Source organism: Streptomyces sp. NPDC029466 (assembly GCF_055574515.1).
In genome coordinates this window covers 114433-158651 of the sequence record NZ_JBVHZH010000012.1, presented here as the reverse complement: position 1 = coordinate 158651, position 44219 = coordinate 114433, and the positions used below count along the sequence as shown (strand labels likewise).

Annotated in this window: 32 protein-coding genes (1 of these 32 running past the window's edge); 8 read left to right on the top strand and 24 right to left on the bottom strand. The window is 71.5% G+C overall.

Annotated features, from left to right (window positions below; translation table 11 throughout):
- Positions 1-127 precede the first annotated feature (127 nt).
- The 4 genes from ACZ4XD_RS12860 to ureA form a co-directional block, all read right to left on the bottom strand.
- Positions 128-745 (bottom strand): TetR/AcrR family transcriptional regulator, encoded by a 618-nt coding sequence (locus ACZ4XD_RS12860; protein WP_468041373.1) that lies wholly within the window; start codon positions 743-745, stop codon positions 128-130.
- A 35-nt stretch (positions 746-780) separates the two neighbouring features.
- Entirely contained in the window at positions 781-1821 is a 1041-nt protein-coding gene (locus tag ACZ4XD_RS12855) for an agmatine deiminase family protein (RefSeq protein ID WP_468041372.1), read from the bottom strand.
- 146 nt (positions 1822-1967) lie between these two features.
- Positions 1968-3662: an urease subunit alpha gene (locus ACZ4XD_RS12850; protein ID WP_468041370.1), complete on the bottom strand. Its 1695-nt coding sequence runs from the start codon at positions 3660-3662 to the stop codon at positions 1968-1970.
- On the bottom strand, positions 3659-4363 hold the full coding sequence (gene ureA, locus ACZ4XD_RS12845) for an urease subunit gamma (protein WP_468041366.1): 705 nt from the start codon (positions 4361-4363) through the stop codon (positions 3659-3661). The genes ACZ4XD_RS12850 and ureA overlap by 4 nt, the downstream gene beginning before the upstream one ends.
- 244 nt (positions 4364-4607) lie before the next feature.
- Between ureA and ACZ4XD_RS12840 the strand changes: the two genes are divergently transcribed.
- A complete protein-coding gene (locus tag ACZ4XD_RS12840; protein ID WP_468041363.1) occupies positions 4608-6062 on the top strand; it encodes a cytosine permease in 1455 nt (484 codons plus the stop codon).
- A gap of 84 nt (positions 6063-6146) precedes the next feature.
- Here ACZ4XD_RS12840 and ACZ4XD_RS12835 read toward each other — a convergent pair whose 3' ends face one another.
- Together ACZ4XD_RS12835 and ACZ4XD_RS12830 are read right to left on the bottom strand one after the other, a co-directional pair.
- Positions 6147-7235: a branched-chain amino acid aminotransferase gene (locus ACZ4XD_RS12835; RefSeq protein WP_468041359.1), complete on the bottom strand. Its 1089-nt coding sequence runs from the start codon at positions 7233-7235 to the stop codon at positions 6147-6149.
- Positions 7236-7575: 340 nt separating this feature from the next.
- Positions 7576-8616: a 3-isopropylmalate dehydrogenase gene (locus ACZ4XD_RS12830; protein WP_468041355.1), complete on the bottom strand. Its 1041-nt coding sequence runs from the start codon at positions 8614-8616 to the stop codon at positions 7576-7578.
- 128 nt (positions 8617-8744) lie between these two features.
- Here ACZ4XD_RS12830 and ACZ4XD_RS12825 point away from each other — a divergent pair, with 128 nt between their 5' ends.
- Positions 8745-10352: a purple acid phosphatase family protein gene (locus ACZ4XD_RS12825; protein ID WP_468041351.1), complete on the top strand. Its 1608-nt coding sequence runs from the start codon at positions 8745-8747 to the stop codon at positions 10350-10352.
- A 170-nt stretch (positions 10353-10522) separates the two neighbouring features.
- On the opposite strand, the gene ACZ4XD_RS12820 is transcribed toward ACZ4XD_RS12825, so the two are convergent.
- The gene (locus tag ACZ4XD_RS12820; RefSeq protein WP_018087223.1) at positions 10523-10654 is read right to left on the bottom strand and encodes a hypothetical protein; all 132 of its coding nucleotides are present in this window, start codon (positions 10652-10654) and stop codon (positions 10523-10525) included.
- Positions 10655-11006: 352 nt separating this feature from the next.
- Between ACZ4XD_RS12820 and ACZ4XD_RS12815 the strand changes: the two genes are divergently transcribed.
- A complete protein-coding gene (locus ACZ4XD_RS12815; RefSeq protein WP_468041345.1) occupies positions 11007-11639 on the top strand; it encodes a Uma2 family endonuclease in 633 nt (210 codons plus the stop codon).
- Positions 11640-11709: 70 nt separating this feature from the next.
- Here ACZ4XD_RS12815 and pruA read toward each other — a convergent pair whose 3' ends face one another.
- Positions 11710-13341 (bottom strand): L-glutamate gamma-semialdehyde dehydrogenase, encoded by a 1632-nt coding sequence (gene pruA, locus ACZ4XD_RS12810; RefSeq protein WP_468041343.1) that lies wholly within the window; start codon positions 13339-13341, stop codon positions 11710-11712.
- 196 nt (positions 13342-13537) lie between these two features.
- A complete protein-coding gene (locus tag ACZ4XD_RS12805; RefSeq protein WP_468041339.1) occupies positions 13538-14464 on the bottom strand; it encodes a proline dehydrogenase family protein in 927 nt (308 codons plus the stop codon).
- A 261-nt stretch (positions 14465-14725) separates the two neighbouring features.
- On the opposite strand from ACZ4XD_RS12805, the gene ACZ4XD_RS12800 reads away from it, so the two are divergent.
- The gene (locus ACZ4XD_RS12800; RefSeq protein ID WP_468041337.1) at positions 14726-16057 is read left to right on the top strand and encodes a PucR family transcriptional regulator; all 1332 of its coding nucleotides are present in this window, start codon (positions 14726-14728) and stop codon (positions 16055-16057) included.
- A gap of 22 nt (positions 16058-16079) precedes the next feature.
- Here the strand turns inward: ACZ4XD_RS12800 and ACZ4XD_RS12795 are convergent, their stop codons facing one another.
- The 9 genes from ACZ4XD_RS12795 to ACZ4XD_RS12755 all read right to left on the bottom strand — a co-directional run bounded on the left by ACZ4XD_RS12795 (position 16080) and on the right by ACZ4XD_RS12755 (position 28380).
- A complete protein-coding gene (locus ACZ4XD_RS12795; protein WP_468041334.1) occupies positions 16080-16733 on the bottom strand; it encodes an RDD family protein in 654 nt (217 codons plus the stop codon).
- A gap of 230 nt (positions 16734-16963) precedes the next feature.
- A complete protein-coding gene (locus ACZ4XD_RS12790) occupies positions 16964-17563 on the bottom strand; it encodes a TetR/AcrR family transcriptional regulator (RefSeq protein WP_468041331.1) in 600 nt (199 codons plus the stop codon).
- Positions 17564-17643: 80 nt separating this feature from the next.
- Complete coding sequence (locus ACZ4XD_RS12785) at positions 17644-18297, bottom strand: PRC-barrel domain-containing protein (protein ID WP_468041328.1); 654 nt, start codon at positions 18295-18297, stop codon at positions 17644-17646.
- A gap of 302 nt (positions 18298-18599) precedes the next feature.
- Positions 18600-20192: a phosphoglycerate dehydrogenase gene (gene serA / locus ACZ4XD_RS12780; RefSeq protein WP_387237226.1), complete on the bottom strand. Its 1593-nt coding sequence runs from the start codon at positions 20190-20192 to the stop codon at positions 18600-18602.
- Between the two features lie 257 nt (positions 20193-20449).
- Positions 20450-21448, bottom strand: a complete 999-nt coding sequence (ilvC, locus tag ACZ4XD_RS12775) for a ketol-acid reductoisomerase (RefSeq protein ID WP_468041324.1) — start codon at positions 21446-21448, stop codon at positions 20450-20452.
- Positions 21449-21549: 101 nt separating this feature from the next.
- Positions 21550-22074 carry an acetolactate synthase small subunit gene (gene ilvN, locus ACZ4XD_RS12770; RefSeq protein ID WP_018087233.1) on the bottom strand — a complete coding sequence of 175 codons (525 nt, stop codon included), beginning with the start codon at positions 22072-22074 and terminating at the stop codon, positions 21550-21552.
- A 40-nt stretch (positions 22075-22114) separates the two neighbouring features.
- Entirely contained in the window at positions 22115-23986 is a 1872-nt protein-coding gene (locus tag ACZ4XD_RS12765; protein ID WP_468041319.1) for an acetolactate synthase large subunit, read from the bottom strand.
- Positions 23987-24193: 207 nt separating this feature from the next.
- Positions 24194-27112: a putative bifunctional diguanylate cyclase/phosphodiesterase gene (locus tag ACZ4XD_RS12760; RefSeq protein ID WP_468041317.1), complete on the bottom strand. Its 2919-nt coding sequence runs from the start codon at positions 27110-27112 to the stop codon at positions 24194-24196.
- Positions 27113-27417: 305 nt separating this feature from the next.
- Positions 27418-28380: a 2-hydroxyacid dehydrogenase gene (locus ACZ4XD_RS12755; protein WP_468041315.1), complete on the bottom strand. Its 963-nt coding sequence runs from the start codon at positions 28378-28380 to the stop codon at positions 27418-27420.
- An 88-nt stretch (positions 28381-28468) separates the two neighbouring features.
- Here ACZ4XD_RS12755 and ACZ4XD_RS12750 point away from each other — a divergent pair, with 88 nt between their 5' ends.
- The 3 genes from ACZ4XD_RS12750 (at position 28469) to ACZ4XD_RS12740 (ending at position 31218) form a co-directional block, all read left to right on the top strand.
- Positions 28469-29506 carry an aldo/keto reductase gene (locus tag ACZ4XD_RS12750; RefSeq protein WP_468041313.1) on the top strand — a complete coding sequence of 346 codons (1038 nt, stop codon included), beginning with the start codon at positions 28469-28471 and terminating at the stop codon, positions 29504-29506.
- Positions 29507-29725: 219 nt separating this feature from the next.
- Positions 29726-30898: a PQQ-dependent sugar dehydrogenase gene (locus ACZ4XD_RS12745; protein WP_468041311.1), complete on the top strand. Its 1173-nt coding sequence runs from the start codon at positions 29726-29728 to the stop codon at positions 30896-30898.
- A gap of 86 nt (positions 30899-30984) precedes the next feature.
- A complete protein-coding gene (locus ACZ4XD_RS12740) occupies positions 30985-31218 on the top strand; it encodes a DUF6191 domain-containing protein (RefSeq protein WP_468041308.1) in 234 nt (77 codons plus the stop codon).
- Here the strand turns inward: ACZ4XD_RS12740 and ACZ4XD_RS12735 are convergent.
- From ACZ4XD_RS12735 to ACZ4XD_RS12710, 6 genes are all read right to left on the bottom strand, one after another.
- Entirely contained in the window at positions 31215-34319 is a 3105-nt protein-coding gene (locus tag ACZ4XD_RS12735; RefSeq protein ID WP_468041306.1) for a helix-turn-helix transcriptional regulator, read from the bottom strand. The two genes, ACZ4XD_RS12740 and ACZ4XD_RS12735, sit on opposite strands and share 4 nt — an antisense overlap.
- A gap of 159 nt (positions 34320-34478) precedes the next feature.
- Positions 34479-34676, bottom strand: coding sequence for a hypothetical protein (locus ACZ4XD_RS12730; protein ID WP_468041303.1), 198 nt, complete (start codon positions 34674-34676; stop codon positions 34479-34481).
- Between the two features lie 205 nt (positions 34677-34881).
- Positions 34882-37557 carry an ABC transporter substrate-binding protein gene (locus ACZ4XD_RS12725; protein WP_468041301.1) on the bottom strand — a complete coding sequence of 892 codons (2676 nt, stop codon included), beginning with the start codon at positions 37555-37557 and terminating at the stop codon, positions 34882-34884.
- A 213-nt stretch (positions 37558-37770) separates the two neighbouring features.
- Positions 37771-38415 (bottom strand): hypothetical protein, encoded by a 645-nt coding sequence (locus ACZ4XD_RS12720; RefSeq protein WP_468041298.1) that lies wholly within the window; start codon positions 38413-38415, stop codon positions 37771-37773.
- Positions 38416-38544: 129 nt separating this feature from the next.
- Complete coding sequence (locus tag ACZ4XD_RS12715; RefSeq protein WP_468041295.1) at positions 38545-40779, bottom strand: MMPL family transporter; 2235 nt, start codon at positions 40777-40779, stop codon at positions 38545-38547.
- A 244-nt stretch (positions 40780-41023) separates the two neighbouring features.
- Positions 41024-43132 (bottom strand): phosphocholine-specific phospholipase C, encoded by a 2109-nt coding sequence (locus ACZ4XD_RS12710; protein ID WP_468041291.1) that lies wholly within the window; start codon positions 43130-43132, stop codon positions 41024-41026.
- Positions 43133-43418: 286 nt separating this feature from the next.
- On the opposite strand from ACZ4XD_RS12710, the gene ACZ4XD_RS12705 reads away from it, so the two are divergent.
- On the top strand, positions 43419-44219 hold the 5' portion of the coding sequence (locus ACZ4XD_RS12705) for an argininosuccinate synthase-related protein (RefSeq protein WP_468041288.1). The gene runs 408 nt beyond the window's last position; only the first 801 of its 1209 coding nucleotides appear in the window; the start codon lies at positions 43419-43421; the stop codon falls past the right edge of the window.

Here is a 44219-nt window from a genome sequence, read left to right as displayed (position 1 = left end):
GGGGCGCGCAGCGCCCAACCCGCCCCGCCGCCCCGAGGCGGGACCCTCCCCCCCCCCCCCCCCCCCCCCCCCCCCCCTCCCACCCCCCCCCCCCCCCCCCCCCCCCCCCCCCCCCCCCCCGCCGCGGTCAGCCCTGGGGGACGGACAGCGATTCGTCCAGGAACTCCCGTACGTGGTCCCGCACTTCCTCCCGCTCGGTGCCCGGGAGGCCGACGACGAGCTGGGAGCCGAAGCCGTCGAGGAGGGCGCGGGTGCGGGTGGCGAAGCGTTCGGGATCGACGGGGCGGAACTCGCCCTTCGAGATGCCCTCGACGAGCAGGGCCACCAGGTCGCGGTGCCAGGCCAGTTCCAGTTCCAGCTGGCGTTCACGGGTCTCGTCGTCGGCGTTCTGGGAGCGGTTCCACACCTCCAGCCACAGCGTCCAGCGCGGGTCGCGGTGGCCTTCGGGGAGGTAGAGGTCGACCAGCGCGTCCAGCCGTTCGCGGGCCGGGACGCGGCGGGAGAAGGCGGCCCGGCGCTCGGCGCCGAGCTGCTCCTCGCTCCACTGGAGGGTCTGGAGCAGCAGCTCGTCCTTCGTACCGAAGTAGTAGAGGATGTGGCCGCTGCTCATGCCGACCTCGCGGCCCAGGCCGGCCATGGTCAGCCGGTCCAGGCCCTCGGCGGCGATGGTCGCCATCGCCGCGGCCAGGACCTGCTCGCGGGGCTGGTTGAGCCGGCGCCTGGGACGGCGCGCGGGACCGGGCACAGGGACCTCCGGGTCGGCTGGGGCAGGTCTGCGGATCAGACCTTCGGCTGCTGCTGGGTGATGCAGTGGATACCGCCACCCGCTGCGAAGATCGTACGGGCGTCCACGAGGGTCACCGTCCGGTCGGGGAAGAGCCGGCGGAAGATCGCGGCCGCCTCCTCGTCGCGCGGGTCGTCGAAGCCGCACAGCACCACGCCGTCGTTGCAGAGGTAGTGGTTGATGTAGGAGTAGTCGACCGGCTCACCGTCCTCCTCGATGACGGTCGGCGCGGGCACCTCGATGACCTCCAGCTGCCGGCCCCGGGCGTCGGTGGAAGCGCGCAGCAGCTTGCCGATCTCCTGGCAGATGGCGTGGTCGGGGTGGTCCGGGTCGGGCTGGGTGTGTACGAGGACGGTGCCGGGGCGGGCGAAGGCGGCGACGATGTCGACATGGCCGCGGGTGCCGAACTGCCCGTAGTCGGCGGCCAGTCCGCGCGGCAGCCAGATCGCCTTGGCGGTGCCGAGGTGGGCGTGGATCTCGGCCTCGACCTCCTCCTGGGTACGGCCGGGGTTGCGGCCCGGATCGAGCTGGACGGTCTCGGTGAGCAGCACGGTGCCCTCGCCGTCGATGTGGATGCCGCCGCCCTCGTTGACCAGAGGGGTGGCGTAGCGGCGGGCGCCGGCCAGCCCGCAGACCTGCTCGGCGATCTTCTCGTCGAGGTCCCAGCGGGCCCATTCCTGGGCGCCCCAGCCGTTGAACACCCAGTCGGCGGCGGCCAGTCGGCCCGCGCCGTCGGTGAGGAAGGTGGGGCCGATGTCGCGCATCCAGGCGTCGTTCAGCGGGCGCTCGACGATCTCGATGTCCGCACCGAGCAGCGCGCGGGCGCCTTCCGACTGGCCGGTTCCGGCGACGACGGTGACCGGCTCGAAGCGGCGGACCGCACGGGCGACGGCCGCCCAGGCGCGGCGGGCCCGGTCCAGTGTCTCGCCGCCCTCCTCGCCGAAGGTGAAGCCGGGGCCGGGCCAGGCCATCCAGGTGCGCTCGTGCCGGGCCCACTCCGGGGGCATGCGGAAGCCGTCGGCGACAGGGGTGTTCATGCGGGGGTCCTCAGGGTCTGTATCGGTGTGACAGGCAAGGGGTTCGCGCTGGTCGGCCTACGAGGCGCACTCACCGGGAGTGGCCACCGGGCGTGATCGCAGAGGGTGGTGCCACGGTGGCCACCAGGAGTCGCCACGGGGTGCCCTCACAGGAAATAGAGCCGGGACAGCGAGACGGAGTCGGCCGGTTCCGAGCGCATCGGAGCGCCGTCCAGGGTGACCAGTCCGCTGCCCCCGTCGACCTGCACCTGCCCGATCCGGGAGTTGTGGACGAGGCTGCCGGGACCGATGCCGCGGGTACCGCGGACGGCGACCCGGCGCCGGCGGGTGGGCATCCCGTCCCCGCCCTGTTCGGCCGCGGCCCGCGCGACGAAGGCGACGGAGATCTCGGCGGGCGTCGCGCCGTACGCCCCGAACTGCGGGCCGAGCACCAGGGGTTCGCAGGTGTCGGTGGCGGCGTTCGGGTCGCCGGTGACGCCGTAGGCGGGGAATCCGGACTTCAGCACCAGTTGCGGCTTGGCGCCGAAGTACTGCGGCTTCCACAGCACGACATCGGCCATCTTGCCGACCTCGATCGACCCGATCTCGTGCGAGAGGCCGTGGGCGATGGCGGGGTTGATGGTGAGCTTGGCGATGTAGCGCAGCACGCGGGCGTTGTCGTCGTGGGCGCCGTCGCCCTGCATCGGGCCGAGCTCGGCCTTCATCTTGCCCGCCATCGCGAAGGTGCGCCGGACGGTCTCACCCGCGCGCCCCATGCCCTGCGCGTCGGAGGAGGTGATGCCGATCGCCCCGAGGTCATGCAGCACGTCCTCGGCGCCCATCGTCCCGGCCCGGATGCGGTCGCGGGCCATGGCGGCGTCGCCGGGCAGATCGGTCTTCAGATCGTGGACCGAGACGATCATGCCGTAGTGCTCGGCGACCGCGTCCCGCCCGAAGGGGAGGGTGGGGTTGGTGGAGGAGCCGATGACGTTGGGCACCCCGGCCATCTTGAGGACGTTGGGGACATGACCGCCCCCGCAGCCCTCGATGTGGAAGGCGTGGATGGTCCGGCCGTCCAGGACGCGCAGGGTGTCCTCGACAGTGAGGCACTCGTTGAGGCCGTCGCTGTGCAGCGCGACCTGGACGTCGTGCTCCTCGGCGACCCGCAGCGCGGTGTCCAGGGCGCGGGCGTGGGCGCCCATGTCCTCGTGCACCTTGAAGCCGCAGGCGCCGCCCTCGGCGAGCGCCTCGACCAGCGGGGCCTCGCCCGAGGACGAACCACGGCCGAGGAAGCCGATGTTGACCGGCCAGGCGTCGAAGGCTCTGAAGGCGTGGCCCAGCGCCCAGGGCGAGTTGACGCCGACGCCCCAGACCGGCCCGAATTCCTGGCCGATGATCGTGGTCACGCCGGAGGCCAGCGAGGCTTCCATGACGCGCGGTGAGAGCAGATGGACATGGGTGTCGACGGCGCCCGCGGTGGCGATCATGCCCTCGCCGGAGACGATCGAGGTGCCGGTGCCGACGACGACATCGACGCCGTCGAGGGTGTCGGGGTTGCCGGCCCGCCCTATCGCGTGGATCCGGCCCTCGCGGATGCCGATGGACACCTTGCGGATGCCCTGGACCGCGTCGATGACCAGGACGTTGCTGATCACCACATCGCAGGTCTCGCGGACCGCGGCGGCCTTGAGGTGCAGCCCGTCGCGAGCGGTCTTGCCGAAGCCGGCCAGGAACTCGTCGCCGGGCTTCTGGGCGTCGGACTCGACCCGGACGACCAGGCCCGAGTCACCGAGGACGACCCGGTCGCCGGCCCGCGGGCCGTGCACCGACGCGTACTCGTGGGGATCGATGCTGCCCGTCATGCCGGTACCTCCGCTCCCAGGTAGCCGCAGGCGGCGGCCCGCCGCAGCGCTTCCGTTCTGGCGCCCGGTGCGTCCAGCGGGCCGTCGACGAGACCGGCGAAGCCGATCGCGATCCGGTCGCCGCCGACCGGGACCAGACCGACCTCCTCGGCGCCGCCGGGGTCGAACCGCACCGACGAGCCGGCCGGGACGCACAGCCGCATGCCGTACGCGGCGGCCCGGTCGAAGTCCAGCCGGGGGTTGGCCTCGAAGAAGTGGAAGTGCGAGGTGACGCTGATCGGCACCGTCGCGGTGTTGCGCACCGTCAGCACCACCTCGGGCGCGGGCTCCGGGTCGGCCGGGCCGGGCAGCACCGCGCCGGGCGCGGGGTCCTCGTCGCCCCCGTCGCCCGCCGGACGGGCGCCGATCGGGTCGCTGACCACCGCGAGCCGGGAGCCGTCGTCGAAGACGGCCTCCACATGCACCTCGGTGACCACGTCGGCCACGCCCGGCAGCACATCGTCGGGGCCGAGCACGCCGCGGGCCGCCTCGATGGCTTGAGCGAGGCGGCGCCCGTCCCGCGCCGCCTCGCAGACTGTGTCCGCGATCAACGCGGTCGCCTCGGGCACATTCAGCTTCAGTCCGCGAGCCCGGCGCGTCCGCGCCAGCTCGGCCGCGCCGAACAGCAGCAGCCGGTCGCGTTCCGTCGGGGTCAGCCGCATCCCGTCCACACCTCCCGATCGATTAGAGCAACACTCTAACCATGAAAATCATCAAGAGGAAAGCATTGACCGCGGCCACAGCCATGCATCACATTGAGCGCTGCTCTAACTATTCGGCGCGATGGAGCGCTGCTCTAAATGATCTCGCAGCGCGGACAGCGCGCCTCGCGCGCACCGTCCACAGCACGGAGCACTGCCCGCGCGCTGCTCGCACACTGTTGTCCGGCCTCTCAGGGGAGCCCTCATGCCGATTGAACAACGCGGAGTCGACACCATCCCGGACGAGGAACGCACCAGCGGCCCTCGCGATCTGATCTCAATCCTGCTCGGATCGAACCTCGCCCTGGGTGTGGTGATCTTCGGCTGGCTCCCGGTCTCCTTCGGGCTCGGCTTCTGGCCCTCGGTGACCTCCCTGGTGGCCGGCACCCTCGTCGGCACCCTGCTGACCGCCCCGCTCGCCCTGGTCTCGCTGCGCAGCGCCACCAACCTGTCCACCAGCAGCGGTGCCCACTTCGGTGTGCGCGGCCGGCTGGTCGGCTCGGTCATCGGCCTGCTGCTGTCGCTGGGCTACACCGCGCTGACCCTGTGGGTGGGCGGCGACGCGGTGGTGGGCACGCTGCACCGGCTGACCGGGCTGCCGTCGAACGGCACCACGTACGCCCTGGTCTACGCCCTGCTGGCGGGCGCCACCGCCGTCGGCGCGGTCTACGGCTACCGGGTGCTGCTCCGGCTGAGCAAGGTGCTCGCCATCGGACTGACCGTCCTCCTGGCCCTCGGCATCGTCGCCTACGCGGACACCTTCACCACCGCCGCACCGCCCGGCAGCTCCTACCTGCTCGGCGGGTTCTGGCAGACCTGGCTGCTGGCAGCCGTCTCCGCGGGCCTGAGCGGCCCCATCGCCTTCATCACGCTGCTCGGTGACTACAGCCGCTACATCTCGCCGCTCCGGCACAGCGGCCGGAAGGTCTTCGGCGCCACCTGTCTGGGCCTGGTGGTCGGCCTGCTGGTGCCGCAGCTCTTCGGTACGTTCACCGCGCTCGCGGTCGGTGCGGGCGCGGACTACGCGGGCCCGCTGGTGGCCGGCGCACCGTTCTGGTACCTGGCGCTGCTGCTGCTCAACGCCTCGGCCGGCTCCGTCGGCAACTCCGGTCTGATGCTCTACAGCATGGGCCTCGACCTGGACGCGATCCTGCCGCGCGCGACCCGCACCCAGGCCACCTATGTCGTCGCCGCGCTCGCGACCACGCTGGTCTACGCCGGTCACTTCCTGTGGGCGGCGCAGGACGCGATGACCTCGTTCGTGCTGCTGATGACCGCCGTCGGGACGCCCTGGGCGGTGATCACCGTGATCGGCTTCGTCCGCTGCCGCGGCGCCTACGACCCGGAGTCGCTCCAGGTCTACAACCGGGGCACGCGCGGCGGTATGTACTGGTACCGGGCGGGCTGGCACGTCCGGGCGACGCTGGCCTGGGCGCTGGGCTCCGTGGTCGGCCTGATGGGCGTGGACACCCCGCTCTACCAGGGGCCGCTGCTCCCCCTCACCGGCGGCATCGACCTCAGCTTCCTGCTCGCGGCGGCCATGGGCGGGATCGCGTACCTGGCCCTCACCGTCCGGGACCCGCGCCCGGTCGCGGCGCTGCGCACCCGGCCGGCCACTCCCCCGGCCCCGGCGGCGGAAGCCCCCGCGGAGGTCGGCTGAGCCGGCCCGGACCCGACCGAGGCCGCCCCCGACGCACTTCCGGGGGCGGCCTCGATCAGGTCCGGGCGATGCGCGGTGGCGGAGTCAGCCCAGCTCGTGCATCCAGCCGTGCTTGTCCTCGGCGACACCGCGCTGGATGTCGAGGAGCGCCTCGCGCAGCTTCAGCGTGACCTTGCCGGGCTCACCGTCGGACTGGGTCCACTCGCCGCCCGCGCTCTTGACCGTGCCGACCGGGGTGATCACGGCGGCCGTGCCGCAGGCGAAGACCTCGGTGAGGGTGCCGTTCGCGGTGTCGGTCTTCCACTGGTCGATGGAGACCCGGGCCTCCTCCGACGCGTAACCCAGGTCGCGGGCGACGGACAGCAGGGAGTCACGGGTGACGCCGGCGAGCAGCGAGCCGGTCAGGGTGGGGGTGACGATCTTGTCGCCGTAGACGAAGTACAGGTTCATCCCGCCGAGTTCCTCGACCCACTTGTGCTCCACGGCGTCGAGGTAGGCGACCTGGTCACAGCCCTGCGCGGCGGCCTCGGCCTGGGCGAGCAGCGACGCGGCGTAGTTGCCGCCGGTCTTGGCGTCACCCATACCGCCGGGGACGGCCCGCACCCGGTTCTCGGACAGCCAGATGGAGACCGGCTTGACGCCGCCGGCGAAGTACGCGCCGGCGGGCGAGGCGATGACGACGAAGAGGTACTCGTTGGCGGGCTTCACACCCAGGCCGACCTCGGTCGCGATCATGAACGGGCGCAGGTAGAGCGACTCCTCGCCGCCGTGCGCGGGCACCCAGTCCTTGTCCTGCTGAACGAGCAGGTCGCAGGCCTCGATGAAGGTCTCGACGGGCAGCTCGGGCATGGCCAGCCGGCGCGCGGAGGACTGGAAGCGCCGGGCGTTGGCGTCCGGACGGAAGGTGGCGACGGACCCGTCGGGCCGGCGGTACGCCTTGAGGCCCTCGAAGATCTCCTGGGCGTAGTGCAGGACATTGGTCGCCGGGTCGAGGGAGAGCGGCCCGTAGGGCACGAGCTGCCCGTCGTGCCAGCCACGGCCCTCCGTCCACTTGATCGTCACCATGTGATCGGTGAAGTGGCGGCCGAAGCCGGGGGCGGCCAGGATCTGCTCCCGCTCCGCGTCGGACAGCGGATGCGAGGAGGGCTTGAGCTCGATCGTGGGCGTCGTCATGGATGCATGTCCTTCACTGCGTGTGCGATACCGGGGGGTACCTCCCAGCGTGCGCTGGGGAGCATCACCGGCCCAGCCCTCCGGCCGGGGGTAAGGGGTTCGGTCCCCCACCTTGCGGCACCGGTGCGGTGGCTGCCGCGCCTACGAGGCCGCTTGAACGTACCGGTCGTTACTGGGACGTCCGAGTTTCCTCGCGGGCAAGGATGCCACGTCCGATTATCGCCCGTGGGTCCGTGCGGCCGGAACCGGGGCGGCGGCGGTGCCGGGCGCACGCGCACAGCGCCGGGCCCCCTGGAGGCGGCCCGGCGCTGTGCGTGGTGCGTGTCTGCGCGGTGGGGCCTCAGCCCGCTACCCGTGCGACCAGCGCGTCACCGATCTCGTCCGTGCTCCGCGCCGTACCGTCCCGGGCCTCCAGATCGGCGGCCACGGCCTCCTCGATGCGGGCGGCCTGCTGCTCGTAGCCGAGGTGGCGCAGCAGCAGGGCGACGGAGAGGACCGTCGCCGTCGGGTCGGCCTTGCCGGTGCCCGCGATGTCCGGCGCGGAGCCGTGCACCGGCTCGAACATCGAGGGGAAGTCGCCGGTCGGGTTGATGTTCCCGGAGGCGGCCAGGCCGATACCGCCGGTGACGGCCGCGGCGAGGTCGGTGAGGATGTCACCGAAGAGGTTGTCGGTGACGATCACGTCGAACCGCTCGGGCTGGGTGACGAAGAAGATCGTCGCGGCGTCGACATGCAGGTAGTCGGTGGTGACCTCGGGGTACTCCTGGCCGACCTTGTCGAAGATGTTCTTCCACATGTGGCCCGCGTACACCAGCACATTGTTCTTGTGCACCAGCGTGAGCTTCTTGCGGGGACGGGAGTTGGCCCGCTCGTACGCGTCCCGGACCACCCGCTCCACGCCGTAGGCGGTGTTCACGCTGACCTCGGTGGCGACCTCGGCGGGCGTGCCGGTGCGCAGCGAGCCGCCGTTGCCGGTGTAGGGGCCCTCGGTCCCCTCGCGCACCACCACGAAGTCGATGTCGGGGCGGCCGGCGAGCGGGGTGGAGGTGTTCGGGAAGAGCTTCGACGGGCGCAGGTTGACGAAGTGGTCGAAGGCGAAGCGGAGCTTCAGCAGCAGACCGCGCTCCAGCACACCGGAGGGCACGGACGGGTCGCCGATCGCGCCGAGCAGGATCGCGTCGTGCTGCTTGAGCGACTCCAGCTCCGCGTCGGGAAGGGTCTCACCGGTCGCATGCCAGCGCCGGGCACCGAGGTCGTACTCCTTGGTTTCCAGCTTGACGTCCTGCGGGAGGACCGCGGTCAGGACCTTCAGGCCCTGGGCCACGACTTCCTGGCCGATACCGTCACCGGGGATCACTGCGAGGCGAATGCTGCGAGACATGTCTGGACCCTACTCTCCGTCCCATGGATTGACACGTAACGTCCGCCATACGGACACATGGGGAGGCGGTCAGCCGGCGTTCACCCGCTGTCCCCACAACGGTCGGGTCGCGCTGGGAAATTCGGGGCATGACTGGAAATCCCCGGGGGACCGTCCACCGGCCCTCGCACACCCCCCGCGTCGGCATCCCGGAGCAGCTGGCGGCCCGGATGAGCATGCCGGAACAGCATGACTACCTCCGTACGAAGCTGAGCCGCAGAGGCCTGCTGCGTACCTCGGCCGCCACCGCGGGAGTGGTCGCGGGCTCCGGGCTGCTGGCCGGTTCGGCCCAGGGCGTCTCGCCCACCCTGCTGTCCTCGCCGGCGACGGCCGCCGTGGACGGTTCGCTGGTCGCCCCGTTCGGCCGGCATCTGGCCTTCGGCGCCGACCCCAAGCACCAGATGCGGGTGAGCTGGCAGGTGCCGCTCGCGGTCAAGCGGCCGTATCTGCGGGTGGGTCTGAAGCCGTGGGACCTGGGGCGCAAGATCGAGGCCGAGGTCCGGCCGCTGCACACCCCGTCGCTGTCCGCGAAGCTGCCGGCCGTGCAGCAGTACTACCTGCACGCCGCGCTGGACGGGCTGCACCCGGGGACGACGTACTACTACGGCGTCGGCCACGAGGGCTTCGACCCGGCCGACCCGCGCCACTTCTCCACCGTCGGCACCTTCCGTACCGCCCCGGCCCGCCCCGAGGCCTTCGTCTTCACCGCCTTCGGCGACCAGGGGGTCAGCTACCACGCCCTGGCCAACGACCAGTTGATCCTGGGTCAGAACCCGTCCTTCCACCTGCACGCGGGCGACATCTGCTACGCGGACACCGACGGCGACGGCTCCGAGCACGACGCCTACGACGCCCGGGTCTGGGACCAGTTCCTCGCGCAGACCGAGTCGGTGGCCAAGTCCGTGCCGTGGATGGTGACCACCGGCAACCACGACATGGAGGCCTGGTACTCCCCCAACGGCTACGGCGGCCAGAACGCCCGCTGGTCGCTGCCCGGCAACGGCCCGGACGCCCAGAACGCCCCCGGCGTCTACTCGTTCACCTACGGCAACACCGCCGTCGTCGCCCTGGACGCCAACGACATCTCCTACGAGATCCCCGCCAACCAGGGCTACACCGACGGCCGGCAGACCCGCTGGCTGGACCGCCGGCTGGCCGAGCTGCGCGCCACCGACGGCATCGACTTCCTCGTGGTCTTCTTCCACCACTGCGCCTTCTCCACCACGAATTCGCACGCCTCCGACGGCGCGGTGCGGGACGCCTGGCTACCGCTGTTCGACAAGCACCAGGTGGATCTGGTCGTCAACGGCCACAACCACGTCTACGAGCGCACCGACGCCCTCAAGAGCGGGCGGGTCGCCAAGAAGATGCCGATCGGCGCGAGCGTGGACACCACCCGCGAGGGCATCGTCTACGTGACCGCGGGCGGCGCGGGCCGGGCCCTCTACGACTTCCCCGTACCGGACAGCTACGAGGGGCACGTCAAGGACCTCGACCACGTGGACACCTACCACTGGTCCAAGGGCCAGAAGAAGACCAAGGAAACCGTGGAGTGGTCCCGGGTCCGCTACACCGGCTACTCCTTCATCGCCGTCGAGGTCACACCGGGCAGCCACCCGCGAATGAAGGTCACCGCCCTCGCCGAGTCCGGCGAGCGCATCGACCACTTCGAGGTGACGCGCTCGCCCGCGCAGTAATCAGGGGGCGAGCACTTGCCGGGGCGCCCGGGATCCGGGCGCCCCTGGGGGCTCAGCCCACTCAGGACAGAAAGAGCCACCGGGCCACGGACAGCCGGATCCGCCAGCAGCAGCGGCAGGGCATCGACGCCGGCCTCGACAGGACCGACCCAGGTCGCGCACGCATCGGCTCAGTGCCCGGTGGAGCCGCCGTTGTCACGGCGGTCGAGGGCACGCTGGAGGGCGGCGGCGGCATTCCTGCGGTCGGCGTCGCCGGTCGTACGGGCGGAGTGACGGGTCCTGCGGACGGCAGTCTCAGCCATGATTCACGTCTCCTATGCCAGAGCCCCGAGAAGAAATGGGATGCGTCGATCCAGAAGCGGCCGGAAAACGCGGGGGCCTCGGCACGGCAGGGGTCACCTGCGCTCACGTACCGGGCCGCATCCGCACTCGCTCGATGGAGCGTTACGTTCGGCTCCTACAACGCTAGGACAGCTCGGCCGTGATGTCTGCACAATTACTTGGGCTTCCTACTATCTGAGACGGCGGGCGTGTGCTCGAACGAGTGATCCGGGAACATTCGCAGGTCGAGGGCGTCCCGGGCTTCCTAGCTTGGCGGTGTCGCTTGTGCCGCCCGGCCAAGCCCGCCCACACTTGAGGAGGAGGTGCTGCACCATGACCGCTCTCGCACACGAGGCGCCCGAATCCACGCCCGGACTGGACCTGGACGAGCTCCTGTGGCAGGCATGGAAAGCCATGGAACTCCCCGAGGGCCTTCGCGCCGAGATCGTTGAGGGGTTCATCGAGGTGTCGCCCACAGGTCGCTACAGCCACAGCAAGCTCAGTAACCAACTGCGCCGAGAGCTGAGCCGGTACCTCGACGGCCAGTCGAGCCCGTACGTCGTCAGTAACGACATAAACGTCGTGCACGGCCGCAAGGTCTGGATCCCGGACGCAGTCGTTTCCCCGGAAGACGACGAGGAGTTCGTTACCGATGACGGTCTCGGCCTCGACGCCCGCTGTGTCGGGCTCATCGTCGAGGTCGTCTCCCCCGGGCACGACGGCACGCAGCGTGACCGCGTCCGCAAGCGCCGCGCCTATGCCCGCGCCGGCATTCCCGTGTACGTACTCATCGACGCATACGACGATCACGGCGTCGTCAGCGTGCTCACCGACCCTCGCCCCGACGAAGCGACGTACGCCGGCGAAAATCGGGTGCGCTTCGGCACCGAAGCAACCATCCCCGAAGGCCCCGCCAAGGGCTTCACCATCGGCGAGGCGATCACCGGCCCCCCACGCAACGCCTGAAGCAACGCCGAACGGCCCGGCACCCCCGGGGAGAGGGGTACCGGGCCGTCGGCGTGCGGCCGGTCGGACGTCAGCCCATGTGCGGGTAGCGGTAGTCCGTCGGCGGGACCAGGGTCTCCTTGATGGAGCGGGTGGAGGTCCAGCGCATCAGGTTCTGCTTGGCGCCGGCCTTGTCGTTGGTGCCGGAGGCGCGGCCGCCGCCGAAGGGCTGCTGGCCGACGACGGCGCCGGTCGGCTTGTCGTTGATGTAGAAGTTGCCGGCCGCGAAGCGCAGCACCTCGCAGGTGCGGGCCGCCTCGGCACGGTCCTGGGCGATGACGCAACCGGTCAGGCCGTACGCCGAGGCGGACTCCATCTGGGTGAGCATCGCGTCGTAGTCGGCGTCGTCGTAGACGTAGACGCCGAGGATCGGGCCGAAGTACTCGTCCTTGAAGATCTCGTTCTCCGGGTCGGTGGAGACCAGGACCGTCGGGCGGACGAAGTAGCCCTCGCTGTCGTCGTACGTGCCGCCGGCCACGACCTCGATGGTCGGGTCGGCCTTGGCGCGGTCGATCGCCGCCTTGTTCTTGGCGAAGGAGCGCTCGTCGATGACGGCGGACATGAAGTTCGACAGGTCGCTGACGTCACCCATGGACAGGGCGTCGACCTCGGCCGCGAACTCCTCCTTGAGGCCGCTGTTCCACAGCGAGGCCGGGACGTAGGCGCGGGAGGCCGCGGAGCACTTCTGGCCCTGGAACTCGAAGGCGCCACGGGTCATGGCGGTCTTCAGCACGGCGCGGTCGGCCGAGGGGTGGGCGACGATGAAGTCCTTGCCGCCGGTCTCGCCGACGAGCCGCGGGTAGGTCTTGTAGTTCTCGATGTTGTTGCCGACCGTCTTCCACAGGTACTGGAAGGTCTTGGTCGAACCGGTGAAGTGGATACCGGCCAGGTCGGGGTGGGTCAGCGCCACCTCGGAGAGGTCCTTGCCGTCACCGGTGACGAGGTTGATGACGCCCTTGGGCAGCCCGGCCTCCTCCAGCAGCTGCATCAGCAGCACGGCGGCGTAGGTCTGCGTCGGGGAGGGCTTCCAGACCACGACGTTGCCCATGAGCGCGGGCGCGGTCGGGAGGTTGCCGGCGATCGCGGTGAAGTTGAACGGCGTGATCGCGTAGACGAAGCCTTCGAGGGGGCGGTGGTCCGAGCGGTTCCAGACGCCCGGGGAGTTCGCCGGGGGCTGCTCGGCGAGGATCTGGCGCGCGAAGTGCACATTGAAGCGCCAGAAGTCGATGAGCTCACACGGGGTGTCGATCTCGGCCTGCTGGGCGGTCTTGGACTGGCCGAGCATGGTGGCGGCGGCCATCGTCTCGCGCCAGGGGCCGGCGAGCAGGTCGGCGGCCTTGAGGATGATCGCGGCGCGGTCGTCGAAGGACAGCGCACGCCAGGCCGGGGCGGCGGCCAGCGCGGCGTCGACCGCGTCCTGGGCGTCCTTGACCGTGGCGTTGGCGTACGTACCGAGCCGGGAGGCGTGGTTGTGCGGCTGCACGACGTCGAAGCGCTCGCCGCCGCCCATCCGGTGCTCGCCGCCGATGGTCATCGGCAGCTCGATCGGGTTGTCGGCCAGCTCCTTGAGCTTGGCTTCCAGGCGGGAACGCTCCGGGCTACCGGGGGCGTAGGTGTGGACCGGCTCGTTAACCGGCACGGGGACCTGGGTCACAGCGTCCATAGCGGCCGTGTCTCCTTCGATTTCGCTCGTCGGTTTTCGTACGTCGGTGGTGCGGCCGCGGCCGCTTCGGGTGGGCGGCTGCGGGCGGCGCCGTCCGGAACATCCCCCGGTTTCCAGCATCCACCCGTACCGGCCTTTCGCGGGGCCGGCCAGCCGCGGGTCGCCGGCGGTCGCGGGCCGCCGCCTGCCGTGGCCGTCAGCCGCGGGTGGCCAGCGACCTCAGGAAGAACCCGAGGTTCGCGGGGCGCTCGGCCAGCCGGCGCATGAAGTAGCCGTACCAGTCGGTGCCATAGGGGATGTACACCCGCATACGGTGTCCTTCGGCGACCAGCCGCTGCTGCTCGGCCTCGCGGATGCCGTACAGCATCTGGAATTCGTAGTCGGCCGGCTTGCGGCCGTTGCGGTGGGCCAGCTCCTGGGCGATGGCCACCATCCGCGGGTCGTGCGACCCGATCATGGGGTAGCCCTCCCCCGCCATCAGGATCTTCAGGCACCGCACATAGGCCTTGTCGACCTCTCGCTTGTCCTGGAAGGCGACGGCCGCGGGCTCCTTGTACGCACCCTTGACCAGCCGCACCCGGGAGCCTTCCCCGGCGAGCGCGTGGCAGTCGTCCTCGGTACGGAAGAGGTAGGACTGGAGCACCGCGCCCGTCTGGGGAAACCGCTCGCGCAGGTCGGCGAGGATCGCCAGGGTGGAGTCGACCGTGGTGTGGTCCTCCATGTCGAGGGTCACGGTCGTCCCGGCCTCGGCGGCGGCCTCGACCACCGGGGTGACGTTCTTCAGGGCCAGCTCATGGCCGCCGGCCAGCGCCTGCCCGAAAGCGGACAGCTTGACCGACATCTCGGCCTTGACGCCGAGCCCGTGCTCCTTGAGGGCCGCGGCCAGCTCCAGGTAGGCATCGCGATTGCGCAGCGCCTCGGCCGGGTCGGTGATGTCCTCGCCCAGGTGGTCGAGGGTGACCTCCAGACCTCGCGCGGCCAGGGTCCGCACGGCCGCCATGGACTCGGTCAGGCGCTCGCCGGCGACGAAACGCTCCACCACGGGCCGGGTGACCGGAGCGGCCGCCACGAGCCGGCGGATGCTGTCACTGCGCGCTGCGGCCAGAAGCACGGGACCCAGCATGGGCACCTCCACGATTCAGGGTGACAAGTACCGGGCGGACACCGGGCGGGCGAACGCGTCGGCAATATTGAGCCACCTGAAACTTAAGGATCGCGCCACTTCGCGGCCATCGACAGCTGTCACGCCTTCGTGGCCGGGATCTCAGACAGATGTATGAGAATGAAGGTGAGGAGACCGTGCCAGTGGTGACTGTGGTGTGAGAGGTGTCCGTGTCACCGGTGGTGCCGGTGGTGTGACGACAGGAGAGGAGCCGGGCGGCCGATGCGGGGCGACTATCAGCAGCTCGTGGACGAGATCTCGGCGGCGCTCGGCGCACCGGCGACGCTGGAGGACCGGGATTTCGGGCTGATCGCGTTCGGCGCGCACGAGGGCGACGACGACGAGGTGATGGACCCGGTCCGTACCCGCTCGATCCTCCAGCGCCGCTCCTCGGCGGCGGTCCGGGCCTGGTTCGAGGCGTTCGGGATCGCCCGCGCCAAGACCGCGCTGCGCATCCCGCCGGACCCGGCCGCGGGGGTCTTCCGGGGCCGTATCTGTCTGCCCGTGCGCCACCGGGGCATCGTGCACGGCTACGTCTGGCTGCTGGACGACGGCCATCTGACCGATCTCGAACTGGGCACCCGGGGCACGCCGCCCGACCCGCGGATCGCGCAGGCCATGGAGACCGCCGCCCGGATCGGCGCACTGCTGGCCGACGAGGCCCGCGCCGGGGCCGAACTCGGCGATCTGCTGCGGGAGTTGCTGGTCGCAACGCCCGACGGACAGCCGGCCGCGGCGGCCGCGCTGCGCGATGCGCTGCGGGACAGCCTCCGCTTCACCCCGGGCGCCCCGCTCACCCTGGTCGCGGTGCTGCCCTGGGACACCTCGGACACCGACGCGGCGCCGCTGCCGAGCCTGCCGGGGCTGCTCGCGGCCTGTGCGCTGCCGGCGGGCGGCGGCCCGGCGGACGGCCCGGCCGTGGGGGCGGACGAGACGGAGCCCGCCGCGGGCCGCACCGGGTCCGCCGCCCGGCCGCAGCCCGCGGCGCCGCTGCCCGCGCTGGCCGCGCTCGTCCGGCTGCGCGCGTCCGCCGCGCCCGCCCCGGCCCATACGGTGGCCGAGCATCTGCTGCGCTCCCCGCGCGCGGGCGCCGCACAGGGCGAGAGGCAGACACCGCGCGGCTCCGGGCACCCCCCGCCACCCCGGCCGGGCGCCGCCGGAATCGGCGCCGGCACCCGGGAGTTGACCGACCTTCCGGCCACCTGGCGGGAAGCGCTGGACGCGGCCCGCGCGGCGCATGCCGAGCCCCGGCTGGGCCCGATCACCCAATGGGACGCCATCGGCCCGTACCGCATGCTGACCGCTCTGCCGGCCACCGCCCCCGACCCGGCCATCGGCCCGCTGCTGGCGCCCGCGCACGCCGAACTCGCGCGCACCGCCGAGGTGTTCCTCGACTGCGCCGGCCAGGCGAGCCGCACCGCCCAGGCCCTGGGCATCCACCGGCAGACGCTCTACTACCGCCTGGGCCGGGTGGAGAAGCTGACCGGCCTCGATCTGGACGACGGCGAGCACCGGCTGTTGCTGCACATGGCGCTCAAGGCGGCGCGCCTGTGAAGAACACGCAGGGCCGGGACCGTCAGCTCCGTCCCTCGGGCAGCGAGGCGGGCGGCCGAGGAGGCGGCCGGAGCCGGTCCTCGCGGTCGGTGACGACCAGCGTGGTGGCCATCTTGTCCCACAGCTCCTGCCGGTTGCGGTCCCACAGCAGCCAGAAGTACGGGATCAGCAGGGTGACGGCGGCGAGCAGGCCGATGATCCCCCTGGCGATGAATTCACGGAAGAACATCCGCCACCACCGGGCCGCACGGGCCTCCGGAATGTAGATGACCCGCATGTGCAGCAACTGCTTGGCCGGGGTCTGACCCCGCGGGAAGACGAGGAAGGCCCAGATCAGCCAGCCGATGTACAGCGTGCAGATCATCAGCAGGTTCTCCAGCAGGTATCCGCCGAAGCGGAGCCCCACGGTGGACAGCCGGATTCCGGGCGGCAGCACCAGGACCTGCCCGCAGAACTGGCAGGTGAGCTCGCCCTCCACCGGGCCCCGGCACACCGGGCACACGGTGGGCGCCGAGGCGGGGGCGTAGGCGCGTGCGGAGGACGGTCCCCGTTGCGCCCATCGCGGTGCGGGCCGCGGACCGGCCGTCGGCGGCTGCTCCGCCTTCTTCCACCGCTCCGCCTTCTTCGACCGCTCCGCCCTTGTCGGCTCCGCCGCATCGTGGGGATTCTCGGTCATGCGCAGGTCCTTCGTCACCGACAACCAGCCAGCAGGACTGGCGTGCCGTGGATGGTGGATCCGCCGCTCAGCCCCTACGGGCACCGGCCTGGTGAACGGCGGCCCTTCCTGACGGCCGCTCAACCACGTGTCACCGCGCCCGCAGGCGTCGGGTGCGCAACCTCTTCACTTCAGGACAGCACGCCGCACAAGCCGCCGCAAATCTCCACCGGACGTGCGCCGGACAGCGGTCACTCCGCCTTCCCCAGCACCTCTCCCGCGGTGACCCGGCGCAGCGCGGCCGCCAGGTCCCGGCCCGTGGGCATGCGGTCGGGCGTGAGCAGTGACTGGACCATCAGGCCGGTGAGCAGGGCCTGGTAGAAGGGGCCGACGACGCGGGCGGCCTCCGCGTCGACCTCGGTGTCCGGCACCCCTTCGAAGATCGCGACGAGTCCCTCGCCGCCCTCCGGGAGCACTTCACCGATCGTCTCGCGCAGGGCCGCGTCCCGCGGCAGCAGCCCCAGCACCTCGACCTGCGCGGCGATGAACTCCCGCTCCGTGGCGATCCGTTGCAGGAACAGGTCCCAGACCGCGGCGAACCGCTCCAGCGGCTCGGCGTCGGCCGGCACCGCCTCGTCACCGGCCGGCACCTGGGCGACTCCGGCCCCCCACTCCTCACTGGACGCGATGATCGCCTGACGCATCAGGGCGTCCTTGGAGCCGTAGTGGTATCCGATGGAGGCGAGGTTGGCGCCGGACGCGGCCACGATGTCGCGGGCGGTGGTGCGCGCATATCCCTTCTCCAGGAGGCAGCGCTTGGCGCCCTCCAGAAGATCTTCACGGTGTCCCATGAAGGCAGCCTATCGCCCACACATACGCTCGTACCAGACACCCGTTTTAGACGTACGTATACGTCCTCTGGGGGCAGTCCTCACCGCGGCCGGTCCGGCCCCTCGCGGCCACCCCCCGCACCGTCACCCGGCCACCCTTCGCGCCCGCGCGGGCCGGACCGGCCGCGCTCGCCCTCCTCGGTGCCGATCTCCCGCTGCTCCTGCTCCTTGCCGCGCGCGGTGTCGCCGGTGTCGGCCGCCCGCGTCCCGGCGCCGGCTCCCGCGCCCGCCATCGGCCCGCCTACCGGCGTGCCGCGCTCGCCGGGCATGGGGCCGGGGGGTGCGGCCTCCCCCGCCGCCCGGGGGCCGGTCCACGACGCGGGACCGCCCGGGTCGGCGGTGCCCGGGTCGGCGGTGCCCGGGTCGGCGGTGCCCGGCCGGGCCATCCCGTAATGGCGGTACAGCTCGGCTTCTTCGGAGGGGTCGAGATGGCCGTCGGCATCGATCCGCGGCGCGTGCTTGATGGTCTCCTTGGCGTGCGGAACATGCAGTTCGTCGCCGGTCCGCCGGGCCCCGGCGAGCGGGATGAAGGTCTCCTTCATGCCGAACAGCCCGGTACGCACCGTGATCCACTCGGGCTCGTTGGTGGCATCGTCCCGGTAGACCTGCTGGACCTTGCCCACCTTCGCGCCGTCCGCATCGACCACGTGCAACCCGGTCAGACTCTGCGGGGCATCACCCAGGGGTGCATTCATGGCGTCTCTCTCCTTCCGCACGCACCGGCGGGGGCACGCGCAGTTCCCATTGCGCGACGCGAACATCTCCGCTGCGAATCGGGCGGACCGGCGGCGGACGGCTCCGGCGGCCCCACGACGGCGCCGACGGCTCCCGCGCGCCCACCCCCGGATAGGCCATTCGAGTGAATGCCGGAGCGGTGCGACCACGCCGGACGCCCGCTCGCGGACCGCGCCGGCGCCCGTACGATGCGGGCACGCCAACGGGCCCGGCCCCCGCGAAAAGCGGGGACCGGGCCCGTTGACCTGCGAAGACCTGGCGGTCAGTCGCCGAGGTTCACCGCGCGCACCGAAGTCGCGCCGATCTCGTCGGCGATCTCGCTGAGCACGTTCGGCGGAATGGTGTCGTCGACGGTCAGCGCGACCAGCGCCTCACCACCGACATCCGCCCGCGAGACCTGCATATTGCCGATGTTGATACCCGCCTCGCCCAGGATCCGGCCGACGGTGCCGACGACACCGGGGCGGTCGCTGTAGCGGAGGAACGCCATGTGATCGGCGAGCGACAGGTCGATGGAGTGCTCACCGACCGCGACGATCTTCTGGATGTTCTTGTGGCCGGCCAGCGTGCCGGAGATCGACACCTCGTCGCCGCCCGCGAGGGTGCCGCGCACGGTCACCACATTGCGGTGCTCGGGCGACTCGCTGCTGGTCGTCAGCCGCACCTCCACACCGCGCTCCTGCGCGAACAGCGGGGCGTTGACGTAGGACACCGTCTCGTCCACGACGTCCTCGAACACGCCCTTGAGCGCGGAGAGTTCGAGCACCTTGACGTCATGCTGAGTGATCTCGCCGTACACCTCGACATCGAGGCGCATGGCGACCTCGCCGGCCAGCGCGGTGAAGATCCGGCCGAGGCGCTCGGCCAGCGGCAGTCCGGGCTTGACGTCCTCGGCGATCACGCCGCCCTGGACGTTGACCGCGTCCGGCACCAGCTCGCCGGCCAGCGCCAGCCGCACCGACTTGGCGACCGCGATACCGGCCTTCTCCTGCGCCTCACCCGTCGAGGCACCGAGGTGCGGGGTGGCGACGACCTGGTCGAACTCGAAGAGCGGAGAGTCCGTGCAGGGCTCGACGGCGTAGACGTCCAGGCCCGCGCCGGCCACCCGGCCCTCCTTCAGCGCGGTGGCCAGCGCCGCCTCGTCGACGATGCCGCCCCGCGCGGCGTTGACGATCCGGACCGACGGCTTGACCTTGTGCAGCGCCTCGTCCCCGATGAGACCGACGGTCTCCGGCGTCTTGGGGAGGTGCACGGTGATGAAGTCCGAGACCTGGAGCAGCTCGTCGAGGGTCAGCAGCTTGACGCCCATCTGCGCGGCACGGGCCGGCTGGACGTAGGGGTCGTAGGCGACGACCTTCATGCCGAACGCCGACATCCGCTGGGCGACCAGGACGCCGATCCGGCCGAGGCCGACCACACCGAGGGTCTTCTCGCTGAGCTCGACGCCGGTGTACTTGCTGCGCTTCCACTCGCCGTTCTTCAGGGCGGTGTTCGCCTGGGGGATGTTGCGGGCCGTGGCGACCAGCAGACCGCAGGCCAGCTCGGCGGCGGTGACGATGTTGGAGGTCGGGGCGTTGACGACCATCACGCCGGCCTTGGTGGCGGCGGAGACATCGACGTTGTCCAGGCCCACGCCCGCGCGGGCGACGACCCGCAGCTTCCTGGCGGCGGCGATGGCCTCGGCGTCGATCTTCGTCGCGCTGCGCACGAGGACGGCGTCGACGTCGGCGATGGCGGGCAGCAGCTCGGCGCGGTCCGCGCCGTTGCAGTGCCGGATGTCGAAGTCCGGGCCGAGGGCGTCGACGGTGGCGGGCGACAGCTCTTCGGCGATCAGTACGACAGGTTTCGAGCTCACGTGGTCTTCAGTCCTCACTTGTCCTTCGCGGACGGCCGTCCCGACGGCCGAAGGCGGTGAAGGGGGGATGCCGCGTGGAAGACGCACGACGCTGTGAGCCTGACGCGCTTGTGCTTGGCAGTGTAGTGGCGGTGGGGGGCGCGTCCTGTGCCGTTGCGGAAGGATCACCCGTGCGTGGTTCTACGCGGCGGACAAGGCGCCGCGGGGCGCCATGGACGAGGGGGCCGCGGCATCGCCGCGACCCCCTGTCACCGGGCTTACGCCTCGTCGTCCACCCAGCTCATGAGCTTGCGGAGCTTCTTGCCCGTGGTCTCCAGCAGGTGGTCCTCGTCGGCCTTCTTGTACTCGTTGTACTTCGGCAGACCGGCGTTGTACTCGGCCATCCAGTTGTTGGCGAAGGTGCCGTCCTGGATCTCGGCGAGCACCTTCTTCATCTCGGCCTTGGTGTTCTCGTTGATGATCCGCGGACCGGTGATGTAGTCGCCCCACTCGGCGGTCTCGGAGACCGACCAGCGCATCTTCTCCAGGCCGCCCTCGTACATGAGGTCCACGATCAGCTTCAGCTCGTGGAGGCACTCGAAGTACGCGATCTCGGGCTGGTAGCCCGCCTCGACCAGGGTCTCGAAGCCGGCCTTGACCAGCGCCGCGGCGCCACCGCAGAGCACGGCCTGCTCACCGAACAGGTCGGTCTCGGTCTCCTCGGTGAAGGTGGTCTTGATGACGCCGGCGCGGGTGCCGCCGATGCCCTTGGCGTAGGAGAGCGCCAGCTCGAACGCCTTGCCCGAGGCGTCCTGCTCGACGCCCGCGATGCAGGGCACACCGCGGCCTTCCTCGTACTGGCGGCGGACCAGGTGGCCCGGGCCCTTGGGGGCCACGAGGGCGACGTCCACGTTGGACGGCGGCTTGATGAAGCCGTAGCGGATGTTCAGACCGTGGCCGAAGAACAGCGCGTCGCCGTCCTTCAGGTGGTCCTTGATGGACTCCTCGTAGACCTTGGCCTGGATGGGGTCCGGCACCAGGATCATGATGACGTCGGCCTCGGCGGCCGCCTCGGCCGGAGTCACCACGCGCAGACCCTGCTCCTCGGCCTTGGCCTTGGACTTGGAGCCCTCGTGCAGACCGACCCGCACATCGACACCCGAGTCACGCAGCGACAGCGCGTGGGCGTGGCCCTGGCTTCCGTAGCCGATGACCGCGACCTTGCGGTTCTGGATGATGGACAGGTCGGCATCGTCGTCGTAGAACAGCTCGGCCACTTCGGGTATCTCCTTGGATCTAGCGGGTGCCCACACAGTACGTCGGGCGGGGCGGGGAAGGGCGGTGGGTCTCGCCATGCGGTCCGGTCGGACCACGGCGATCAGGCCGTACGGTCCAGTGCGCGCAGCGAGCGGTCGGTGATGGACCGGGCGCCACGGCCTATGGCGATGGTTCCGGACTGCACCAGTTCCTTGATGCCGTACGGCTCCAGCATCTTGAGCATCGCCTCCAGCTTTTCACTGGATCCGGTGGCCTCGATCGTGACGGCCTCGGGCGAGACGTCCACGGTCTTGGCGCGGAAGAGCTGGACGATCTCGACGATCTGCGAGCGGGTCTCGTTGTCCGCGCGGACCTTGACCAGGACCAGTTCGCGCTGGATGGCGGAGCCGGGCTCCAGCTCGACGATCTTCAGCACGTTGACGAGCTTGTTGAGCTGCTTGGTGACCTGCTCCAGTGGCAGCGACTCGACGCTGACCACGATGGTGATGCGGGAGATGTCGGGGTGCTCGGTCACCCCGACCGCGAGGGAGTCGATGTTGAAGCCGCGGCGGGAGAACAGGGCGGCGATCCGGGCGAGGATGCCGGGGGTGTTCTCCACCAGGACGGAGAGCGTGTGCTTGGACATGGTCTTCTCTCTTCTTCCGTGCGTCCGTGACGTCCTGGGCTCAGTCGTCTTCGTTGTCGCCGAAGTCGGGACGCACGCCCCGGGCGGCCATGACCTCGTCGTTGGAGGTGCCGGCGGCGACCATCGGCCACACCTGCGCGTCCTCGTGGACGATGAAGTCGATCACGACCGGGCGGTCGTTGATGGCGTTGGCCTTGGCGATCACCGCGTCCAGCTCCGCCGGGTCCTCACAGCGCATCGCGACACAGCCCATGGCCTCGGACAGCTTCACGAAGTCCGGGACGCGGGTGCCGCCGCTGGCCTTGCCCGCGGTCACCAGGCCGTTGGCCTCGGGGCCGCTGTGCAGCACGGTGTTGGAGTAGCGCTGGTTGTAGAACAGGGTCTGCCACTGGCGGACCATGCCCAGCGCGCCGTTGTTGATGATCGCGACCTTGATCGGGATGTTGTTCAGCGCGCAGGTGACCAGCTCCTGGTTGGTCATCTGGAAGCAGCCGTCGCCGTCGATCGCCCAGACCGTGCGGTCCGGCTGCCCGGCCTTGGCGCCCATCGCGGCGGGGACGGCGTAGCCCATCGTCCCGGCGCCACCGGAGTTCAGCCAGGTGGAGGGCTGCTCGTAGCCGATGAAGTGGGCGGCCCACATCTGGTGCTGGCCGACGCCCGCGGCGTAGATGGTGTCGGCGGGGGCGAGCTCGCCGATCCGCTCGATGACCTGCTGCGGGGAGAGGCTGCCGTCCTCCGGCAGGTCGTAGCCGAGCGGGTAGGTCTCGCGCCAGCGGTTGAGGTCCTTCCACCAGGCGGTGTAGTCGCCCCGGTGGCCGGCGTCGTGCTCGGCCTGGACGGCGACGATCAGGTCGGCGATGACCTCGCGGGCGTCACCGACGATCGGGACGTCCGCGGCGCGGTTCTTGCCGATCTCCGCCGGGTCGATGTCCGCGTGCACGACCTTGGCGTACGGCGCGAAGGAGTCGAGCTTGCCGGTGACCCGGTCGTCGAAGCGGGCGCCGAGGGTGATCAGCAGGTCCGACTTCTGGAGCGCGGTGACGGCGGTGACCGAACCGTGCATCCCGGGCATGCCGACATGCTGCGGGTGGCTGTCGGGGAAGGAGCCCAGGGCCATCAGCGTGGTGGTGACGGGGGCGCCGGTCAGCTCGGCGAGCACCTTGAGCTCGGCGGTGGCACCGGCCTTCATCACGCCGCCGCCGACGTAGAGCACCGGGCGCTTGGACTCGACGATCAGCCGGGCGGCCTCGCGGATCTGCTTGGCGTGCGGCTTGGTCACCGGGCGGTAGCCGGGGAGCTCGGTGTGCGGCGGCCAGGCGAAGGTGGTCTGCGCCTGGAGCGCGTCCTTGGCGATGTCGACCAGGACCGGGCCGGGGCGGCCGGTGGCGGCGATGTGGAACGCCTCGGCGATCGTCCGGGGGATGTCGGCGGGGTCGGTGACCAGGAAGTTGTGCTTGGTGATCGGCATCGTGATGCCGCAGATGTCCGCCTCCTGGAAGGCGTCCGTGCCGATCGCCTTGGACGCGACCTGACCGGTGATCGCGACCAGCGGGACGGAGTCCATGTGGGCGTCGGCGATCGGGGTGACGAGGTTGGTGGCACCCGGGCCCGAGGTGGCCATGCAGACCCCGACCTTGCCGGTGGCCTGTGCGTATCCCGTGGCGGCGTGACCGGCGCCCTGCTCGTGGCGCACCAGGACGTGCCGGACCTTCGAGGAGTCCATCATCGGGTCGTACGCGGGAAGGATCGCACCGCCGGGGATGCCGAACACGGTGTCGGCCCCGACCTCCTCGAGCGAACGGATGAGGGACTGCGCACCCGTGACGTGCTCGACGGTGGCGGGCTGCTGCGGTCCGCCGGCGTTACGGGCCCGCGGCTGCGGATGGTGGGCCCCGGAGGCCTGCTCGGTCATCTGCGTCTCTTCTCGAAGCTGAGGGTTTTGACGGGATTTGTGAGGTTGCTGTGCAACAAAAAACCCCCCGTGCCAGGTGGCAAGCGAGGGGAGCGCGTCGGTGCGATGAGCCGGGTTCGTCAGGACCCGGCTTCAGCCGACGCGCTTTCCAAGTACGAGAATTCGGGTGCGCATGGCACTGACCCTCCCCCCGCCGTGCACCGAGTGTCAAGTGGGTGGGACGGAGGTCTCACTATTTGAGCGCAATGGCGGATGCACAAGCGATTCCGGACCCACCGGGCCGCCCTGCCGGGCGGGCAGACCGCTGCCGGTGAGCACCACCGCGCGGCCCTTCCCCGCCAGGTCCGGTACCGGATAGTGGGCGTGCGTCAGGGACCGCCGCAGCCGGTGTTCGTCGAGCGGCCCGGAGAAGGCCGTGCCCATGCCGTGCGTACAGCCCATGGAGCGCAGCGCGAGCACCTGCTCGGGCAGATCGACACCGTCCGCGACGGACTGCATGCCCAGGTCACCGGCGATCCGCAGCAGCCCCGCGGTGATCTTGTGCAGCCGCGCTGACTCCACCACGCCGTCCACCAGCCCGCGGTCCAGCCGCAGCACGTCGACCGGGAGCCGGCGCAGCGCGCTGATGGCGGCGTACCCGCTGCCGAAGCCGTCGAGGGCGATCCGTACGCCCAGACGGCGCAGCGCGATCAGCCGGCGCTCCAGGTCGTCCAGCGGGAGGCGGGGATCACTTTCGGACAGTTCCACGACGAGCGCGCGCGAGGGGAGGCTGTGCCGGGTCAGCAGCGACTCGACGCCCTTGGGGGACAGTGCGTGGTCCAGCAGGCGGCGGGCGGAGAGCCGGACCGCGACCGGCACCGGATAGCCGGCCCGGTGGCGCGCCGCGGCCTGCTCGACGGCCTCCTCCAGCTGCCAGCGGTCCAGCTCGGCGGCGCGGTCACCGTCGTCGGCGAACCGGCCGCGGTCGCCGACCCGCAGGAATTCGGCCGGGGTGAAGAGAATCCCCTGGGCGGAGCGCCAGCGGGCGTGTGCCGCGACCGCGGTGACCCGTCCGGTGGCCAGCTCCACGACGGGCTGGTGCAGCAGCGCGAAGGCGCCGTCGTTCAGCGCCGTACGGAGTTTGCCGACGAGCTCGGCGCGGTGCGCGACCTCGTCCTGCATCTGGGGTGCGTACAGCTCCACCCGGCCCTTGCCGGCCTGCTTGGCGCGGTACATCGCCAGGTCGGCGTTGCGCAGCAGGCCCGCGGGGCTCACCCCGGGCTCGGCGAAGGCGACACCGATACTGGCCGCCACCCGCACGTCCCGGCCGTCGATTCGGTACGGCTCGGAGAGCTTGATGCGCAGCCGGTCGGCGATCTCGTGGATACGGAACTCACGGGCGGCCCGGTCGCGGGTGCCGTCGCCGGTGATCAGCGCGGCGAACTCGTCGCCGCCCAGCCGTGCCGCTATGTCGCCGGAGCGCACCGAGTCGGCGAGCCGGCGGGCGGCCTGCACCAGCAGTTCGTCGCCCGCCTGATGACCGATGGTGTCATTGACCTGCTTGAAGCCGTCGAGGTCGATATAGAGCACCGCGGTGTCGTGGTCGCTGGCCCGGCGGCCGGTGACGGCCTGGGTGACGCGTTCGGTGAACAGCGCGCGGTTGGGCAGGTCGGTGAGCGCGTCGTGCGAGGCGTTGTGCTGGAGCTGGGCCTGGAGGCGGACGCGTTCGGTGACATCGCGGGAGTTGAAGATCAGGCCGCCCTGGTGGCGGTTGACCGTGGATTCGACGTTCAGCCAGCCGTCGCCGCCGGAGCGCTGCTCACCGGCGCGGAAGCGGCACTCGATACGGGTGGTCGGTTCGTCCTCGGGGGCCGCGGCGAGGAATCTGCGGACCTCGTGCACCACCCGGCCCAGGTCCTCGGGGTGGATCAGCGAGGCCAGCTCGGAGCCGACCAGTTCCTCGGCGTCACGGCCGTAGACCCCGGCGGCGGCCGGGCTCACATAGCGGAGCACACCGGTCGGGGCGGCGATCATGATGACGTCGCTGGAGCCCTGCACCAGGGAGCGGAAGTGGTTCTCCTTCTGCGCCAGTTCCTGGGTGAGGGTGATGTTGTCGAGCAGCATGATGCCCTGGCGGACGACCAGTGCGAGGACGACCGTGCAGCCGGTGAAGAGCACCACGCGGTCGATGCGCCGCCCGTCGAGGACATTGGTGAGGATGCCCAGCGTGCAGACCGCGGCGGCGAGATACGGGGTCAGCGCGGCGAGCGAGCCCGCGATGGGGCGGCTGCCGTGCGGCGGGACCCGGCGGGCGGCGGGCTTGACGTCCTCCTCGGTGCGCTCCTCCCCCGCGCGGCGGGCGACCCAGGGCGCGTAGGCGAGCAGCATCGAGCCGGCGAACCACCCAGCGTCCAGGATCTGGCCGGAGCGGTAGTGCTCGCGCAGCAGCGGAGAGCTGAACAGGGCGTCGCACAGCACCGTCAACGCCAGTGCCGCGACCGCGGTGTTGATGGCCGAGCGGTGCACGGAGGAGCGCCGGAAGTGCAGCGCCAGCACCATGCTCACCAGCACGATGTCCAGCAGCGGATAGGCCAGCGAGAGGGCGCTCTGGGCCACGCTGCGGCCCTGGAAGTGGGCGGTGTGCGCGAGCGCGAGGCTCCATGAGAGAGTGACCAGCGATCCGGCGATCAGCCAGGAGTCGAGCCCCAGGCAGACCCAACCGGCCCTGGTCACCGGCCTCTTGGCGAGCACCAGCAGGCCCACGATGGCCGGCGGCGCGAAGAGCAGGAAGCAGAAGTCGGCCAGGGAGGGGCTCGGTACCGTGACCCCTTCGATGACCTCGTACCAGCCCCAGACGCCGTTGCCGAGGCCGGCCATCCCGGAGGACGCGGCGAACAGCATCCAGGCCGGGCGGAAGCGGCTGCGGCGCTTGCGGGCGTACAGCCCGCAGGAGACGGCGGCCAGCAAGGCCGCGAAGCTGAGGCCGAAGTCCCCCATGATCGCGGCGACTTCGCGCGATCCCCAGCCGAACGCGGCGCCGACGGCATAGCCGCCGCAGACCACCGCCAGCACGATCTGCGGCACGACGCTCGGCGGGTTGCCGGCCGGTGCCGGCGACCTGGAGAGCATCGCCCCGGGGGCGCTCACCGGACTCTCCCGCTCACCCGCACCGGGCGCCGCTGCGAGCGATGCTCCTGGGGGCCGCGCAGTATTCCCGCGGGCGCTCGTGGATCGTGCTTCTCGCCACTCGTCCATCGGCCGTACATCGCCCGTCGCCCCCCTCGAGTCCCGGATCGTTCGCACGCGCCGCGTCGTTCCCGGCGTCGTCCCCGCTCGGACGATACACCAGTTCCGTCACTCAGGGACATAGCATCTCTACGGAGCGTGACTACGAGCGAATGGCGAACACTCCTTGCAGTCGTACGGCCTCGTAGTGCTACCCGCAACCGGTTTCAGTCGGCGGTGGCGACCACGTTCCGCAGGGGCTCGCCGGCCGCGAAAAGCGTCAACTGGTCCCGGATCAGCCGCTTCGCACGGGGCAGGTAGGCAGAGCTGGGGCCACCGACGTGTGGAGTGACGAGTACGCCGGGAGCGTGCCACAACGGATGTCCGGTGGGCAGGGGTTCCGGATCGGTGACATCGAGCGCCGCGTACAGCCGTCCGGCTTCCAGCTCGGCGAGCAGTGCCCCGGTGTCGACGACTCCGCCGCGTGCGACGTTCACCAGCAGTGCGCCGTCCTTCATCTGCGCCAGGAAACCGCTTCCCACCAGGCCACGTGTGGCGTCGGTGAGCGGAGTCGCCAGCACGACGACGTCCGCTTCGGGCAGATGGGCGGACAGGTCGGAGAGTGGATGCACAGGACCGCGCACTGTGTCACGAGCGGTGCGTGCGATGCGCACGACCCGCGCACACTCAAAGGGTGTGAGCCGGTCTTCGATGGCACTGCCGATCGAACCATAGCCCACAATGAGGACCGACTTGTCGGCCAGCGCCGGCCGGAAGACCGGCCGCCACTCCCCCGCGTCCTGGGCCCGGACGAAGCCCGGGATGTCGCGCAGCGCCGCGAGGATCAGGGTGAGCGCCAGCTCGGCGGTGCTGGCGTCGTGGAGCCCGCGGGCGTTGCACAGCTGGGCGCCGGACGGCATGTCGGACAGCCCCGGGAGCAGGTTCTCGGTGCCGGCGGTGAGCGCCTGCACCACCCGTACCCGGCTCATCCGGGGCAGCGGGCGCCGGAGGATCTCCGCGCTCTTCATGTACGGGACGGCATAGAAGACACAGCGGGCGGGGTCGGCCGGATAGTCGGGGCCGGCGTCCCAGTGGACGTAGTGGAGCCCGTCGGGGAGCCCCTCGATCTCGTCGGGCGGGATCGGGAGCCATACGTCGTGCGCATCGGTGTGCTGGTCCGCTGTTGCCATGCCCCGAGGCTATGCGAAGAGACGTTCTGTTCAGACGTTAGTTTGGTCTGGCCCTTGACCGGGGGCGAGGGGACGGAGGCACAACCAGGTGGAGCGCAGGACAATCGGTGCGGCGGCCCTTGACGTGGGGGCCATCGGGCTCGGCTGTATGCCGATGAGCTGGGGGTACACCGAGTCGCAGCGCAGCTTGGACAGCTCGCTGCGGGCCGTGCACACCGCGCTGGACCGGGGGTGCAGCCTGCTGGACACCGCCGACATGTACGGCCCGTTCACCAATGAGCTGCTGGTGGGGCGGGTGCTCAAGGAGCGGCGGGCGGACGCGTTCGTGTCGACCAAGTGCGGGCTGCTGGTGGGTGAGCAGCACATCGTCGCCAATGGGCGGCCCGGTTACGTCAAGCGGGCCTGCGATGCCTCGCTGCGCCGGCTGCAGACCGACCGTATCGATCTCTACCAGCTGCACCGGCCCGATCCCGAGGTGCCCATCGAGGAGACCTGGGGGGCGATGGCGGAGCTGGTGGCCGCCGGGAAGGTGCGGTCGCTGGGGCTGTGCGCGGTGGGCGCGCGGGCGGTCCGGCCGGCCCGCGCGGCCCGTACGGAGCGGCGGCCGGCCGGGCGGGCGCGTCCCCGGTCCCGGATGCATGACGGGACGCTGGCCCAACTGGAGCGGATCCAGCAGGTGTTCCCGGTCAGCAGTGTGCAGGCCGAGCTGTCGGTGTGGTCGCCGGAGGCGCTGGAGGCGCTGCTGCCGTGGTGCGAGTCGCGGGGTGTCGGCTTCCTGGCGGCGATGCCGCTGGGGAACGGCTATCTGACCGGCACCCTCACCCCGGGGCAGGGCTTCGAACCGGAGGACCTACGGGCCCGCCACCCCCGCTTCACCGCCGAGATGATGGCCGCGAACCAGCCGGTGGTGGCCGGGCTGCGGCGGATCGGGGCCCGTTACGGTGCGACGCCGGGGCAGGTGGCGCTGGCGTGGACGCTGGCGCAGGGCCGGCATGTCGTCCCGGTCCCGGGTACGAAGAAGGAGCGCTGGGCGGCGCAGAACGCCAAGGCCGTGGAGCTGACGCTCACCCGCGAGGATCTGGCGGAGATCGCCGCGCTGCCCCCGGCGCGCGGGTCCTGGTACTAGGAGCGCTCCGGGGGGGGGAGGGCCGGACCGGCCGCGGACGTGGCGTCCCCTGGTGTCGCGGTGGCCCTTCGTGCCCGCGGGCCCGCGCGGCCCGCTCGCGACCGCGCCGGGCGCACCGGATCATGGCAGGTGGGAGTGGCTCCGGAGCGTGTATGGCGCGGCGCCGTGGCGCCCGATGTGGTGTTCTGGTCCACGCCCTGCCGACGAGAGGACCCTGCCGTGCAACGCCGTTCCCAGACCGCCGTGTTGGCCACCGTTTCGCTGCTCCTGGCAGCGGGCTGCTCGTCCGGCGGCGCACAGCCCGAGGGCGGCGGCTCCTCCGCCACCCCGTCGAAGAGCGCCGCCGCCTCGCCGGGCGCCACACCGCAGTCCCCCGTACCGCCCGCCAAGGGCTCGGTGAAGGTGACCCGCACCCTGACGACCGGGCTGACGTCGCCGTGGGGGGTGGCGGTGCTGCCGGGCGGGGATCTGCTGGTGGCCTCCCGTGACACCGGAAAGATCGTCCGGGTCTCGGCGGACAGCGGCAAGAAGACCGAGCTGGGGTCGGTGCCGGGCGTGGACCCCGGGGGCGAGGGCGGGCTGCTGGGGATCGCGGTGTCCTCGGCGTTCGGCGCGGACCACCAGGTGTACGCGTACTTCACCACCGCGTCCGACAACCGCATCGCGCGCATGAACTACGACGAGAAGCGCCCGCCGGGCAATCAGCTGGGCGCGCCCGACACGCTCTTCAAGGGCATCCCCAAGGGCCAGGTCCACAACGGCGGCCGGATCGCGTTCGGCCCCGACAAGATGCTCTACGTCGGCACCGGCGAGACCGGTGACAGCGGGCTGGCGCAGGACAAGGACTCCCCGGCCGGCAAGATCCTGCGGATGACGCCGGACGGCGAGCCGGCGCACGGCAACCCCGAGGCGGATTCGGTGGTGTACGACTACGGCCACCGCAATGTGCAGGGGCTGGCCTGGGACGGCGACAAGCGGCTGTGGGCCTCGGAGTTCGGGCAGGACACCTGGGACGAGCTCAATCTCATCGAGCCGGGCAAGAACTACGGCTGGCCGGAGGTCGAGGGCCGGGCCAAGGGCGGGTCGAAGGGCCCCGGGTTCGTGAACCCTGTCGAGCAGTGGAAGACCGCGGACGCCTCGCCCAGCGGTATCGCCTTCGCCAAGGGCTCGGTCTGGATGGCGTCGCTGCGCGGCGAACGGCTGTGGCGGATCCCGCTGGACGGGACGAAGCCGGTGGCCGCTCCGCAGGGCTTCCTGAAGGGCACCTACGGACGGCTGCGGACCGTCGTGGCGGCCGGCGACGGCACGTTGTGGCTGGTCACCAGCAACACGGACGGACGGGGCACCCCACACAAGGGCGATGACCGGATTCTCCGCCTCAAGGTGAGCTGATCCGGCAGATCCCCTTTTCGGGTGTCCTGCCTAGACTCGGGGGCAGGGGGACGGGTGCGCGCACACCGAAGAGGGGGCAGGGCACCATGTTCAACATCGCGGAAGAACTGTTCGCACCGGGGCGCAAACACACCGACGAGGAGCGGCAGCGGATGTCACTCGTCGTCGATGACGTGGGCGACGGCGACCCGGGGAAGGGCCCGATCGATCTCGCCTCGGGCACCGTCGTCGTCCGGACGGCGCCACCGCGGCAGGACCGGGACACCGAGCCGTCCCGGGGCGTGGCCGGGCCGGGCGCCGGGTCGTCGAACGTGCCCTAGCCGGCCGCCGGTTCGCCGAAGAGGCGCAGGCGGTGCGCCACCGCGCCCGCCTCGCCCCGGCCGGAGACGCCCAGCTTGGCGAGGATGTTGGAGACATGGACGCTGGCGGTCTTCGGGGAGATGAACAGGGCGTCGGCTATCTGGCGGTTGCTGCGGCCGTCGGCGACCAGCCGCAGCACCTCGCGTTCGCGCGGGGTCAGGCCGAGGGATTCGGCGGGGGCGGTGGAGGGCGCGGGTGCCCCGGCGGCGGCGCGGGTGCTGCCGGGGGCGGTCCCGGCCGTGGCGTCCGGTATCAGGCCCGGCAGCGGGACGCGGGCCCGCTGGGCGAGGAGTTCGAGTTCGTCGGCGAGCGGGCGGGCACCCATCGTCACGGCGGCGGTGTGCGCCTGGGTGAGCAGGAGGACGGCGGCCTCCCGCGGGGTACGGCCGTGCAGTCCGGCGGTGGCCCGCTCGCTGCCGTGGAGGAGTGATTCGGCCCAGCGGTAGCAGGCACGGGCGAGTTCGTGCGGGCGCTCCAGGGGCTCGAAGGCGGCGACCGCCTCGGCCCAGGCGTCGGGGGTCTCGCGGCCCTCGGCACGGCGGAGTTCGGCGTCGACCGCGCGGCCGTACGCCGACCAGACCGGGCAGAGCCGGGGCAGCCGCTTGGCCGCGTCCCGGATACGGGCGAGGATCGCGGCCCGGCCGGGCTCGGCGGCGGGCAGTCCGCGGGCGTCCGCCTCGGCGGTGGTGGCCGCCCACAGCAGCGGCCAGGTATAGCGCTGGGTGCCGGGCGGGAAGCCGGCGTCCAGGGCCTGCTGGAGGATGCTGCGGGCGTCCAGGAGGCGGCCCTGGCGGGCGGCGATGCGCAGGGCGTGCCGCGCCATGACGAGGGCGTGCTGCGGCTGGGGGTCGTGGGTGCCGTAGTACTCCTGGGCGACGGCCAGTTCGCGTTCGGCCTCGGCGAGGTCTCCTTCGTCCAGCGCGAGAGCGGTGCGGCGGCTGGCGGCCAGTGCGAGGGCGCGGGGGTTCTGCGCGAGGCGGCGGGCGTCGGCGGCGGCCCGGCCCGCCTCCTCCCAGCGGCCCAGCGACTGAAGGGATTCGGCGCGGTTGCCCAGCACCCAGCTGGTGCTGTCCTTGAGGCCGTAGCGGGTGGTGAGTTCGACGCCCTGGTCGGTGACCTCGACGGCTTCCCGGGAGCGGCCGACGCCTTCCAGCGCGGAGGCGAGGTTGACCTGGCCGCGGCCGATGACGGCGAAGTAGCCGCGATCGACGGCGCGCTCCAGGCTCGTGCGGAACTCGGCGATGCCCTCGTCGACATCGCCGGCGTCGACCCGCAGCCCCGCCAGGGTCAGCCGGGAGTTGAGCTCGGCCTCCTCGTCGCCGACCAACTGGGCGAGTTCCACCGCCCGTTCGGCCGTCGCGAAGGTGCCCGGTCCCGGTTCGTGCAGGACCTCCCAGCCGGCGACGGCGGCCAGCACCTCGGCATGCACGGAGGACGGCGGCAGTCCGCGGACCAGCTCCTGTGCGGTGCCGAGGTCCTCCCAGCCGTTGCCGCGGCCGGTGCCCTGGCAGAGGCGGGAGCGCTGTACCAGGAACCAGGCCGTGCGAAGGGGGTCCTGCTCGCTGCGCAGCGAGCGCAGGGCGCGCTTGGTGATCGTGAAGGCCCGTTCGATGTCGCCGGACAGCCGGGCGGCGACCGCGATCTCGGCGAGCAGGTCGAGGAAGCGCAGGGCGTCGCCGTCATGGCAGCCACAGGCCGGATACGCCTCGGCGTAGTCGACCGGGCGGACCCCCTGGCGGACCTCGGTGGGCGCGTCGTCCCACAGCTCCAGGGCGCGGTCCAGCAGCCGCAGCTGCTCGGCGTACGCATGGCGGCGGCGGGCCTGTACGGAGGCGGCGAGGACGGCGGGCAGGGCCTTGGCGGCGTCATGGGCCTTGTACCAGTAGCTGGCCAGCCGGGCGGCGCAGACCTCGGCGCGGACCAGGGAGGGGCTGGCCTCCAGGGCTTCGGCGTAGCGGCGGTTGAGGCGGGTGCGCTCACCGGGCAGCAGATCGTCGACGACCGCCTCGCGGGCGAGGGCGTGCCGGAAGCGGTAGCCCGTGCCGTCCTGGGTGGGCACGAGGGTGTTGCTGCCGACGGCTGCCCGCAGCGCCTCGATGAGGTCGTCCTCGGGCATCCGGCAGACGGCGGAGAGGAGTTCGTGTTCGACGGTGGAGCCGCCCTCGGCGGCCGTGCGCACCACCCGCTGGGCGTCCTCGGGCAGCGCCTCGACGCGGACCAGCAGCAGATCGCGCAGGGGGTCGCTGAGGCCGTGCAGCGCGCCCTCGGCGAGGCCGCGGGCCAGTTCCTCGACGAAGAAGGCGTTGCCCTCGGAGCGCTTGAAGACCCGGTCGACGGTGTCCTCTTCCGGGTCGCTGCCGTTGATCCCGGCGATTTGGGAGCGGACCTCCTCGCGGTTGAAGCGGGCCAGTTCGACGCGCCGGACCGTGCGCATCCGGTCGATCTCGGCGAGGAAGGGGCGCAGGGGGTGGCGGCGGTGGATGTCGTCGGAGCGGTAGGTGGCCACCAGGAGGACGTTGGCGTCGTGCAGCGCCCTCAGGAGGTAGGCGAGCAGCTCGCGGGTGGAGCGGTCGGCCCAGTGGAGGTCCTCGATGACGAGGACGAGGGTGCGGTCGGCGGCGAGCCGCTCCAGGAGGCGGGCGGTCAGCTCGAAGAGCCGGGCCCGGCCGATCTCCTCGTCATGGGCCTCGCCGGGCGTCTCCCCCAATTCGGGCAGGATGCGGGAGAGTTCGCCCTCCTGTCCGGCGACGGCGGCGGCCAGCTCGTCGCGCAGATGCCAGTTGAGGGTGTGCAGGATCGCGGAGAACGGGGCGAAGGGCAGTCCCTCGGAGCCGATCTCGATACAGCCGCCGAGCGCGACGAGCGCGCCCCGGGCCCGCGCGGACTCAGCGAACTCCTCGATGAGACGCGTCTTTCCGACCCCTGCCTCACCCCCGATCAGCAGGGCCTGGGGTTCGCCGGACGCCGCGATGCGGTCGAGCGCGTCCCCCAACGCGGCGAGTTCGGCCGCTCGGCCGACGAACACGGGACTGACGGACCTGGTCTCCACGCCGCTGAGCATCGCACAGGGGTCTGACAATCCGGCAGGGGGTTTTGCTGCGGGGAACGCCTGACCCGGTACGCGGAACGCCCGGCCCGGTGCGGTGAGCACCTGGGGCCGGGCGTGCGGGGGCCGGGCCGGCCGCGGGGCCGGGGTGGGGGTGGCACGGGGGCCTCGCGGTCAGGCGGTGGCGCGGCGGATCCGCGCCCGCCGGCCCCAGGTACTCACCCGCCCCTCGGGTTCGTCGGCCCCGGAGCGGGCGGCGCCGCGGCGCCCGGCACGCCGGGCCTCGGTCGCCTCGCGCTCCAGGCGCTGCCGGTCGGCCCGGCGGCGCAGCTCTTCGTAGCGGACCCGCAGCTCCAGCTCGGAGTGGAACATGGTGTCTCCCCTGATGGTGGTGAGGTGGTGCCCGACGGTTCGTCGAGTGGCTCCAGCCTCGTCTCCCAGGGGGGTCCGCCACATCGGGAGGCTGCCCGATCTTCGTGTCCGTACGGTCCTTAGGAAGCGGCGGCGGCGGACGGAGGGGTGCCTAGGGAGGGTCTCCGGGGGCCGTAGGGACCCCGGAGAACGGCTGCGGTGAGGGTCAGTCGCGGCAGGGCGGATCCTGTCGCTTCGGTGCCGTCAGGCTGTACGCCCCGCAGGCGACCACCGCTTCGGGCTCGCCGGCCGACTGCCGGAGGATCACCAGGGTCTTCCGCTTCGGGGGGCCACTGCTGAACTCGGAGAAGCTGACGAAACCGGTGGCACCGTCGAAGGTGATGTTGTTTCTCAGGGCGGTCAGAACGGATTCCCGCCGCACGGAGCTGCCCGCGTTGTCCACGGCCCTGGACAGGACGTGGAAGGCGTCGTAGGAGACCGCGGAGTGCCCGTCCTGCCGCCAGGGGTCCTGCGGATACTGCCCGTTGTACTGGCGCACGAACGCCTTGGTCTTCGCGCTGGCGCGCTGGTCCTCCTCGGGGAGGCGGTGCGCGGAGTGGTACAGCCGGAGCCAGTCCTTGTCGGCATACTGGCCGGTGAGCGCCACATTCGTCAGCTCGTTGCCGCCGAGCACGGTGAGATCGTTCTCGATGCAGGTCCCGTTGGTGTCCATGGCTCTGACGAAGGCCGTGAAGTCCTTCGCCCGTGCGGTCCAGTAGACGGCGGTGTCCGGTTCGGCCTTCAGGGCCTGGCACACCTGGCCGACGAGCTGGTCGGCCGTGGTCGCCTTCTGCGTACCCGCTTGTGTGGCGAAGGGCTGTGAGTCCTGGCGGAAGCTGATGACCGTCTCACCCCCCTTGAAGGCATGCTGGAACCTCTCGGCGAGGCTCTCGCTGTAGAGGTCGTCGGGGGTCCGTACGATCACCGCGTGCCCGGCGGGAACGCATTCCACGGGCGCGTGCGGGTCCGTCTGCCCCGGCTTCGCCACGAGGGGGGAATGGGCGGCGAAGGCGGCCTCGATGCCTGCTTCCGTGCTGTTGGCCGGGGTGAAGGGCCAGTAGGAATCGCTCTGTTGCATCTCGTCCGCCGTCGCGGTGGTGCCGACCACCGGCATGCCGATGGCGCCCAGTTCCTTCACGGCCTGCTGGGTCTCCTTGGTGCTCTGCGCGAAGCCCAGGACGCCGACGATCTGCTCGTACGCCTTCCCGGAGTTCTCCTGCCCGACTTCCCGGACGAGGTCACGCACGGCGCGGACGGCTTGCCGGAAGCCCGCACCGGCCTGCCGCACTTCCACCCGCAGCGGTACCCGGGAGGCGTCCGAAGCGGCGTCCTCGATCAGCCGCTGCTGCCACATCGCGACCCCGCGCAGTTCGGGGATGGCACCGTCGAAGATGGTGTCCTCGGCACTCGTCGGAGGGGTCGATTCGAAGAGCACGACGGTGCGCACCGCGCGGTCCCCGGCGTACTTCTCGGCCTCTCCGTTCTGCTTGTCGATCCGGTCCAGCGCATCCTGGTACCACTGCTGCGGCCTGACCTCGACGCGCTCGGTCTGGCTGCCGGCCGCAGCCGGCCGGTCCCCGCCCACGCACCGGGTGTCCGGCGGCGTTTCCCAGAAGCCGGGTGCGAGGGCGCCGCCCACCAGGAGCGTGGCCAGCGCGGCCAGTTCGACGGCGGTCACGGCGCGCCAGCCGATCGTGAACTTCCGCGGCTGCACCGGGGGGATCTGCAGCCCGGGGCGCTCGAAGGGCTCGTCCTCCAGGGGCACCACGACCGGCCGCGGGTTGCTGGAGTGGAGCAGGCTGCTCGCCCGGCGGAGGTTGGTGCGTTCCACGCCCAGATCGGCCTGCAGGGAGCCGGAGGGACGGCCGACCGCGATGACGAGCGGGCCGGGCCCGGCCGGCCCGGCCTGAAGGGTGTGGAACGCGCGCAGGAACCGCTCCGCCGCGTCGGCTCCCGGGGCGCCCTCCGGCGGAATCTCCACCAGCAGTACGGGGCGGGCCACCCTTCGGCGGCGCTTGGGCAGCAGCCGTCCGACGGCGGGTTTGCTCAGGTCCTCCAACAGGGCGCGCATCAGGAGGAGTTCGAGGGCGGCGAGGCCCTCCTTGTGGCGCGGATGGCTGGGCTCCAGACTCAGCCGGGGCGACTGGCGGGCCCCTACCTGGTCGAGGAGTTCGAACACCGGCGCCCCGCCGGCGGTCGCGTTGAGGTGTTTGCCGAGCCAGCCGCTCCGCTTGGACCTGACGAGCCGGCGGTTCTGCCGACGGGCCCAGATCCACCGGGGCAGGGCCCGGGTCAGCGAGTGCCATACGAGCCCGACGAAGAAGCCGTACACCCCGCCGATGGGCGCGGTATCCGTGCCGCCCATGTGCCACAACAGGCCGGGGAGGCCGCCCCGTTCGGCCCGCCGGCGGTAGACGTGGTCGCGTAACTTCCGCGCCCCCAGGCCGCCGCCGCCCGGACGGCTTTCCTGTATCTGGGCGACGACATCCGCCATCAGCCAGAAGTTGGGGAACCGGTCGGGGGTCGAGCGCCGGGGGATGTCGAATCCGAGGCCCGTGCCCGCCTGGACGGTCAGCAGCGGCACCTCGTCCTCGGCGTACAGCACCGTGTGCGGAACGCGCTTGTACTCGGGGCCCAGTGCCCAACGCAGCGCTTCGAGGACCCGGTGGGTGTGGGACTCCGGGGAGTCCGCCGACGTACCGAGGATGAGCAGTGGCGGCTTGTTCTCCAGGAGGTCGCGCCGGGCGGGGTTCACGGCGGTGCGGTACTCGCGGATGAAGTAGTCCGCTCCGGCATCGTCGGGGAAGGAGGAGGGTTCGACGGAATTGTTCGCGGATCTCACCTCAAAGGTCTCACTAACGATCTACGCACGGTAATTGCCCATGCTAGATGCGTGACCGCGAGGGCTCAATCGACTTGCGGAATTTGTGGATGACGCGCGGCCGCCGCCGTCGATGCGCCGGGAGCGGGCCCGGCAGGCCCACCGCGCCCCCACCAACGGCGAAGACCCACCGGACGGACCGGTGGGTCTTCGGCGGACGTCGGTTTCGGTGCCCTACGGAGCGGCCGGTCCGCCGGGCGGGGCCTTGGGCACGGTCGGCATGCTGCCGAACAGGTCGAGGTACATGCCCGCGGAGATCAGGATCCCCAGCACGCCCAGCGCCAGTCCGCCGAAGGCGACGGCCCGCACCCAGGTGGCGCGGCCGCGGGTCAGCGCCACTGCGGCGGCGATCACGGCCAGCAGCGCGAAGACTCCGTTGACCAGGGCGTTGGTGTGCCAGGAGGCGCCGTAGACGGCGGCGATCTGGTCGCTGGCCTTGCCCGACTGGAGCTTGATCTGGCCCATCAGGTTCGCCCGCTCGGCCATCGTCGTACCGAGCCAGGTGCCGGTGACGGATGCGAGGCCGAGCCCCGCGGCGACGACGGCACCGGCGCCGGCGGCGATCCCGGTGGAGGCCGCTACGGGCGCGGTGTCGAGGCCCTGGCCGGGCTCGTCGGTGCCGTCGTCCGCGCCGAGGTCACTGGCCTCGTCCTGCGCGGCGAGGGCGGCGTTGTCATCGGCCTGCTCATCGGCCTTGGCGGCGGCCTTGCCGGCCGCCTCGGCCTCGGTGGCCTCCGGAATCTCGGCTGTCTCCGTGGCGGTCTGCGCCGGCACGGTCTTCTCGTCGTCGGTCTTCTTCTCGGTCGTCCTGGTACCCATGGGCGCGACGGTAGGCGTCCCGTCTGAGAGTCGGATGAGAACCGCGGCGCCGAGCGCACGGCGGACGGCGACACGCCGACCACGGGGGCCGCACCCGAGCGGGGTCCGAGGCCGATCCGGGACCGGTGGCTACACCCCCACCAGCGGTTTCTCCCCGTCCTGGGGACCGGGCAGCCGCACCCCGCCCGGCTCCGGCGGCGGCTCGATGCTGATCCGGGGCAGCCATCGGTCGAGCCAGGACGGCAGCCACCAGTTGGCGCCGCCCAGCAGATGCATCAGGGCGGGCACCAGCAGCGTACGGAGCACGAAGGCGTCGAGGGCGACGGCGCCGGCCAGGCCGATGCCGAACATCGCGATGATCCGGTCGCCGCTGAGGATGAAGGCCCCGAACACCGCGATCATGATGACCGCCGCCGAGTTGATCACGCGGCTGGTCTCGGCGAGGCCGACCCGTACCGCCCGCCGGTTGTCGTGGGTCAGCTGCCACTCCTCGTACATCCGGGAGACCAGGAACACCTGGTAGTCCATGGACAGCCCGAAGAGCACCGACACCATGATGACCGGCAGGAAGGGCTCGACCGGGCCGGCGCTGCCCAGCCCCAGCAGTTCGCTGCCCCAGCCCCACTGGAAGACCGCGACCACGATCCCGAAGGACGAGGCCACGGCGGCGACGTTCATCAGCGCGGCCTTGAGCGGGATGCCGATGCTGCGGAAGGCGAGCAGCAGCAGGACCGAGCCCAGCGCGATCACGACGCCGATGAAGAGCGGCAGTTTGCCGACGATGACGGACGCGAAGTCGTCGTAGCTCGCGGTGATCCCGCCGACCTGTACGCGCAGCGTGCTCGTGCCCCCGGCCTCGGGCAGCACCTCGGTCCGCAGACGTTCCACCAGGTCGGAGGTCTGCCGGGACTGCGGTGAGGTGGTGGGTACGACGGTGATCACGCCGGTGCTGTGGTTGCCGTCGAACGCGGGACGGCTGACCTGGGCGACTCCGGGGGTGTCCCGCAGCCGGTCCGGCAGGTCCGAGAACGCGATCCGGTCGTTGGCGCCGTCCAGGGTGCCGACGAGCGTCAGCGGCCCGTTGAAGCCGGGGCCGAAGCCGCTCCCGTGGCCGTCGCCCGCGAGCAGGTCGTACGCCTTGCGGGTGGTCGAGGTTGCCGGGTTGTTGCCCTGGTCGGACGTGCCGAGATGGAGGCCGAAGGTCGGCAGTGCCAGGACGAGCATGACGGCCGCCGCGACGGTGCCCAGCAGTTTCGGGTGCCGCTCGACGAAGCCGGACCAGCGGGCGGCGATCCCGGCGGGACGCTCCACCCGTGGTCCGTGCTCGGCCAGCCGGCGGCGCTCGCGGCGGCTCAGCGCCCGCGTCCCGATCAGCCCGAGCAGCGCCGGCAGCAGCGTGATGGCGGCGGCCACGGTCAGGACGACGGTGAGCGAGGCGGCGAGGGCGACGCCGTTGAGGAAGCTCAGCCGCAGGATCAGCATGCCCAGCAGCGCGATACAGACCGTGGCACCGGCGAAGACGACCGCGCGCCCGGATACCGCGACGGCCCGGGTGGCGGCCTCCTCGACCGGCAGGCCCGCTCGCAGGCCCTTGCGGTGCCGGGTGACGATGAACAGCGCGTAGTCGATGCCGACGCCGAGCCCGATCAGCATGCCGAGCATGGGGGCGAAGTCGGCGACGGTCATGGCGTGGCTGAGCAGGGTGATGCCGGCCGAGGCGGTGCCGACGGCGGCGAGCGCGGTGACGATCGGCAGGAAGGTCGCGGCGAGCGAGCCGAAGGCGAGGAAGAGCACCACGGCCGCGGCGCCCAGCCCGATGATCTCCGCCAGTTGGGCGCGTGGTGCCTCGGTCAGCGCGATGCCGGCGCCGCCCAGCTCGACCTGGAGGTCCGGGCCGGACGCGCGCTGCGCGGTGTCGACGACCTTGCCGACCTGGGCGACGTTCAGCTCGTCGGTGGGCCGGTCGAAGATCACGGAAGCGTAGGCGGTGTGCCCGTCCTTGCTGATCTGCCGGGTGCCGGCGCCGCCCGTGCCGTGTTTGCCGTAGGGGCCCTGCACGTCGGAGACGCCGGGCAGTTCGGCGATCTCCTTCAGGGTGTGCCGCATGGTCTTTTCCACGGCGCCGGAGCGCACCGTTCCGGAGTCCGTGTGCCATACGAGGGTGTCGCCGTCCCCGGAGCGGTCCGGGAAGGCCTTCGCCATCCGGGCGCTCGCCTGCCCCGATTCGGTCCCGGGCACCTCGTAGTTGTTGGAGTACGCGGCCCCGGTCACCCCCGCCGCGACGGCGACCCCCGCGAAGGCGGCGAGCCAGAGCACGATCACCACGATGCGGCGCCGGAGACACCACCGAGCCAGAGCGGTCACGGACCTCGTCTGCTTCCCGGGTCGGGCGTCGATAACTCCCGGGGGGCGGGCGGTGCCGAACGCGGATGTACGGGGACGGGGCGGGCCGTCGCACACGCACAAGCGGAAGCGCCCGGTCCACCCCCCGGGGCAGGATGCCAGCAGGAAAAGATCCTTTGACCTTTTTGTGGCCTTCCCCACAAAGGGACGGGAAGAGGGAACTCCTCCCCGCCCCGCCCCCTGCCCTGGCCCCGTATGCCGCGTCTCAGCCGGTGACCGACTCCTTGCCGTTCTCGATGTGCCCCATGAACCGGCGGTGGAAGGACCGGTCCTCGGCGACCGTGAGGCCGAGGTCGTACCAGCCGTGCGCGGCCGCGGCGGGATACCCGACGGTGCGGCTGCGGCCGGCCTGCACCCGCACCGTGCGCGGCGCGCTGTCCGTATAGGCCAGCGGCGTGAGGGTGCAGGTCAGCTCGGTGCGGCCGGGGTTGGTGACGGTCAGATGGAGCTCCTGCCGCCCGGCGTCGATCCGCGTACTGATCTTGACGGCCGCGGCGGCGCCCTGCCCGCTGCCGGCGAATTCCCGCCGGAAGCCGTTCGGCCCGGTCACCGTGAAGCGGTATCTGCCGTCCTTCACCGGCACCTCCCACCGCCCCTTCCCCCGTACGTCCCGGTGCTGCGGCACATCGAATTCCCTCGCGTACGGATAGAGCGCCAGGTGGGCGGAGGCCCGGCCGGCGTTACGGACGGCCATCCGGAAGACCGCGGCGGCCGGATCGAAGCCGCCGTCGGCGTCCGGCTGGTAGGGCAGCGCCCTGGCCGGCCGGACGCCGCGCTCCTGCCGCGGCAGCGCCTGCCGGAGCGGCGGCTGCGGCGCCCAGCGCCCGCTGAACGCCGGGATCGCGCCGGGTTGCCGCACCGACGGCTGCCTGCGCCCACGGGAGAAGTCGAAGGCGGCGGTCAGATCGCCGCAGACGGTGCGCCGCCAGGCGCTGATGTGGGGCTCCTCGATCCCGGTCCAGCGCTCCAGGAAGCGGGTGATCGAGGTGTGGTCGAAGACCTGGGAGCAGGCGTAGCCGCCGACCGTCCACGGCGAGATGACGAGCATCGGCACCCGGATGCCCAGACCGGTCGGCCGGCCCTCCCAGAATTCCCCGTCGGTCCCGGCGGGCGGCACCGGGGGCGGCACATGATCGAAGAACCCGTCGTTCTCGTCGTAGGTCAGGAAGAGCGCGGTGTGCCGCCAGACGTCCGGGTGCCGGCCGAGCGCGTCCAGCACCTTGTAGACGAGGGTGGCGCTCTCCACCGGTGAGGACGAGCCGGGGTGCTCGGAGTCCGCGGCGGACGGCACGAGGTAGGACACCTCGGGCAGCCTGCCGTTCGCCACGTCCGCGGCGAACGCGGTCGCCAGGGTGCCCGGCTCCCCCCTACGCAGCGCCCGCTCGAACAGGCTCCGCTCCGCGCGGCTCAGCGTCCTGACGCCCTCCTCCAGGAGCCCCGTGAGCCGCGTGCGCCCGGCCTCGTCGGCGCCCGCCAGCGTCAGGTAGAAGGCGGTCATGTTCCGCACCCCGTCCACCTTGGCCAGGGCCTTCTTCGCGACCGTCTTGAAGCGCGCGTAGAACTCCAGGTTGTTGTCGGTGAAGTTGTCCCACTCCTGGTAGACGCGCCAGCTGCGGCCGGCCTTCTCCAGCCGCTCGGCGTAGGTGGTCCAGGTGTAGCCGGGGTGGGTGTCCTCCTCATAGGCATCGTTGCCCACCGCGCGCTTCCCGTTGGGCTCGTAGCCCGTCCAACCGCTCACCAGGTGGTTGCGGTTGGGGCTGGTCGAGGAGTGGATCGAGGAATGGTAGGCGTCGCAGACGGTGAAGGTGTCCGCGAGCTCGTAGTGCAGCGGGACGTCCTGCCGGTCGTAGTGCGCCATGGTGGCCGCGGTCTTGGCGGTGACCCAGTTGTTCATCCAGCCGCCGTTCCACGCCACCGCCCCGCCGAACCAGCTGTGGTCCAGCGCGCCGATGTACTGCCGGTCCTTCTTCTGCGCGGCGGCCGCCTCGCGCACCGAGAAGGGCAGCACGGTGCCGAGGCCCAGCAGCCCCGGCTGCTCGAAGACGCTCCGGCCGCCGGGCAGTTCGATCGCATTGCGGTCGGCATAGCCGCGTACGCCGCGCAGCATCCCGAAGTAGTGGTCGAAGGAGCGGTTCTCCTGCATCAGCACGATCACATGCCGGATGTCCGCGAGCCCGCCGCCGCGGGCCGGCCGCGCCGCGTCGGCCGCCAGCGCCTGCTGCAACGACGGCGGCAGCAGCGACCCGGCCACCGCCGCGCCCGCCGCGGCCGCGCCAACTCCCAGTACGTGCCTACGAGATACCTCCGGTGCCACGTCCGACCTCCCAGTCGACGGTCCATCAGTCAGCCAATGGTCTGCACTCAATCCATTGCGATGGGGCGACGGGGACGCTAGCGGACTCCCGTGACCGGCGATAGGTAGCGGGGTGACAACTTTGGGAACCGGCGACCCCTGGCCGGGAGCGGACGTGGCCGCTACCGGCGCGCGCTCACTGTTCCCCGCGGGCACCCGCCCCGGAAAGATCATTCTCAGGGGGCCGCAGGACGCCTGAGGCGTCACCAGGGGCTCCGAAGATGATCTTTCGGAGGAAGCACACGCCATGGCACCACCACCCATTCGCTCCTTCTCCCAGCTCGACACGCTGCTCGACCCCACGCGCCCCGTGGTGACGCTCTTCAGCGGCGGACTCGACAGCTCGTATCTCCTGCTGAAGCTCCGGGAGCAGGGCATCCGTGAGGTGCACGCCGTCAGCGTCGACATCGGCGAGGACGAGTCCACCGGCTACAAACGCGAAGTGGCCCAGGCCCTGGGCGCCCAGCTGCATGTGCTCGACAAACGCGAGGAGTTCGCCGACCGGTACGTGGCCAAGGCCATCGCCGCCCAGGCCGTCTATCTCGGGATCCACCCCGTGAGCTCGACCCTCAGCCGCCCGCTGATAGCCCAGGCGGCGGCGGAGCTGGCCGGCCGGCTCGGCGCCCAGGCCGTCCTCCACACCGCCAACCGCTCGCAGAACACCCTCCGGCGCCTCAACGGTGCGCTGGACCTGCTCGGTTACCCCGGCCCCTACGGCAGCCCGTACGACCTCAGCCCCGTCGACCGGGACCGCAAGCACGCGGAGCTGCGGGACGCCGGTGTCGACCTGCTCGTCGGCCGGCTGGTCAGCGGCGACTCCAACCTGTGGTGCCGGGAGTTCGAGTCCGGCATCCTCGACGACCCCGAGGACCATGCGGTCCCCGAGGACATGTACCGCTGGAGCGCGCCGCGCGCGGACACCGCGCCGAGCAGGGTGACCGTCACGTTCGAGGCAGGGCTGCCGGTCTCCGTGGACGGCCGGCGCATGCCGCTGACCGAGCTGATCGGTGAGCTCAACGTGCGGGCCGGTGCGTACGGCCTCGGCCGC

Excerpts from the sequence above, each read along its gene's own strand:
- ACZ4XD_RS12855 (WP_468041372.1), bottom strand. The coding sequence starts at position 1,821 with ATGAACACCCCTGTCGCCGACGGCTTCCGCATGCCCCCGGAGTGGGCC.
- ACZ4XD_RS12835 (WP_468041359.1), bottom strand. The coding sequence starts at position 7,235 with ATGACGACGCCCACGATCGAGCTCAAGCCCTCCTCGCATCCGCTGTCC.
- ACZ4XD_RS12765 (WP_468041319.1), bottom strand. The coding sequence starts at position 23,986 with ATGACCGAGCAGGCCTCCGGGGCCCACCATCCGCAGCCGCGGGCCCGT.
- ACZ4XD_RS12740 (WP_468041308.1), top strand. The coding sequence starts at position 30,985 with ATGTTCAACATCGCGGAAGAACTGTTCGCACCGGGGCGCAAACACACC.
- ACZ4XD_RS12825 (WP_468041351.1), top strand. The coding sequence starts at position 8,745 with ATGACTGGAAATCCCCGGGGGACCGTCCACCGGCCCTCGCACACCCCC.
- ureA (WP_468041366.1), bottom strand. The coding sequence starts at position 4,363 with ATGCGGCTGACCCCGACGGAACGCGACCGGCTGCTGCTGTTCGGCGCG.
- ACZ4XD_RS12850 (WP_468041370.1), bottom strand. The coding sequence starts at position 3,662 with ATGACGGGCAGCATCGATCCCCACGAGTACGCGTCGGTGCACGGCCCG.
- pruA (WP_468041343.1), bottom strand. The coding sequence starts at position 13,341 with ATGGACGCTGTGACCCAGGTCCCCGTGCCGGTTAACGAGCCGGTCCAC.
- ACZ4XD_RS12795 (WP_468041334.1), bottom strand. The coding sequence starts at position 16,733 with ATGACCGAGAATCCCCACGATGCGGCGGAGCCGACAAGGGCGGAGCGG.
- ACZ4XD_RS12785 (WP_468041328.1), bottom strand. The coding sequence starts at position 18,297 with ATGAATGCACCCCTGGGTGATGCCCCGCAGAGTCTGACCGGGTTGCAC.
- ACZ4XD_RS12730 (WP_468041303.1), bottom strand. The coding sequence starts at position 34,676 with ATGTTCCACTCCGAGCTGGAGCTGCGGGTCCGCTACGAAGAGCTGCGC.
- ACZ4XD_RS12820 (WP_018087223.1), bottom strand. The coding sequence starts at position 10,654 with ATGGCTGAGACTGCCGTCCGCAGGACCCGTCACTCCGCCCGTACGACC.
- ACZ4XD_RS12755 (WP_468041315.1), bottom strand. The coding sequence starts at position 28,380 with ATGGCAACAGCGGACCAGCACACCGATGCGCACGACGTATGGCTCCCG.
- ACZ4XD_RS12840 (WP_468041363.1), top strand. The coding sequence starts at position 4,608 with ATGCCGATTGAACAACGCGGAGTCGACACCATCCCGGACGAGGAACGC.
- ilvN (WP_018087233.1), bottom strand. The coding sequence starts at position 22,074 with ATGTCCAAGCACACGCTCTCCGTCCTGGTGGAGAACACCCCCGGCATC.
- ACZ4XD_RS12790 (WP_468041331.1), bottom strand. The coding sequence starts at position 17,563 with ATGGGACACCGTGAAGATCTTCTGGAGGGCGCCAAGCGCTGCCTCCTG.
- ACZ4XD_RS12815 (WP_468041345.1), top strand. The coding sequence starts at position 11,007 with ATGACCGCTCTCGCACACGAGGCGCCCGAATCCACGCCCGGACTGGAC.
- ACZ4XD_RS12830 (WP_468041355.1), bottom strand. The coding sequence starts at position 8,616 with ATGTCTCGCAGCATTCGCCTCGCAGTGATCCCCGGTGACGGTATCGGC.
- ACZ4XD_RS12720 (WP_468041298.1), bottom strand. The coding sequence starts at position 38,415 with ATGGGTACCAGGACGACCGAGAAGAAGACCGACGACGAGAAGACCGTG.
- ACZ4XD_RS12805 (WP_468041339.1), bottom strand. The coding sequence starts at position 14,464 with ATGCTGGGTCCCGTGCTTCTGGCCGCAGCGCGCAGTGACAGCATCCGC.
- ACZ4XD_RS12735 (WP_468041306.1), bottom strand. The coding sequence starts at position 34,319 with ATGCTCAGCGGCGTGGAGACCAGGTCCGTCAGTCCCGTGTTCGTCGGC.
- ACZ4XD_RS12800 (WP_468041337.1), top strand. The coding sequence starts at position 14,726 with ATGCGGGGCGACTATCAGCAGCTCGTGGACGAGATCTCGGCGGCGCTC.